Source organism: Sphingomonas sp. ABOLG, from assembly GCF_003950435.1.
Classification (GTDB): Bacteria; Pseudomonadota; Alphaproteobacteria; order Sphingomonadales; family Sphingomonadaceae; genus Sphingomonas; species Sphingomonas panaciterrae.
This window is the reverse complement of sequence record NZ_QQWW01000003.1, coordinates 115,343-170,858: the sequence shown is the minus strand read 5'-3', so window position 1 is coordinate 170,858 and position 55,516 is coordinate 115,343. Positions and strand designations below refer to the sequence as shown.

The 55,516-nt window shown below is 67.1% G+C and carries 57 protein-coding genes (2 of these 57 cut by a window edge); 28 read left to right on the top strand and 29 right to left on the bottom strand.

The genetic code is table 11. The features are described 5' to 3' along the window. Positions 1-1,285 carry the 5' portion of a peptidase S10 gene (locus CA236_RS04595; protein ID WP_046411934.1) on the bottom strand. It extends 365 nt beyond the left edge of the window, so only the first 1,285 of its 1,650 coding nucleotides appear in the window; it begins with the start codon at positions 1,283-1,285; its stop codon lies beyond the left edge, outside the window. A 201-nt stretch (positions 1,286-1,486) separates the two neighbouring features. Here CA236_RS04595 and CA236_RS04590 point away from each other — a divergent pair, with 201 nt between their 5' ends. Then, positions 1,487-2,437 (top strand): manganese catalase family protein, encoded by a 951-nt coding sequence (locus CA236_RS04590; protein WP_241212515.1) that lies wholly within the window; start codon positions 1,487-1,489, stop codon positions 2,435-2,437. Between the two features lie 157 nt (positions 2,438-2,594). Here CA236_RS04590 and CA236_RS04585 read toward each other — a convergent pair whose 3' ends face one another. The 3 genes from CA236_RS04585 to CA236_RS04575 are packed head-to-tail and all read right to left on the bottom strand — an operon-like array spanning position 2,595 to position 5,924. Beyond that, positions 2,595-3,794 carry a CoA transferase gene (locus CA236_RS04585; RefSeq protein WP_125944722.1) on the bottom strand — a complete coding sequence of 400 codons (1,200 nt, stop codon included), beginning with the start codon at positions 3,792-3,794 and terminating at the stop codon, positions 2,595-2,597. A gap of 1 nt (position 3,795) precedes the next feature. After that, entirely contained in the window at positions 3,796-4,998 is a 1,203-nt protein-coding gene (locus CA236_RS04580; protein WP_231622014.1) for an acyl-CoA dehydrogenase family protein, read from the bottom strand. A gap of 11 nt (positions 4,999-5,009) precedes the next feature. Continuing rightward, positions 5,010-5,924, bottom strand: coding sequence for an SDR family NAD(P)-dependent oxidoreductase (locus CA236_RS04575; protein WP_046411334.1), 915 nt, complete (start codon positions 5,922-5,924; stop codon positions 5,010-5,012). A gap of 103 nt (positions 5,925-6,027) precedes the next feature. Here CA236_RS04575 and CA236_RS04570 point away from each other — a divergent pair, with 103 nt between their 5' ends. Together CA236_RS04570 and CA236_RS04565 are read left to right on the top strand one after the other, a co-directional pair. Then, entirely contained in the window at positions 6,028-6,798 is a 771-nt protein-coding gene (locus CA236_RS04570) for a helix-turn-helix domain-containing protein (RefSeq protein WP_164518861.1), read from the top strand. Beyond that, positions 6,795-7,958, top strand: a complete 1,164-nt coding sequence (locus CA236_RS04565; protein ID WP_125944720.1) for an acyl-CoA dehydrogenase family protein — start codon at positions 6,795-6,797, stop codon at positions 7,956-7,958. The genes CA236_RS04570 and CA236_RS04565 overlap by 4 nt, the downstream gene beginning before the upstream one ends. Positions 7,959-7,982: 24 nt before the next feature. On the opposite strand, the gene pncB is transcribed toward CA236_RS04565, so the two are convergent. Continuing rightward, a complete protein-coding gene (gene pncB, locus CA236_RS04560) occupies positions 7,983-9,287 on the bottom strand; it encodes a nicotinate phosphoribosyltransferase (RefSeq protein ID WP_125944719.1) in 1,305 nt (434 codons plus the stop codon). 106 nt (positions 9,288-9,393) lie between these two features. Here pncB and CA236_RS04555 point away from each other — a divergent pair, with 106 nt between their 5' ends. Beyond that, positions 9,394-11,280 (top strand): gamma-glutamyltransferase family protein, encoded by a 1,887-nt coding sequence (locus tag CA236_RS04555; RefSeq protein WP_125944718.1) that lies wholly within the window; start codon positions 9,394-9,396, stop codon positions 11,278-11,280. Here the strand turns inward: CA236_RS04555 and truA are convergent. Both truA and fmt read right to left on the bottom strand, forming a co-directional pair. Continuing rightward, positions 11,277-12,038, bottom strand: coding sequence for a tRNA pseudouridine(38-40) synthase TruA (gene truA, locus CA236_RS04550; RefSeq protein WP_125944717.1), 762 nt, complete (start codon positions 12,036-12,038; stop codon positions 11,277-11,279). The two genes, CA236_RS04555 and truA, sit on opposite strands and share 4 nt — an antisense overlap. After that, positions 12,035-12,946 carry a methionyl-tRNA formyltransferase gene (fmt, locus tag CA236_RS04545; RefSeq protein WP_125944716.1) on the bottom strand — a complete coding sequence of 304 codons (912 nt, stop codon included), beginning with the start codon at positions 12,944-12,946 and terminating at the stop codon, positions 12,035-12,037. The genes truA and fmt overlap by 4 nt, the downstream gene beginning before the upstream one ends. Before the next feature lie 56 nt (positions 12,947-13,002). Between fmt and recR the strand changes: the two genes are divergently transcribed. From recR to CA236_RS04530, 3 genes are all read left to right on the top strand, one after another. Beyond that, on the top strand, positions 13,003-13,599 hold the full coding sequence (gene recR / locus CA236_RS04540) for a recombination mediator RecR (protein WP_046411322.1): 597 nt from the start codon (positions 13,003-13,005) through the stop codon (positions 13,597-13,599). A gap of 60 nt (positions 13,600-13,659) precedes the next feature. Beyond that, positions 13,660-14,208: a peptide deformylase gene (def, locus tag CA236_RS04535; RefSeq protein ID WP_125944715.1), complete on the top strand. Its 549-nt coding sequence runs from the start codon at positions 13,660-13,662 to the stop codon at positions 14,206-14,208. A gap of 62 nt (positions 14,209-14,270) precedes the next feature. Next, positions 14,271-15,653, top strand: a complete 1,383-nt coding sequence (locus CA236_RS04530) for a DNA recombination protein RmuC (protein ID WP_125944714.1) — start codon at positions 14,271-14,273, stop codon at positions 15,651-15,653. Between the two features lie 52 nt (positions 15,654-15,705). Here the strand turns inward: CA236_RS04530 and eda are convergent, their stop codons facing one another. From eda to CA236_RS04490, 8 genes are all read right to left on the bottom strand, one after another. Beyond that, on the bottom strand, positions 15,706-16,311 hold the full coding sequence (gene eda, locus CA236_RS04525; protein WP_046411317.1) for a bifunctional 4-hydroxy-2-oxoglutarate aldolase/2-dehydro-3-deoxy-phosphogluconate aldolase: 606 nt from the start codon (positions 16,309-16,311) through the stop codon (positions 15,706-15,708). Beyond that, positions 16,308-17,276, bottom strand: a complete 969-nt coding sequence (glk, locus tag CA236_RS04520; RefSeq protein ID WP_046411931.1) for a glucokinase — start codon at positions 17,274-17,276, stop codon at positions 16,308-16,310. The genes eda and glk overlap by 4 nt, the downstream gene beginning before the upstream one ends. Positions 17,277-17,359: 83 nt before the next feature. Beyond that, positions 17,360-19,195 (bottom strand): phosphogluconate dehydratase, encoded by a 1,836-nt coding sequence (gene edd, locus CA236_RS04515; protein WP_125944713.1) that lies wholly within the window; start codon positions 19,193-19,195, stop codon positions 17,360-17,362. Positions 19,196-19,252: 57 nt separating this feature from the next. Further along, on the bottom strand, positions 19,253-19,960 hold the full coding sequence (gene pgl / locus CA236_RS04510) for a 6-phosphogluconolactonase (protein WP_125944712.1): 708 nt from the start codon (positions 19,958-19,960) through the stop codon (positions 19,253-19,255). A 102-nt stretch (positions 19,961-20,062) separates the two neighbouring features. After that, the gene (gene zwf, locus CA236_RS04505; protein WP_125944711.1) at positions 20,063-21,526 is read right to left on the bottom strand and encodes a glucose-6-phosphate dehydrogenase; all 1,464 of its coding nucleotides are present in this window, start codon (positions 21,524-21,526) and stop codon (positions 20,063-20,065) included. Positions 21,527-21,595: 69 nt separating this feature from the next. Beyond that, positions 21,596-22,510, bottom strand: a complete 915-nt coding sequence (argC, locus tag CA236_RS04500) for an N-acetyl-gamma-glutamyl-phosphate reductase (RefSeq protein WP_125944710.1) — start codon at positions 22,508-22,510, stop codon at positions 21,596-21,598. Then, complete coding sequence (locus tag CA236_RS04495; protein ID WP_241212514.1) at positions 22,507-22,830, bottom strand: SH3 domain-containing protein; 324 nt, start codon at positions 22,828-22,830, stop codon at positions 22,507-22,509. The genes argC and CA236_RS04495 overlap by 4 nt, the downstream gene beginning before the upstream one ends. Next, on the bottom strand, positions 22,817-23,155 hold the full coding sequence (locus tag CA236_RS04490; protein WP_046411308.1) for a MarR family transcriptional regulator: 339 nt from the start codon (positions 23,153-23,155) through the stop codon (positions 22,817-22,819). The genes CA236_RS04495 and CA236_RS04490 overlap by 14 nt, the downstream gene beginning before the upstream one ends. Positions 23,156-23,363: 208 nt before the next feature. Between CA236_RS04490 and secG the strand changes: the two genes are divergently transcribed. From secG to CA236_RS04475, 3 genes are all read left to right on the top strand, one after another. Beyond that, positions 23,364-23,750, top strand: a complete 387-nt coding sequence (gene secG / locus CA236_RS04485) for a preprotein translocase subunit SecG (protein ID WP_046411928.1) — start codon at positions 23,364-23,366, stop codon at positions 23,748-23,750. Between the two features lie 85 nt (positions 23,751-23,835). Then, positions 23,836-25,470 carry a CTP synthase gene (locus CA236_RS04480; protein WP_125944708.1) on the top strand — a complete coding sequence of 545 codons (1,635 nt, stop codon included), beginning with the start codon at positions 23,836-23,838 and terminating at the stop codon, positions 25,468-25,470. Continuing rightward, positions 25,463-26,041 carry an NUDIX hydrolase gene (locus CA236_RS04475; RefSeq protein WP_125944707.1) on the top strand — a complete coding sequence of 193 codons (579 nt, stop codon included), beginning with the start codon at positions 25,463-25,465 and terminating at the stop codon, positions 26,039-26,041. Before CA236_RS04480 ends, CA236_RS04475 begins: the two co-directional genes overlap by 8 nt. Before the next feature lie 116 nt (positions 26,042-26,157). On the opposite strand, the gene CA236_RS04470 is transcribed toward CA236_RS04475, so the two are convergent. Then, complete coding sequence (locus CA236_RS04470; protein WP_125944706.1) at positions 26,158-26,625, bottom strand: Hsp20 family protein; 468 nt, start codon at positions 26,623-26,625, stop codon at positions 26,158-26,160. A 214-nt stretch (positions 26,626-26,839) separates the two neighbouring features. Between CA236_RS04470 and CA236_RS04465 the strand changes: the two genes are divergently transcribed. Continuing rightward, the gene (locus CA236_RS04465; RefSeq protein WP_125944705.1) at positions 26,840-29,335 is read left to right on the top strand and encodes a TonB-dependent receptor; all 2,496 of its coding nucleotides are present in this window, start codon (positions 26,840-26,842) and stop codon (positions 29,333-29,335) included. Between the two features lie 6 nt (positions 29,336-29,341). On the opposite strand, the gene CA236_RS04460 is transcribed toward CA236_RS04465, so the two are convergent. Beyond that, positions 29,342-30,229, bottom strand: a complete 888-nt coding sequence (locus CA236_RS04460; RefSeq protein WP_125944704.1) for a LysR family transcriptional regulator — start codon at positions 30,227-30,229, stop codon at positions 29,342-29,344. A 129-nt stretch (positions 30,230-30,358) separates the two neighbouring features. Here CA236_RS04460 and CA236_RS04455 point away from each other — a divergent pair, with 129 nt between their 5' ends. After that, the gene (locus tag CA236_RS04455) at positions 30,359-31,072 is read left to right on the top strand and encodes a pirin family protein (protein ID WP_046411302.1); all 714 of its coding nucleotides are present in this window, start codon (positions 30,359-30,361) and stop codon (positions 31,070-31,072) included. Between the two features lie 103 nt (positions 31,073-31,175). Continuing rightward, positions 31,176-31,778 carry an NAD(P)H:quinone oxidoreductase gene (gene wrbA, locus CA236_RS04450; RefSeq protein WP_046411301.1) on the top strand — a complete coding sequence of 201 codons (603 nt, stop codon included), beginning with the start codon at positions 31,176-31,178 and terminating at the stop codon, positions 31,776-31,778. 47 nt (positions 31,779-31,825) lie between these two features. On the opposite strand, the gene CA236_RS04445 is transcribed toward wrbA, so the two are convergent. Further along, positions 31,826-32,608, bottom strand: coding sequence for a M15 family metallopeptidase (locus CA236_RS04445; protein ID WP_206430508.1), 783 nt, complete (start codon positions 32,606-32,608; stop codon positions 31,826-31,828). Between the two features lie 49 nt (positions 32,609-32,657). Between CA236_RS04445 and CA236_RS04440 the strand changes: the two genes are divergently transcribed. Genes CA236_RS04440 through CA236_RS04430 form a run of 3 tightly spaced genes read left to right on the top strand, consistent with a single transcriptional unit; the run spans position 32,658 to position 34,139 of the window. Continuing rightward, positions 32,658-33,308 carry an RNA pseudouridine synthase gene (locus CA236_RS04440; protein ID WP_046411298.1) on the top strand — a complete coding sequence of 217 codons (651 nt, stop codon included), beginning with the start codon at positions 32,658-32,660 and terminating at the stop codon, positions 33,306-33,308. Further along, the gene (gene arfB / locus CA236_RS04435; protein ID WP_125944702.1) at positions 33,301-33,699 is read left to right on the top strand and encodes an alternative ribosome rescue aminoacyl-tRNA hydrolase ArfB; all 399 of its coding nucleotides are present in this window, start codon (positions 33,301-33,303) and stop codon (positions 33,697-33,699) included. The genes CA236_RS04440 and arfB overlap by 8 nt, the downstream gene beginning before the upstream one ends. 50 nt (positions 33,700-33,749) lie before the next feature. Then, positions 33,750-34,139, top strand: a complete 390-nt coding sequence (locus tag CA236_RS04430) for a hypothetical protein (protein WP_125944701.1) — start codon at positions 33,750-33,752, stop codon at positions 34,137-34,139. Between the two features lie 65 nt (positions 34,140-34,204). On the opposite strand, the gene CA236_RS04425 is transcribed toward CA236_RS04430, so the two are convergent. Together CA236_RS04425 and CA236_RS04420 are read right to left on the bottom strand one after the other, a co-directional pair. Then, a complete protein-coding gene (locus CA236_RS04425) occupies positions 34,205-35,425 on the bottom strand; it encodes a mechanosensitive ion channel family protein (RefSeq protein ID WP_125944700.1) in 1,221 nt (406 codons plus the stop codon). A gap of 18 nt (positions 35,426-35,443) precedes the next feature. Continuing rightward, positions 35,444-36,454 carry a DNA topoisomerase IB gene (locus CA236_RS04420; protein WP_164518860.1) on the bottom strand — a complete coding sequence of 337 codons (1,011 nt, stop codon included), beginning with the start codon at positions 36,452-36,454 and terminating at the stop codon, positions 35,444-35,446. Positions 36,455-36,566: 112 nt separating this feature from the next. Here CA236_RS04420 and CA236_RS04415 point away from each other — a divergent pair, with 112 nt between their 5' ends. Continuing rightward, entirely contained in the window at positions 36,567-37,118 is a 552-nt protein-coding gene (locus tag CA236_RS04415) for a type 1 glutamine amidotransferase domain-containing protein (protein WP_046411293.1), read from the top strand. A gap of 45 nt (positions 37,119-37,163) precedes the next feature. After that, a complete protein-coding gene (gene fdhD, locus CA236_RS04410) occupies positions 37,164-37,952 on the top strand; it encodes a formate dehydrogenase accessory sulfurtransferase FdhD (protein WP_125944699.1) in 789 nt (262 codons plus the stop codon). Positions 37,953-37,964: 12 nt separating this feature from the next. Here fdhD and CA236_RS04405 read toward each other — a convergent pair whose 3' ends face one another. Continuing rightward, entirely contained in the window at positions 37,965-38,273 is a 309-nt protein-coding gene (locus CA236_RS04405; RefSeq protein ID WP_125944867.1) for an HNH endonuclease, read from the bottom strand. Positions 38,274-38,396: 123 nt separating this feature from the next. Here CA236_RS04405 and CA236_RS04400 point away from each other — a divergent pair, with 123 nt between their 5' ends. From CA236_RS04400 to CA236_RS04390, 3 genes are read left to right on the top strand one after another with little or no spacing between them, the layout of a single operon-like run. After that, positions 38,397-39,143: a glucose 1-dehydrogenase gene (locus CA236_RS04400; RefSeq protein WP_046411290.1), complete on the top strand. Its 747-nt coding sequence runs from the start codon at positions 38,397-38,399 to the stop codon at positions 39,141-39,143. Continuing rightward, positions 39,143-40,210, top strand: coding sequence for an oxidoreductase family protein (locus CA236_RS04395; RefSeq protein ID WP_125944698.1), 1,068 nt, complete (start codon positions 39,143-39,145; stop codon positions 40,208-40,210). Before CA236_RS04400 ends, CA236_RS04395 begins: the two co-directional genes overlap by 1 nt. A gap of 28 nt (positions 40,211-40,238) precedes the next feature. Next, positions 40,239-41,069 (top strand): thioesterase family protein, encoded by an 831-nt coding sequence (locus tag CA236_RS04390; protein ID WP_125944697.1) that lies wholly within the window; start codon positions 40,239-40,241, stop codon positions 41,067-41,069. A 31-nt stretch (positions 41,070-41,100) separates the two neighbouring features. On the opposite strand, the gene CA236_RS04385 is transcribed toward CA236_RS04390, so the two are convergent. Beyond that, positions 41,101-41,997 carry an alpha/beta hydrolase gene (locus CA236_RS04385; protein WP_125944696.1) on the bottom strand — a complete coding sequence of 299 codons (897 nt, stop codon included), beginning with the start codon at positions 41,995-41,997 and terminating at the stop codon, positions 41,101-41,103. Continuing rightward, complete coding sequence (locus tag CA236_RS04380) at positions 41,994-42,791, bottom strand: SDR family NAD(P)-dependent oxidoreductase (protein ID WP_206430507.1); 798 nt, start codon at positions 42,789-42,791, stop codon at positions 41,994-41,996. Before CA236_RS04380 ends, CA236_RS04385 begins: the two co-directional genes overlap by 4 nt. A 107-nt stretch (positions 42,792-42,898) precedes the next feature. Here CA236_RS04380 and CA236_RS04375 point away from each other — a divergent pair, with 107 nt between their 5' ends. The 4 genes from CA236_RS04375 (at position 42,899) to CA236_RS04360 (ending at position 47,361) form a co-directional block, all read left to right on the top strand. Next, a complete protein-coding gene (locus CA236_RS04375) occupies positions 42,899-44,236 on the top strand; it encodes an NAD(P)-binding domain-containing protein (RefSeq protein WP_046411282.1) in 1,338 nt (445 codons plus the stop codon). Continuing rightward, positions 44,233-45,297, top strand: a complete 1,065-nt coding sequence (locus CA236_RS04370) for an acyl-CoA dehydrogenase family protein (protein ID WP_125944695.1) — start codon at positions 44,233-44,235, stop codon at positions 45,295-45,297. The genes CA236_RS04375 and CA236_RS04370 overlap by 4 nt, the downstream gene beginning before the upstream one ends. Further along, positions 45,294-46,493 carry an acyl-CoA dehydrogenase family protein gene (locus tag CA236_RS04365; RefSeq protein WP_125944694.1) on the top strand — a complete coding sequence of 400 codons (1,200 nt, stop codon included), beginning with the start codon at positions 45,294-45,296 and terminating at the stop codon, positions 46,491-46,493. The genes CA236_RS04370 and CA236_RS04365 overlap by 4 nt, the downstream gene beginning before the upstream one ends. A gap of 103 nt (positions 46,494-46,596) precedes the next feature. Then, positions 46,597-47,361, top strand: a complete 765-nt coding sequence (locus tag CA236_RS04360; RefSeq protein ID WP_046411278.1) for an SDR family oxidoreductase — start codon at positions 46,597-46,599, stop codon at positions 47,359-47,361. Position 47,362: 1 nt separating this feature from the next. On the opposite strand, the gene nth is transcribed toward CA236_RS04360, so the two are convergent. Next, positions 47,363-48,040, bottom strand: coding sequence for an endonuclease III (gene nth, locus CA236_RS04355; protein WP_125944693.1), 678 nt, complete (start codon positions 48,038-48,040; stop codon positions 47,363-47,365). 10 nt (positions 48,041-48,050) lie between these two features. Continuing rightward, complete coding sequence (gene dapB / locus CA236_RS04350) at positions 48,051-48,779, bottom strand: 4-hydroxy-tetrahydrodipicolinate reductase (RefSeq protein ID WP_046411276.1); 729 nt, start codon at positions 48,777-48,779, stop codon at positions 48,051-48,053. Positions 48,780-48,892: 113 nt separating this feature from the next. On the opposite strand from dapB, the gene CA236_RS04345 reads away from it, so the two are divergent. Beyond that, complete coding sequence (locus CA236_RS04345; RefSeq protein ID WP_125944692.1) at positions 48,893-49,624, top strand: NAD-dependent deacylase; 732 nt, start codon at positions 48,893-48,895, stop codon at positions 49,622-49,624. Here CA236_RS04345 and era read toward each other — a convergent pair. From era to lepB, 3 genes are all read right to left on the bottom strand, one after another. After that, entirely contained in the window at positions 49,591-50,487 is an 897-nt protein-coding gene (gene era / locus CA236_RS04340) for a GTPase Era (protein WP_125944691.1), read from the bottom strand. The two genes, CA236_RS04345 and era, sit on opposite strands and share 34 nt — an antisense overlap. Before the next feature lie 89 nt (positions 50,488-50,576). Beyond that, on the bottom strand, positions 50,577-51,266 hold the full coding sequence (rnc, locus tag CA236_RS04335; RefSeq protein ID WP_241212513.1) for a ribonuclease III: 690 nt from the start codon (positions 51,264-51,266) through the stop codon (positions 50,577-50,579). After that, positions 51,259-52,107 (bottom strand): signal peptidase I, encoded by an 849-nt coding sequence (gene lepB, locus CA236_RS04330; protein ID WP_125944689.1) that lies wholly within the window; start codon positions 52,105-52,107, stop codon positions 51,259-51,261. Before lepB ends, rnc begins: the two co-directional genes overlap by 8 nt. Positions 52,108-52,264: 157 nt before the next feature. On the opposite strand from lepB, the gene pgi reads away from it, so the two are divergent. Together pgi and gorA are read left to right on the top strand one after the other, a co-directional pair. After that, on the top strand, positions 52,265-53,758 hold the full coding sequence (gene pgi / locus CA236_RS04325) for a glucose-6-phosphate isomerase (protein ID WP_125944688.1): 1,494 nt from the start codon (positions 52,265-52,267) through the stop codon (positions 53,756-53,758). A gap of 120 nt (positions 53,759-53,878) precedes the next feature. Then, positions 53,879-55,228, top strand: a complete 1,350-nt coding sequence (gene gorA / locus CA236_RS04320) for a glutathione-disulfide reductase (RefSeq protein WP_125944687.1) — start codon at positions 53,879-53,881, stop codon at positions 55,226-55,228. 23 nt (positions 55,229-55,251) lie between these two features. Here the strand turns inward: gorA and CA236_RS04315 are convergent, their stop codons facing one another. Then, positions 55,252-55,516: the 3' portion of a vgr related protein gene (locus tag CA236_RS04315; protein ID WP_125944686.1), read on the bottom strand. 191 nt of this gene lie beyond the right edge of the window; the window shows 265 of its 456 coding nt (coding positions 192-456); the start codon falls outside the window, past its right edge — the gene reads right to left on this strand; it ends in the stop codon at positions 55,252-55,254.

Below are 55,516 nucleotides of genomic sequence, written 5' to 3'. Positions count from 1 at the left end.
CCCGGTGCGCCCAGTTCCACTTGAAGCCGGCGCCATCGCGCGCCGACAGGCGATAGGGCAGGTCGGTCTTGTAGCCGAGCGTCGAGTGCACATAGTCCTGGAACGAAGCGATGTAGGCGCCCGACACCGCGTCTGACGAGGCATCGGTTTCCGGACGTTCGCCCACCGCATCGGTGTCAATCCCCATGTAGCGCGAATCGAAGCGGCCGACGGTGCGGTTGGAGCCGCGCAGCAGCTCCTTCTGGAAGCGCGGCAGGTCGACGCGCAGGTTGGCGCGCTTGATGAAATCGGCGCTGAGGCCGGTCAGCTGGCTCATCTGCTCGGCCACCTGATCGCGCTCCTGCGGGGAGATCAGCTGCCCCTTCGCCAGCGCGGCCATGTACGGCCCGGTCGCAAAGGCGCGCGCCTGGGCGACGATCGTGGCGACGTCGGCGGGGCGGTTCTGCACGCGATTGTGATACCAGGCGGTGGCGGCGTAGCTGGGCAGGTAATTGATATAGACTTGGTCCAGCCCCGGCTGGCGATAGCCGTAGTTCATGATCGAGCTGAGCAGCATCACGCCGTTCAGCGCCATGCCGCGATCCTGCAGCTGATACGCCAGCGCCCCGGCGCGCAGCGTGCCGTAGCTTTCGCCCAGGATGAACTTGGGGCTCATCCAGCGGCCGTATTTGGTGACGTAGCGCATGATCGCGCGCGCGAAGACGTCGACGTCCTCATCGACCCCATAGAAATCGCCGGGCTTCGCATCCCCCAGCGGCCGCGAATAACCCGAGCCGATCGCGTCGAGGAAGACGAGGTCGGTCTTGTCGAGCAGCGAATCCGGGTTGGGGCCGACGTCATAGGGCGCCGGGCGGACGAATTCGGGATTGGTGGTGCGGATGCGGATCGGGGCGAACGATCCCATGCGCAGCCAGAAGGAGGGCGAGCCGGGGCCGCCGTTGAACAGGAAGGTGATCGGCCGCTTCGTGCCCGGCTTCGTCCCGTCCAGCGTATAGGCGGTGTAGAACATCGAGGCGGTGGGCTTCCCCTCATTGTCGCGGGTGGTCAGCGTGCCGGCGGAGGCGATGTAATTGTACCGCTTGCCGTTGATCGTGACGCTGTCGCGCGTGCGGGTCTCGGTTTCCTCCACCGGCGCCTTGGCCCAGCCGGCCTCCGCCTCCGCCTTCACCGTCTCGGCATAAGAGCGGGCGGGGGGCTGCTTGGCGTCGGATTTTTCCTGAGCTGCGAGGGGGGCGGCAGAGAGGGCGGACGTGGCGATGAGCGCGAGAAGGAAGTGCTTGGTCACGAACAACTCTTCTTGTGGAGATAGGCCACCTCCATTGACCCATCCGCTGGTGCACGCAAGGCCGCCATGCCCTGGAGGAAGGGATGGCAAAGGATCGGAATAGATGCTGCGGAATGTTTTGAGCGCGGCGGAACGCTTATGTCGCTGGTTCGCTCTGGCAGGGCGAAAAGTCGTTACTTTGCCGGAGTTTAACCTATGTTTATGCATAACAAGCGCCTGCAATACACCGTGCGCGTCGCCGAGCCGAACCCGCGACTTGCAACATTGATGATGGAGCAGTTCGGCGGCGCCGATGGCGAGCTGGCCGCGGCGATGCGCTATTTCACGCAGGGGCTGGCGGAGGATGATCCCGGCCGCAAGGACATGCTGCTCGACATCGCTACGGAGGAACTCAGCCACCTCGAGATCATCGGGTCGATCATCGCCATGCTGACCAAGGGCGTGAAGGCGCAGCTGGCCGAAGGGCAGATGAAGGAGGCCGAGCTGTACCAGCTGGTCGGCTCGACCGGGACCAGCGCGAAGGGATCGATCCTGTTCGGCGGCGGCCCCGCCCTGTGCGACTCCGCCGGCGTACCGTGGACTGCGGCCTATGTGGATTCGCGCGGCGAGCCGACCGTCGACCTGCGATCGAACATTGCCGCCGAGGCGCGCGCGAAGATCGTCTATGAGCGGCTGATCAACATCACCGACGATCCCGGAATCAAGGATGCGCTAGGCTTCCTGATGACGCGCGAAGTGGCGCACCAGAAATCGTTCGAGAAGGCGCTCTACGCGATCGAGAACAACTTCCCGTCGGGCAAGCTGCCGGGCGTGGAGAAATATGCCAACATGTACGTCAACACCTCGCAGGGGGAAGGCGACACCACCGGGCCGTGGAACAGCGGTGATCAATGGGAGCGGGTGGACGACCTGCAGCAGGTGATGCCGGCCGATGGCGGCGACGGCACGGCCAGCGTGACGATGCCCGCCAAGGACAAGAAGGTCGCCACCAAGATGGCGGAGCGCACCATGTCCGATCCGACGGCCGATCCGACGACGGGCGCGGACCTTGGCGCCGGACCGGGCGCTGGCCGCACCAAGGGCGGCGACATGGGCGGCGCGCCGGACATTCATTCGGCGCCGGCGATGGCCGAGGCGACCGTCGGCAAGTGAAGGAGGAACCAGCGCCCACCGATCGCGGGCGCTGGTTTCTGCGCCAGATCCCGTCAACGCGAGATCCGTAATGGACCGCAGCGTTGCTTCGGTCTTTCGCGCTACGACACGGTAAGACCGGTCGACCGCAGAGATACGGCGGCCCCCGTCGCGGCCTCTACTTGGTCGTGGCGGCGATGCCCGTGTCGAACAGGCGCGCGATTTCGCCGGACGAGAGGCCGAGCGTTTCGGCAAGTATCTGTTCGCTGTGCTGGCCGTTACGCGGGGCGGGCGCGGGCGGGCGGCGATCCTCGGCGGGGAGCGTCGCGAAGGCGCCGACGGCGGGGTAGCGCGTGCCGCTGGGGTCATCGGTAGTGCCGAAGATCGGGTTGTTGGTGACCAACCGGGGATCACGCACCGCATCCGCCATGGTGCCATAAGCAGAGTGGACGATGCCGCCGGCATCGAAGGCGGCGGCGAGATCATCATGGTCGCGCGCGGCGATGGCGGCCTCGAACAGCGGGAACAGCGCGTCGCGATGCGTGAAGCGGAGGCCATCGTCGTGCGCAAAGCTGACCCCGCGGTCCGCCTCCACACGCGCGATTGCATCGCCGAGGTTCAGCGCGGCGATGAGGTTGGCCCATTGGCGATGCGTGACGACGACAATCATCGTCCGCTTGCCGTCGCGCGTCGTGAAATCGCGCCCGAACAGGCCGAAGACCGTGTTGCCGAGGCGTGGGCGATCGGTGCCGGTGTGCATCACCTCGGCGATGCCGCCGAGATTGGCGACGGTGCCGATCGCGACGTCGGACAGCGGAATGCGAATCTCGCCACCTTCGCCGGTCGTATCGCGCCGGCGTAGCGCAGCCATCATCGCGAAGGCGGCATAGGCGCCGGTGAGCAGATCCCAGGCGGGGAGGACGTGGTTGACCGGGTCCGGTCCCGCCCCGGTCAGCATTGGATAGCCGACCGCATTGTTGACGGTATAGTCGAGCGCCGGGCTGCCGTCGGGCCAGCCCATCACGCGTACGGTGATGAGATCGGGGCGACCTTCCGCCAGCGTTTCATGCGCGAGGAACCCCTTCACCGGGAAGTTGGTGACGAACTGCCCGGTCGCGCGGACCAGCGCCTGGAGCAATTCGCGCCCCTCCGGCCGGCCGAGATCGAGCGCGAGGCTCTTCTTCGCGCGGTTGAGATTTTCCCAATAGAGGGAATCGCCGCCTTCCGTGACCGGCCAGCGGCGGAAATCGGGCCCGCCGCCGATCTGGTCCACGCGGATAACCTCCGCCCCCATCTGCGCCAGATAAAGCCCGGCGGTGGGCGAGGCGACGAAGGACGACGCCTCGATCACGGTCAGGCCGGGGAGGAGGTTGTACATCTCAATTCACTCCGGCGTTGAACTCACGCAGCATGTGCTTGGCGATCTGCAGCTGCAGGATCTGGGTCGTGCCCTCGTAGATGCGGTAGATGCGCGCATCGCGGAAGAAACGCTCGGCGTCATATTCGGCGAGATAGCCCGCGCCGCCATAGATCTGCACCACGCGATCGACGATCCGGCCGCATGCTTCGGAGGCGAAGACCTTGGTCGCCGCTGCCTTGCGAAGCACCGGCTCGCCAGCATCGACGCGGCGGGCGCAATCGGCCAGCATCGTCTCCGAAGCATAGATCTCGATATCGCTGTCGGCGAGCATCTGCTGGATCAGCTGGAAATTGGCGATCGGTTCGCCGAACGCCTTGCGCTCGGTGGCGTAGCGAAGCGCCGAATCCACCGCGCGGCGGGCATAACCCATCGAGGCCGCAGCGACCGACAAACGGCCGTTGTCGAGGCTCTTCATCGCGGTGACGAAGCCCTTGCCTTCCTCAAGCCCGAGCAGCGCGTCGGCGGGAAGGTGAACGTCCTCCAGGATGATGTCGGCGATATGCGTGCCGGCCTGGCCCATCTTCTTGTCGGGCTTGCCGACCGTCACGCCCGGCGTGTTCATCGGCACGATGAAGGCGGAGACGTGCGCGTTCTTGGGCAGCGCCTCTTTCGACGTGCGCGCCATGATGACCGCCATCTCGGCGTCGGGCGCATTGGTGATGTAGCGCTTCGTACCGTTCAGCACCCAGCCGTTGCCGGTACGCACCGCCATCGTCTGCATGCCGGCGCTGTCGCTGCCCGAACCGGGCTCGGTCAAGCCGAAGGAGACGATCATGCCCGCAGCCATCTTGGGCAGCCACTCGGCCTTCTGCTCCTCGGTGCCGCCGTTGCGCAGCGCCGAATTGACCATGCCGATGGTGATCGAGATGATCGAGCGGAAGCACGGCATGGCATAGGCCAGCTCGCGGATTGTCTGGGTATATTGATAGGTGTTCATCCCCGCGCCGCCATATTCCTCGGGGATGGTGAGGCCGAACAGGCCCATCTCGCGCATCTCGTTCAGGATCTCGTCCGGGATGCGGTCGGTCTCGAGGATTTCCTTCTCGGCCGGGATCAGCCGGTCGCGCACATAGCGGCGCAGCTGGTCGATGAACTGGTCGAACGTCTCGGCGTCCATGCCGGGATTCGGGCCGCTGTTCGGGGCGGGGTTGAGGGTGGACATGATGATGGTCCTCAGATCGGATCGTAGGGGAAGACGTTGGCCGACACTTCGTCGGCCCGCGCGAAGCTGGGGCGGAAGGAGGGGATCAGCTCATCCGCGATCGCCTGCGCCGACCAGCCCTCAAGCTTGGTCATCGAGCGGATCGGGCGCGGCTTGGAGAAGAGCACGATCTCGTTCTTGCGCACCGCGAAGATCTGGTTGCTGACGTCCTTCGACAGGTCGGATGCGAGGAAGGCGACGAGCGGCGCGATCTTGTCCGCGCTCATCGTCTGGAGGCGGGCGACGCGCTCCTTCGCCTCGGGCGTTTCGGCCGGGATGGAGGCGGTCATGCGGCTCCACGCGAACGGCGCGATGCAGTTCGACCGGACGCCGGCGCGTGCCATGTCGAGGGCGATCGACTGCGACAGGCCGACGATGCCCAGCTTCGCCGCGGAATAATTCGCCTGGCCGATGTTGCCGATCAGGCCGCTGGTCGAGGTGAAGTGGACGAAGCTGCCCGACTGCTGCTCACGGAAATAGGGCGTGGCGGCCTTGGACACGTTGAACGCGCCGTTCAGGTGAACGTCGATCACCGCGCGCCAATCCTCATGGCTCATCTTGTGCCAGATCGAATCGCGCAGGATGCCGGCGTTGTTCACCACCGCATCGATGCGGCCGAACTGCTTCACCGCATCCTCGACGATCGTCGCCGCGGCGGCGGGATCGGCGACGCTGGCGAGGTTGGCGATCGCCTTGCCGCCAGCGGCGACGATGTCCGATGCGGTCTGCTCCGCCGGACCAGCCTCGCCGCCTTCGCCGCTACCGCCGACGCCCGGATCGTTGATCACCACCGCGGCGCCCTCACGCGCGCACAACAGGGCGATCTCACGCCCGATGCCGCGGCCCGCGCCCGTCACGGCCACGACCTTTCCGTCGAGAATGCCCATGCTCCACCTCCTGAAACTGCTCGCCGACGGGTTACGGCGCGGGGGACGCTATTTCAAGATGGCGCATTGCGGTTTCACTCCAATGAAGTTTATGCATCGGGCGATGAGTTCGCCAGTCCCCTCGGTCGTTCAGGCCTTTGCCATCATGCGCGCGCTGGCGGACGGCCGGGCGCTGACGCTGTCCGAAGTGGCGCAAAGCTGCGGGATCAGCCCGTCGAGCTGCCTTGGCCTGCTGCGCACGCTGGTGGGGGAGGGCGTGCTGTCGCTGGGCGAGGGCAAGCGGTACGCGCTGTCGCCGCCCTGGTCGGAAATCGCCGCGAGCGACCTCGATCGGTCGACGCGGCTGGTGGCGCGGGCGCGGCCGTTGCTGGAGCGGGCGGCGCGTAGCTGGCACGCGCCGATCGGCTTGTGGCGTGTCACCGGGCGGGACCGGCTGCAACTGGTCGCACTGGGCCAGAGCGTCGCCGCGACACGGATCCATATGGAAGAGGGACAGCGCCAGCCGATCGGCAGCGGCGCGGTGGGCCGTGCGCGTGCCGCCGCGCAGCGCGTCGGCCGCGAGGAACTGGCGCGGCGTTTTGCCGCGGTGCGCTGGCAGCGAGCGGTCGCCTTTGAGGATTATGCCGCCCAAGTCGCGGCGGCGGTGGCGCAGGGGTATGGCGTCGACGACGGGCTGAGCTACGCCGGCATATCGTCGATCGCGGTGTGCCTGCCGGATGAAGCGCAGTCGCTGTGCGTCTCCGCCTCCGTCTTTGCCGGATCACGCAGCGAGGCGGAGTTCGCCGACCTTGCCGCCGCGCTGGTCGCGCTTGCCGCCGAGATCGCGGCGCTCGACCACAAACCATCACCGCCGTCCAGAAAGGCCCGTGCATGATCCCCGCCGCCCGCAACGATTTCCCCGAAATCCGCGATGCCGTGCGCGCGCTCGTCCGCGAGTTCGGCGACAGCTATTTCCGCGAGGTGGATGACCAGCGCGCCTATCCCGAGGCGTTCGTCGACGCGCTGACCAAGGCGGGCTGGATGGCGGCGCTGATCCCCGAAAGCTATGGCGGGGCGGGGCTTGGCCTGACCGAAGCGTCGATCATCATGGAGGAGATCAACCGCGCGGGCGGCAATTCGGGCGCCTGCCACGGCCAGATGTACAATATGAACACGCTGCTGCGGCACGGATCGGCGGCGCAGAAGCAGCGCTTCCTGCCCGAGATCGCGAGCGGCGCGCTGCGCCTGCAATCCATGGCGGTAACCGAACCGACCACCGGCACCAACACCACCGAGCTGAAGACCCGCGCCGAGCGCCGCGGCGACAAGTATGTCGTCAACGGGCAGAAGGTGTGGATCAGCCGGATCCAGCATTCCGACCTGATGATCCTGCTCGCGCGCACCACCCCGCTCGACGAGGTGAAGAAGAAGGCCGACGGCCTGTCGATCTTCCTCGTCGACCTGCAGGCGGCAATCGGCAATGGCATGGAGATCCGGCCGATCCGCAATATGGTCAACCACGAGACCAACGAGGTGTTCTTCGACGATCTGGAGCTGCCTGCCGACAGTTTGATCGGCGAGGAGGGCAAGGGTTTCCGCTACATCCTCGACGGGCTCAACGCCGAACGCGCGCTGATCGCGGCGGAGTGCATCGGCGATGGCTATTGGTTCGTCGAACGCGCGGTGCAGTACGGGTCGGAGCGGATCGTGTTCGACCGGCCGATCGCCAAGAACCAGGGCGTTCAGTTCCCGATCGCGCAGGCCTATATGGAGGTCCGCGCGGCGGACCTGATGCGCTACGAGGCGTGCCGGTTGTTCGACGCGCATCAGCCGTGCGGCGCGGAGGCGAACATGGCCAAGCATCTGGCGGCGGAATCATCGTGGAAGGCGGCCAATGCCTGCCTTCAGACGCATGGCGGCTTCGGCTTTGCGGCGGATTATGACGTCGAGCGCAAGTTCCGCGAGACGCGATTGTATCAGGTCGCGCCGATCAGTTCGAACCTGATCCTGAGCTTCGTCGGCGAGCATGTGCTGGGGATGCCGCGCAGCTTCTGAGGCACGGGCGCGCCCGTCACGCGGCTAGACCCTGACCGTCTGGGCGAGCCGCCCTGCTTCGCCGAATACGCGCAAATAGCGGGCGATTTCGGCAGGGTCGCCGGTCGCCTTGGCCGGATTGTCGGACAGCTTGACCGCCGACCGGCCGTTGACGCGCGTCACCTTGCAGACGAGCGACAAGGGGGCGAGCGGCGCGTCGCCCTCCGGATCGCAGCCGCGAAAATCGTTGGTGAGGTTGGTACCCCAGCCGAAGCTCATCCGCACCCGCCCGTCGAAATGCCGGTAGGTCGCCGCGATACTGTCGACATCCATCCCGTCGGAGAAGATCAGCAGCTTGCCGCGCGGATCGCGGCCCTTGTCCTGCCACCAGCGGATGATCTGCTCGCCCGCCTCGATCGGTGGCAGGCTGTCGGGACGAAAGCCGGTCCAGTCGGCGACCCAATCGGGCGCGTCGCGCAGGAACGCCGCAGTGCCATAAGTGTCGGGCAGGACGATCAGCAGGTTGCCGGCATAATCCCGCTGCCATTCCTCCAGCACGCGATAGGGCGCGCGCGCGAGCGCGGCATCGTCCGCCGCCTCGGCTGCGGCGACCATCGGCAGTTCATGCGCATTGGTGCCGATCGCTTCCAGGTCGGCGTCCATCGCGAGGAGGACGTTGGACGTGCCGATCAGCCGCTCGCCAAGCCCCTCCTTCAACGCCTCGACGCACCAGCGCTGCCACAGGAAGCCATGGCGGCGGCGGGTGCCGAAATCCGACAGCGCAAGCTCGGGAAGGTCGCGCAGCCGCTCCACCTTGCTCCACAGTCGCGCCTTCGCACGCGCGTACAGCACGTCGAGCGCGAAGCGGCCGCGATGGCGAAGCGCGGCGCGCGATCGCAGCTCGTTGACGATTGCGAGCGCCGGGATCTCCCACAGCGTCACGTCCACCCACGGGCCGGTGAAGCTCAGCTCGAACTGGCCGTCGACGCGGCGAAGCTCATAATCGGGCAGGCGATAACGCGCGAGCCAGGCGATGAAATCGGGCCGGAACATGCGTTCGACGCCGTAGAAGGTGTTGCCGGCGAGCCAGATCAACTCCTTCTTGGTGAAGCGGAGTGTGCGCGCATGATCGAGCTGTTCGCGAAGCTCCGCCTCGTCGATCACTTCCGCCAGCCGGACGGCGCGGGTGCGGTTGATCAGTGAAAAGGTGACGTTCGTGTTCGCGTGCCGCGACCAGATCAGCTGAAGCATCAGCAGCTTGTAGAAATCGGTGTCGAGCAGGCTGCGGACGATCGGATCCAGCCGGAAGCTGTGATTATAGGTGCGCGTGGCCAGATCGGTGACGGTCATCGCCGATGGAGTGCCCGAGGGGCGCTTTTCGTTCCCTGATGGCGGGGCCGCTGCTTGCGGCGCCCGGCGTTTGTCGCGACAAGGTGCTGAAAACGGGGAGCCTTCCATGCGACGTAGAACCTTTGTTGCCACGCTGCCGGCGCTTGCCCTTGCTCCATCGCTCGCGCGGGCGCAGCAGGGGACGCCCAGTCAGTCGCAGGGGACCGAGGGGCCGGGGCAGGGCGGCGCGCCGCAGCCCGCCACCGCGAAGGCGGGCGATCAGCCGAAATATTGGAAGCCGGGCGAGGATCGCTTCATCCGCCCCGATGTCCATGCCGGCGACCGGCCGGTCGGCGCCAGCTTCGCCTCGCGTACCGCCGTCTATGGCCTGAACGGCGCGGCCGGCACGGCGCATCCGCTCGCCACGCAAGCCGGCATCGACATGCTGAAGCGCGGCGGATCGGCGGTCGACGCGGCAATCGCGATGAACGCCTGCCTCGGCCTGCTCGAGCCGACCGCCAGCGGGATCGGCGGTGACGTCTATGCGATGATCTGGGATCCCCGGCAGAAGAAGGTGGTCGGCCTCGCCGGATCGGGCGCCAGCCCGCGCGGCCTGTCGCTGGAAACGGTGCGCGGGCGTGCGAAGAACGGCGCGCTGCCGCCGCTGGGCGCGATCACCGTCTCGGTGCCGGGAACGGTCGACGGCTGGTGGACGATGCACCAGCGCTACGGCAAGCTGCCGTGGAAGGTTCTGTTCGAACCGGCGATCGCGATGGCGGAGGCGGGGACGCCGGTACCCGACATCATCGCTTATTATATCCGCCGCAGCATGGCGAACTTCGCTCGCCCCGGAAGCGGGGTGGAGGAGACTGCCAATGCGCTCAAGACATGGGGCATGGCGGACGGCAAGGGGCCGGCGGCGGGGCAGGTGTTCCGCAATCCCGACCTGGCGCGCACCTATCGCGCGATCGCTGCCGGCGGGCGCGATGCCTTCTACGCCGGCGATCTGGCGCGCACGATGGACCGCTATTTCAAGCGGATCGGCGGCTGGCTGCGCTATGAGGATCTGGCGGCGCACCGCTCCGAATGGATCGAGCCCAGTCACACCGATTATCGCGGCACGACGGTCCATGCACTGGGGGCCAATACCCAAGGCATCGCAACGCTTCAGATGCTCAACATCCTCGAGCATTTCGACCTGAAGGATGCGGGCTTCCAGTCGCCCTTGTCGATCCACCTGCAGGCGGAGGCGAAGCGGCTGGCCTATGAGGATCGCGCGCGCTTCTATGCCGATCCCAAATTCGCCGACGTGCCGGTCGATTGGCTGGTGTCGAAGGAATATGCCGCGCAGCGCGCCAGGCTGATCCGACCGGACCGCATCCTGACGCCGGTCTATCCGGGGCAGGCGCCCAGCCGGGGCGACACGACCTATTTCTCCTGCGCCGACACGGACGGCATGATGGTGTCGATGATCCAGTCCAATTTCCGCGGCATGGGATCGGGGCTGGTCGCCGATGGCCTCGGCTTCATGTTCCAGGATCGCGGGCAATTGTTCAGCCTGAAGGACGGCCACCCCAATATCTATGCGCCGGGCAAGCGGCCGTTCCAGACGATCATCCCCGGCTTTGCGACGCGCGGCGCGGACCCGTGGATGAGCTTCGGCGTTATGGGCGGCGACATGCAGCCGCAGGGTCAGACGCAGATCATCGTCAATCGCGTCGATTACGGCCTGGAGGCGCAATCCGCCGGCGATGCGCCGCGCTGGCACCATGAAGGATCGTCGCAGTCGATGGGCGAGGATGATCCGGGGCTCGGGCCCAAGGGGCGGTTGCGGCTGGAAAGCGGCGTGCCGCTGGCGACGCGGCAGAAGCTCGCCGAGATGGGCTGGTCGATCGGCGATCCCGACGGCAGCTTCGGCCGCTATCAATGCGTCGAGCATCGCATGGACGGTGCGACGCGGGTCTATGGCGCGGCGAGCGAAATGCGCGCCGACGGCTGCGCGCTCGCCTATTAGGCCGCCGCTTCGGGGCGCGCGGGATAGCGCGCGCCCATGAAGAACAGCCCGTCGGGCGGGGCGTTGAGGCCGAGCCGGGCACGATCCGCCGCCTCCAGCGCGTTGCGCAGGTCAGCGGCGGACCAGCGGCCCAGGCCGACAAGCGCGAGGCAGCCGACCATCGAGCGCACCTGATGGTGGAGGAAAGATCGCGCCGCCGCCTCCAACATGATGCGGTCGCCCTCCCGCCGGACGGCGAGCCGGTCGATCGACTTAACCGGGCTGGCCGACTGGCAATGCGCCGAGCGGAAGGTGGTGAAATCGTGCCGCCCGACCAGCAATTGCGCGGCATCGTGCATCGCCGCGGCATTGAGCGGCTGGGCGACCTGCCACGCCAGCCCCTTTTCCCATGTCAGCGGCGCGCGGCGGTTGACGATGCGATATTCATAGGCGCGGCCAAGGCAGGAGAAGCGCGCGTGCCAACCGTCGGGCACGATCTCGCAGGCGAGGATCGCGACCGGGTTGGGGCGAAGCCGGGCGTTCAATGCCTCGCCCAGCCGGAAGGCGGTGATCGGCTTTGCGATGTCGACATGCGCGCGCATCGCGGTGGCGTGGACGCCGGCATCGGTGCGCCCGGCGGCATGGACCGTGGTGCGCTCGCCGGTGACGGCAAAGGCCGCGTCCTCGATCGCCTGTTGAACGCTGGGGCCGTGATCCTGCCGTTGCCAACCCATGAAGGGCCGGCCGTCGAACTCGACGGTCAGCGCGAAGCGGGTCACAGGCGGGTGCCGGCGGGGATCGGGAAGCCGCGGAGCAGTTCGTCGACGCTCATCACGCCGCGCCCGGCGCGCTGGACCCGGGTCGGGCGCAGCGCGCCGCTGCCGCAGGCGATCGTCAGCCGATCGTCGACTACCTCGCCGGGCGCTGCCGGGGCGCCGGCATCCGCGATCACATCGGCCGCCAGCAGCCGAACCCGCTCACCATTCACCTCGAACCAGGCACCCGGCGGGTTGAAGGCGCGGACCTGCCGTTCGACCACCTCGGCGGCGGGGGCGAAATCGAGCCGCATCTCCTCCTTGGCGATCTTGGCCGCATAGGTAACGCCGTCCGCCGGCTGCGCGACCGCCGGGTGCGCATCGAGATCGGCCAGCACCTCCACCATCAGCCGCGCGCCCATCTGCGCCAGTTCGTCGGTCAGCTCTCCCGCGGTCTTGCCGGCGATCGGCGTACGACCTTCCAGCCTGACCGGGCCGGTATCGAGCCCGGCCTCCATCTGCATGATGCCGACGCCGGTCTCTGCGTCACCCGCGAGGATCGCGCGCTGGATCGGCGCCGCGCCGCGCCAGCGTGGCAGCAGCGATCCGTGGATGTTGAGGCAGCCGAAGCGCGGGGCATCGAGGATCGCCTGCGGCAGGATCAGGCCATAGGCCGCGACCACGGCCACGTCCGCCTCCAGCGCGGCGAACGCCGCCTGCTCCTCCGCATTGCGCAGGGACACGGGCGTATGCACCGGGATGCCGCGCGCCTCGGCCGCCGCGTGAACGGGGGAGGGGACCAGGGCGCGCCCGCGCCGCCCGCCGGGCCGTGGCGGCTGGCTATAGGCCGCGACGACCTGATGACCGGCGGCAACCAGCGCTTCCAGCGCCGGCACGGCGAACGCGGGCGTGCCCATGAAGATGATCCGCATGGGGCGCGCTTCAACGCGCTGGCGGACGCGGACGCAACCCCCTATCTGTTCACGCGATGGCATCACAGGAGATCGAGGCGCTAACGGGCGCGTTGGCGCGGCTGCCCGGGCTGGGGCCGCGATCGGCACGGCGGGCGGTGCTTCACCTCGTCAAGAAGCGCGAGGGCGCGCTGATCCCGTTGCTGTCGGCGCTTCAGGCGGTGGAGGAACGGCTGGCGACCTGCTCGATCTGCGGCAATGTCGATACCGTCGATCCCTGCGCGATCTGCGCCGATCCCCGTCGCGACGCCCGATCGCTGTGCGTGGTGGAGGAGGTGGCGGACCTCTGGGCGCTCGATCGATCGCGCTTGTTTCCGGGGCGCTTCCACGTGCTGGGCGGGCGATTGTCCGCGCTGGAGGGTGTCCGCCCGGAGGATCTGACGATCGATCAGCTCGTCCGCCGGATCGAGGCGGGCGGGATCGACGAAGTGGTGCTGGCGATGAACGCCACGCTGGAGGGGCAGACCACGGCGCATTACATTGCCGAGCGGCTGGAACGCTATCCGGTCCGGCTGACTCAGCTGGCGCACGGCCTTCCGGTCGGCGGCGAGCTCGATTATCTCGACGAAGGAACGCTGGCGCAGGCGCTGCGCGCGCGCCGTCCGGTGGCGTGATCGCGGCGCGGCGCACCCCCTTCGCTTGATTCGGCGGACTGCTGCCAATATCTGCCCGCCATGGCCGTTCTTCCTATCGTAGAGATTCCCGATCCCCGCCTCCGCCAGATGTGCGAACCCATTGCCACGATCGATGACGAGGTGCGTCAGCTCGTCTCCGACATGACCGACACGATGTATGACGCGCACGGGATCGGCCTTGCCGCGATCCAGGTCGGCGTGCTGCGCCGCGTGGTCGTCATCGACCTGCAGGACCGGCAGAGCGACGAGCCGGTGGAGGAGGGCGAGGCGCCAGCCACCGTCCGCGATCCCAAGGCATACATCAATCCCGAGATCCTGTGGGTGTCGGACGAGCTGTCGCGCTATCAGGAAGGCTGCCTGTCGATCCCCGAGCAATATGCCGAGGTGGAGCGCCCCGCGCGCTGCCGCGTCGCGTGGCTCGACGTCGATGGCAATCGCCACGAAGAGGAAATGGACGGGCTGCTCGCCACCTGCATGCAGCACGAGATCGACCATCTGAACGGCGTGCTGTTCATCGATCACATCACGCGCCTGAAGCGCGACATGCTGCTGAAGAAGCTGGCGAAGGCACGCAAGAACGCCGCCTGAGGCGGCTTGCCACAACAGGATGTGCCGGATAGGTTCGCGCTTCGTTCCAGATTGGAGGAAGCGTGGAGCCTGTCGCCGTCCTGTTCATCTTCGTGGCGCTGGTGCTTGGGCTGGCCGCGGGCTGGTGGTTCGCCAGCCGCACCGCTGCCACGCTCCGGGCCGAGCGTGATGCCCGCGCCACGGAATTCAAGAAGGCGATTGTCGATCTGGCCGGCGCGGAGGAGCGCGCCCGGGCCGCTGACGCGCTGCGTCAGGAACTCGCTGTGATCCGCGACGATCGCGATGCGGCACGCGCCGACATCGCCCGGCTGGAGGCGGAGGCGCGCGGTTTCGATGCGCGGCTGACCGAGCTTCGCGAGGCGAAGGACGCGCTTGCCGCGCAATTCGGACAGGTGGGGCAGAAGCTGCTGGCCGAGGCGCAGGACCGCTTCCTTCAGCGCGCCAACGAACGTTTCCGCGAGTCAGAGGAAACCGCCGGGCAGAACCTGAAGGCGATGCTGCAACCGGTAAGCGACCGGCTGCAACGCTATGAGGAAGGCGTGGCGAAGGTCGAGGCCGAGCGCCGCGACGCCTTTGGCGAGCTTCGCGGTCAGATCGAACAGATGCGGCTTGGGCAGGAAACGGTGCGCAGCGAGGCGGCGCGGCTGGTCAACGCCTTGCGCAATGCACCCAAGGCGCGCGGGCGCTGGGGCGAGCAGCAGCTACGCAACGTGCTGGAAAGCTGCGGCCTGTCCGAACATGCCGATTTCCAGACCGAAGTGTCGGTAACCGACGCGGAAGGTGCGCGCTTCCGCCCCGATGTGATCGTGCGGATTCCCGGCGGCAAGTCGCTGGTCATCGACGCCAAGGTGTCGCTCAACGCCTATCAGGATGCGTTCGGCGCGGTGGATGAGGCGGAACGGACCGCCGGCCTCACCGCCCATGCCGCCGCGATGCGCGCACACGTCAACAGCCTGGGTGCCAAGGCCTATTGGAACCAGTTCGAGGACGCGCCCGATTATGTCGTGATGTTCGTGCCCGGCGAACATTTCCTGTCCGCCGCGCTGGAGCATGATCCGTCGCTGTGGGACTATGCCTTCGACCGCAAGGTGCTGCTCGCCACACCGACCAACCTTATCGCCATTTCGCGCACCGTCGCGGCGGTGTGGCGGCAGGAAATGCTGGCCAAGGAAGCGCGTGAGATCGCGCAGCTGGGGAAGGACCTGTACGCGCGGCTGTCGGTGATGGGCGGCCATGTCGCGAAGCTGGGCAAGAACCTCGACACCGCGATGACGGCGTACAATCAGTTCGTCGGCAGCCTGGAATCGCAGGTGCTGACCCAGGCGCGCCGGTTCGAGGCGCTGAAGATCGACACCGCGGGCAAGGCGATCGAGGCGCCGCCAGTGGTGGAACAGGCGGCGCGCCCGCTCACCAAGCTGATCGCGGAGGCAGACGCCGCCGAGTGAATGCCGCCCCGGCCGCGCACCGCAATGGCGCGGCCCGCGGAGGGGAGAGGCGTCAGCCGCGCAGCGCGGCGGCGGCGCGCGCCTTGGTCTCGATCTTCGCCGGGGTGCCGCTGGCGACCCAGCTGCCGCCGACGCACAGCACGCGATCGAAGCCGAGCCAGGCCGGCGCGCTTTCCTCGGTAATCCCGCCCGTCGGGCAGAAATGGCATTGGTAGAAGGGCGCGGCGAGCGCCTTCAGCGCCTTCAGTCCGCCCGATGTCTCGGCCGGGAAGAACTTGAAATGAGTCAGGCCGAGGTCCAGCCCGCGCATGATGTCGCCCGCAGTGGCCACACCCGGGAGGAACGGCACGCCGCTGGCGATGATCGGATCGGCCAGCCGCTCGGTCAGGCCGGGCGATACGATGAATTCGGCGCCGGCATCCATCACCTGAACGAACTGTTCGTTCGTCACCACCGTGCCGGCGCCGACGATCGCGCCGGGCACCTGCTTCATCTCGCGGATCGCATCGAGCGCGGCGGGGGTGCGCATCGTCACCTCCAGCACCTTCAGCCCGCCGGCGACCAGTGCTTCGGCCATCGGCCGTGCGGCGGCGGCGTCGTCGATGACGAGCACCGGGATCACCGCGCTCGTCCGCATGATGGTGCCGATCTCGCTCATGCCGTATGTTCCTGTGCAAAGGCAGCGGCGGCACCGAACAGGCCCGGCTGCGGATGGGTGACGAGCTTCACCGGAATGCCGCTCATCATGGATTGGAAACGTCCCTTGGCGACGAAGCGGTGGGCAAAGCCGGAACGCAGCAGCCGATCCTTGATCCTGAGGCCAAGGCCGCCGCCGATCACCACGCCGTTGGCGCCATGCGCCAGCGCGAGGTCACCCGCCGTCGCGCCCAGGGCGAGGCAGAAACGGTCGAGCGCCGCCAGCGCGATCGGATCGGTGCCCTCCAGCGCCTCGGTCCAGATCGCCTTGTCGTCGCGCATGCGCACCGGGCGGCCTTCCATCTCGGCCAGCATTTCATAGATGGCGACGATTGCCGGGCCGGCGCAGATCCGCTCGGCCGACACGCGCGTGTAGCTGCGCCGCAGCCGCTTGAGCAGCGCGTCCTCGATATCGTCCAGCGGGGCGTAATCGATGTGGCCCCCTTCCGTCGGCAGCACGTGATAGCTGCCGCCGGTCTTGAATACCTGCGCCACGCCCAGCCCGGTGCCCGGGCCGCAGACGGTGGTCACGCCGCTGGAGGGGAGGGGGATTTCGGGGCCGCACAGATGATCGAAATTCTCATCGGGAAGCTGCGCCACGGCATGGCCGATCGCGCCGAAATCGTTGATGATCGTATAGCTGTCGACGTTCAGCCGCTCGGGGATCAGCGAGGGGCGGATCACCCAGGGGTTGTTGGTCAGCCGGATGATGTCGCCGGTGACGGGCGATGCCACCGCGATCGCCGCGGCGCGCGGCACCGGACGGTCCAGCTTCTTCTCGAACATCTGCCACGCGGTCTGAAGGCTGGCATATTCGGCGGTCTTCAGCGTGATCGGCTCGCCCAGCGACACGACGCGGCCGTTTTCCACTTCCGCGATGGCGAAGCGGGAATGCGTGCCGCCGATATCGACCGAAACGATGTCCATCATTCAAACTCCCAAGCCGCGCGGCACCGCCGTACGCAAAACACTGTCATCGACGCGCGGCGGTCATCGCGCGCGGCTTCGGCTTACAGCCCGGCACATGCCAGCACGGCGGACGCGCCCTTTTCCGCTTCGTCCGCCAGCCCGCGGAACATGCCGAACAGCTCGCGCCCGAACCCGTCGGCCGCGGGCGGCGCCTCGGCCGGGGTGCGCGCGGCCCACTCCGCGGGGTCGACCAGCGTCTCCAGCGTTCCCGCCACGGCGTCGACCCGGATGATGTCGCCGTCGCGGATCAGCGCGATCGGCCCGCTGACACCATTCAGCCCCGGCAGCGCTTCCGGCGACACATGGATCGCCGCGGGCACCTTGCCCGACGCGCCCGACATGCGCCCGTCAGTGACGAGCGCCACGCGATAGCCCCTGTTCTGCAGCACGCCGAGCGGCGGGGTCAGCTTGTGCAATTCGGGCATGCCATTGGCGCGTGGCCCCTGGAACCGGACGACCACCACTACGTCACGGTCCAGTTCGCCACGCTGGAATGCGGCGAGCACCGCTGCCTGGTCGCAGAAGACGGCGGCTGGCGCTTCGACGATCAAGCGGTCGGGGTCGACCGCCGACACCTTGATGCAGGCGCGGCCGATGTTGCCCGCCAGAATGCGCATGCCGCCGTCGGCGGAGAAGGGCGTGTCCGGCGTGCGAAGGATCGTGTCGTCGCCGCTCGGCCCCGGATCGCGCCAGGTGAGCCGGTCATCCTCGAGCACCGGCTTGCCCGCCCATTCCGACAGCGAGGCGCCGCCGGCCGTCAGAATGTCGCCATGCAGATGCCCGCTGGCGAGCAGCTCGCGGATGACAAAGGCCATGCCGCCCGCCGCCTCGAAGCCGTTCACGTCGGCAGCGCCATTGGGATAGACGCGCGCGATCAGCGGCACCGCGCTCGACAGGCGGTCCATGTCCTCCCAGTCGATCACGATCCCGGCCGCGCGCGCGATCACGGGCAGGTGGAGGAGGTGGTTGGTCGAGCCGCCAGTGGCGAGCAGGCCCACGGCGGCGTTCACAATCGCGCGTTCGTCGACGCAATGGCCGATCGGGCGGTAATCCTCGCCGCGCCAGCCAAGCCCGGCCACGCGATGCACGGCGGCGCGGGTCAGCTCCTGACGCAGCTTGGTGCCCGGATTGACGAAGGCGGCGTTGGGAACGTGGAGGCCCATCACCTCCATCATCATCTGGTTCGTGTTGGCGGTGCCGAAGAAGGTGCAGGTGCCGCGCGTGTGATAAGCGGCAATCTCGCTGTCGAGCAGCTCCTCGCGATCCGCCTCGCCGACCGCGAACCGCTCGCGCACCTCGGCCTTGCTCTTGTTGGAAATGCCGCTCGGCATCGGGCCGCCCGGCACCATCAGCATCGGGAGGTGACCAAAGCGAAGCGCGCCCATCAGTAGGCCGGGCACGATCTTGTCACAGATGCCGAGCAGCAGCGCGCCCTCGAATGTGCCATGGCTGAGTGCGATCGCCGTGGACAGCGCGATCGTGTCGCGGCTGAAGAGCGACAACTCCATGCCGGCATAGCCCTGGGTCACGCCATCGCACATCGCCGGCACGCCGCCCGCAACCTGCGCCGTGGCACCGACCTCGCGCGCCCACACCTTCATCTGCTCGGGATAACGGTAATAGACCGCGTGCGCCGAGAGCATGTCGCTATAGGCGGTGACGATGCCGATGTTCATGCCCTCGCCCGTGCGCATGGCGGGGCGGTCCTCCTCCGTCCCGGCATAGGCATGGGCAAGGTTGGCGCAGCCAAGCGCCGGGCGGCCGATCCACTGGTCACGCTCGCGCAGCAGAAGGTCGAGATAGCGCGCGCGGCTGTCACGCGATCGCGCGATCACGCGATCGGTGACGGCGGATACGATGGCGTTCAGCTGGGGCATTGTTGCACTCTACTTCCGTTCACACGAGCCTGATGACGCGCCAGCGCCCGCCAGGCGCTATTCGGCCCAGTGGATGTCGACCGGCAGTTCCGCGTCGGCCAGCACGCGGCCGATCGGATAGGCCGAGCCGGCGCCCTGAGCGATTGCGTCTTCCAACACCTTGCGCTTGCTGGCGCCGGTGACCGCGATCATCAGCGCCTTGGCCGAGATGATTCCCGCGCGCGACAGCGTGACGCGGGCGACCGGCGCCTCCGGCGGCAGCGGATCGGGCATGACGCCTAGCGCGCGGCGTTCGCGCGGGCCGTTCAGTGCCTCGTCATAGTCGGGGCCGGGGAAGATCGACGCGGTGTGCCCGTCACCGCCCACGCCCAGCAGGCACAGGTCGAGCGGCCAGTGCAGGTCCTGCATCAGCGCATCCGCCGAGCGGCCGGCGGCCTTGTAGTCGTCCGTCGCGCCCGGCACGATCGGAATCACGCGCGCGCCCTTGGGGATGAAGGTCTTGCCGATCATCGTCACGTTGCTGAGCGGATCGCCGAGCGGCACGATGCGCTCGTCGGTCGGCACGATCGTCACGCGCTTCCAGTCGAGCTTCGCCTCGGCCAGCTTCTTGTAGATCGGGATGGGGGTCTTGCCGCCCGACAGCGCGACGACGGCCGCGCCGCGTGCGTCAATCGCGCTTTCGATGATGAACTGGATGTCGCCGGCTACCGCCTCCGCCATCTCCTGCGCGTCGTCATATTCCCACCATTCGATTTCGTCGCTCATGATGTCACTTTCGTTGTTCCGCACGGGGCGGACCCTGTTCTGGAACCGTGCCCCCAATGATGGGGGACGAACGGCCGAGGGACCATGCAAGGTCCCCGCTTGTTAATCGTCCTGCCAGCTCACGCCGTCACGCTCGGTCAGCGCGATCGAGGCGGCGGGCCCCCAGGTGCCGGCAGCGTAATGTTTGGGCTTCATGTCGTTCGCCTTCCACCCTTCGCGGATGGCGTCGATCCAGGTCCATTGCGCCTCCACCTCGTCGCGGCGCACGAACAGCGTCTGGTCGCCCTCGATCAGGTCCAGCAGCAGGCGTTCATAGGCGATGCGGCGGCGCTTGCCGGCGAATTCGGCGTCGAGGCTGAGGTTCAGCGGTACTTCGCGCAGGCGGATGCCCTCGCGGTCCAGCCCCGGCTCCTTCGCCATCACCAGCAGCTGGATGTATTCCTCCGGCTGCAGGCGGATGATCAGCATGTTGGGCTGAAGCAGGCCGCCGCGGCCGGCGAACATTGAATGCGGCACCGGCTTGAACTGGATCGCGATCTCGCTTCGGCGGGTCGGCATGCGCTTGCCGGTGCGCAGGTAGAAGGGGACACCCTGCCAGCGCCAATTGTCGACATGCGCCTTCAGCGCGACGAACGTCTCGGTGTTGGAATCCTTGCCCAGCTCCTCGTCATATCCCTTGACGATCTCGCCGTTGATCGCGCCGCCCAGATACTGGCCGATCACGCTGTTCTGCGGGACCTCCTCCGGCTTCAACTGGCGCAGCGATCGGAACACCTTGGCCTTTTCGTCGCGTATCTCGGCCACGTCATACCGCGCCGGCGGCTCCATCGCGATCAGCGCGACGAGCTGCAGGATATGGTTCGCCACCATGTCGCGCAGCGCACCCGCGCCATCGTAATAGCTGGCGCGATCCTCCAGCCCGACGGTCTCGCTGACGGTGATCTGGACGTTGTCGATCCCGCGCGCATTCCACACCGGTTCGAAGAACGAATTGCCGAAACGCAGCGCCATGATGTTCTGGACGGTTTCCTTGCCCAGATAATGGTCGATGCGGAAAATCCGCTCCTCCGGGAAGGCGGTGGCGACGGTGTCGTTGATCTCGCGGCTGGAGGCGAGGTCATAGCCCAGCGGCTTTTCCAGCCCGATGCGCACCGTCTCGCCGGCAAGGCCGGCGCCCTCGAGCCCGCGGATCACCTGCTCGAACAGGGACGGCGCGGTCGACAGGAAAATGGCGAGCCCGCCCGACACGTCGCCGACCTTCTTGGCCAGCGCGCCGTAATGGTCGGTGTCGGTGGCATCGAGCGGCTGATATTGCAGCCGCGCGACGAAGGTGTCGATCGTGTCCGCATCGCAGCGATCCTTGGGCACGAATTCGTCCAGCGCCTTGCGCGCGAACTCGCGGAAGCTGTCGTCGTCATGCTCCGAACGCGCGGTGCCGGTGATCGTCAACCCATCGGGCAGCAGCTTGTCGGCGTGGAGGCCGTAGAGCGAGGGCAGCAGCATGCGCTGCGCCAGGTCGCCCGTCGCGCCAAACAACAATAGCTTCCCGACCGGGTTGCGCTGCATGTTTGCTTCTCCTGTTGGCTGTCGGCGTTCGCCCTCGGGGAACGCGCGACGACTTATGCCGGTCGCGGCTTAATAGACCAGCCCGGTCAGCGGGTCGGCCCCGATCATCAGGTTCAGGTTCTGGACCGCAGCACCCGACGCTCCCTTGCCGAGATTGTCGAGCGCCGCGACGAGCCGGAACTGATCCCCTGCCGGGCTGCCGAACACGTGCAGCGTCATGCGGTCGGTGCCCGCGTCATCCTCGATCCGGATCAGGGTCACGTCGTCGGTCGACACGCGCACCAGCGGCGTATCGTCGAAGGTGGCGGCCAGCGCGTCCCGGATCGCCGCGGCCGTGGTGCCGGGGGCGAGCTGCGCCGCGTGGAGCGGTACCTCGATCACCATGCCGCGATGGATGTTCGCGACCGACGGCAGGAAGATCGGCGCACAGGCAAGCGCGGCGTGGCGCGTCATTTCCGGCACATGCTTGTGCCCGAGGTGCAGCGCATAGGCGCGGTGGGCCGAGCCATTGCCCGCCTCGAACTCCGCGATCATCGCCTTGCCGCCGCCCGAATAGCCCGACGTGCCGTGCACGACGAGGCCAGCGTCCGGCTTGATCAGCCCGGCGCGCACCAGCGGGGTGACAAGCGCGAGGAAGCCGGTGGGGTAGCAGCCCGGGTTTGACACGCGCTGCGCGCCGGCAACGTCGAAGCCAAGCTCGGGGAAGCCATAGGTCCAGCCATCGGCAACACGATGCGCGCTGGACGCATCGATCACGCGAACGCGCGGATTCTCCACCAAGGTAACCGCTTCCTTCGCCGCCTCATCGGGCAGGCACAGGATCACGGCATCGGCGTCGTTGATCGCCTCGCGCCGGGCGGCGACGTCCTTGCGCCGATCCTCGCCCAGGGTGACGAGCCTGATGTCGCTGCGACCTTCCAGCCGCTCGCGGATCTCAAGCCCCGTCGTGCCGACCGCCCCATCGATGTAAACGGTTGCAGTCATGGCTGCTCCTTGAGCGCCGCGGCGGGAACATAGCCGACAAAGCCGGACGCTGGGGCGATGCCCCATGCCGTGTCACCGGTGACGTCGAGCAGTTCAAACGCATCGCCTGGCGCGAGGGTCGCGAGCACAGCCGAATCGGCCGCGCGCGCAGTGCGCAGATCGGCGGCAACGGCGGCACGGCGCGGCTGGTGCGCGGCATAATGCGGGGCGAATACCTGATCGGCGAGCCGCACGTCGGCAAGGTCGCTGCGCACGGCAAAACGAGTCGGATCAAGCGTGCGCGAACGGCCGACCAGCGCGAACGATCTACGCGCTGGCACCTGCGGTTGCGCTGGCGCGGCTGGGGACTGGCTCATCGCCGTCGCCGAGAAACTGGCCGAACTCCTCAAGAAAATTTGCCCCTTCGGATGTGCGTGCGACAAAGATGTTGCGCTTGTCGCTGTCGTCGCGTTGGCGGCGCAGATAGCCGAGCGCGCCAAGTCTGTTCAAGGCGCGAGTGACGACCGGCTTCGACACGTTTAAGATCCGGGCCAGGCCGCGCACCGTATGCGGGCCCGGTTTCAGATAAACGACCAGCAGAAGCGCCATCTGGCGGTTGGTCAGGTCAGGCTCCCCCGAGCGGACATAGTCCACCAGGGTGTTCATCCAGGAGCTCAATTCGGAATTCGCGAGAACTGCCACAATGCGTCATCCGGATACCAGGCGGCTGATGCGCGCCGTTCGCGACAGATAACGTCTGCCTGCGCGGCTGGTTTCAGTACTGTCACGAAATCCGGCAATGGTTGATCGCGCGGCCCGCCGCGCCTATGTGCGCGCATCGGCCAGCCAGCGCCGGCACAACATCGGATTCGACATGTTCACCTTCCTTCTCGTCGTTCAGGCGATCATTGCCGCCGCCCTCGTGACGGTGATTCTGATGCAGCGATCGGAAGGTGGCGGCCTGACGACCGGCGGTAGCCCGTCGGGCCTGATGTCGGCGCGCGGCGCGGCGGATTTCCTGACGCGGGCGACTTCGGTGCTCGCGGCGCTGTTCGTGCTGATGTCGATCGCGCTGGCGGTGCTGGCGGCAACGCGTGGCGGCACCAGCGTCGACACCTCGCTCGAGCGGCGTGCCCCGGTCAGCCAGACGGCGCCGCAGCCCGAGGGTGATGCCGGCCTGTCGGCGGCAGAAGCCGCGGCGGCGGCAGCGGCGGCGAACCAGACGGCCCCGGCCGACAACGGCGTTCCGCTCGCCCGCTGATCCCCCCGGTTCGCCGGAATTTCATCGCGTCCGTGAAAGCGGGCGCTTGTCCCCCATGTTTGTTCGAGGCTAAGTCGATATCCCCATGGCGCGGTTTATTTTCATCACCGGCGGCGTGGTCTCCTCGCTCGGCAAGGGTCTCATGGCGGCGAGCCTCGCCGCATTGCTTCAGGCGCGCGGCTATCGCGTGCGGATCCGCAAGTTCGATCCCTATCTGAACGTCGATCCGGGCACGATGAGCCCGTACCAGCATGGCGAGGTGTACGTCACCGACGACGGGGCGGAGACCGACCTCGATCTTGGCCATTATGAACGCTTTACCGGCGTCGCGGCGCGGCAGAGCGACAACGTTACGTCCGGCCGCATCTATCAGCAGATCATCGCCCGCGAGCGGCGCGGCGATTATCTGGGTGCAACGGTGCAGGTGATCCCGCACGTCACCGATGCGATCAAGGCATTCGCCAAGGACCAGACCGACGACCTCGATTTCGTGCTGTGCGAAATCGGCGGGACGGTCGGCGACATCGAGTCGCTGCCGTTCATCGAGGCGATTCGCCAGCTGAAGAACGAGGTTGGCCGCGGCAATGCGATCAGCGTCCATGTCACGCTGGTGCCATACATCGCCGCCGCCGGAGAGCTGAAGACGAAGCCGACGCAGCATTCGGTGCGCGAGCTCGCGGCGCTGGGCGTGCAGCCCGACGTTCTGGTCTGCCGCTGTGAAAAGCCGCTGCCGCCGTCGGATCGCGCCAAGATCGCGCTGTTCTGCAACGTGCCCGAAACCGCGGTCATCCCGGCGCTCGATGCGAAGAGCATCTATGCCGTGCCGCTGCAATATCATGGCGAGGGGCTGGATACCGAGGTGCTCCGCGCCTTCGGCATCACCCCGTCCTCCGCGCCGGACCTGTCGCGCTGGACCGAGATTGTCGATCGCCTGACCAATCCGGAAGGCGAGGTCACGATCGGCGTGGTCGGCAAATATGTCGGCCTGCAGGATGCGTACAAGTCGCTTAACGAGGCGCTGGTCCATGGCGGCATCGCCAACCGGGTGAAGGTCAACATCAACTGGATCGACGCCGAGCTGTTCGAGAATGACGACGCGGAAATCGCCGCGCAGCTCGAGCCGTGCGACGCGATCCTGGTGCCCGGCGCCTTCGGTGAGCGCGGCGCGGAAGGCAAGATCGCCAGCGTGCGCTTCGCTCGCGAGCGCGAGATTCCCTATTTCGGCATCTGCTTCGGCATGCAGATGGCGTGCGTCGAGGGCGCGCGCGATCTGGCCGGGATCAAGGAAGCATCCTCGACCGAATTCGGCCCCACGACCGAGCCGGTGGTTGGCCTGATCACCGAATGGATGGGCCGCGACGGGCTGGAGAAGCGCGAGGCCGAGGGCGATCTGGGCGGCACGATGCGGCTTGGCGCCTATGAGGCGAAGCTCGCCGGCAACAGCGTCGTCGCCTCCATCTATGGCGACACGACGATCTACGAGCGTCACCGCCACCGTTACGAAGTGAACACGGCGTATAAGGAACCGCTGGAAAAGGGCGGCCTGGTGTTCTCCGGCATGTCGCCCGACGGCACCTTGCCCGAGATCGTCGAGCGGCCCGACCACCCCTGGTTCGTCGGCGTCCAGTTCCACCCGGAGCTGAAGTCCAAGCCGTTCGATCCGCATCCGCTGTTCGCCAGCTTCATCGCCGCGGCGGTCAAGCAGAGCCGGCTTGTCTGACACGCGCGAGGGCGACCTGCCGGCATGGCGGGTCGAGGCATCGCGGCTGGTGGTCGATGACCGCTGGCTGCGGGTGCGCGCCGATGATTGCGTGACGGCGGAGGGGGTGCGGATCGCGCCCTTCTTCGTCACCGAATATCCCGATTGGGTGATCGTGGTCGCGCTGGACGAGGCGGGCGACCTGCTGCTGGTCGATCAATATCGCCACGGCTGGGGCGTCACCTCGCGCGAGCTGCCGACCGGCGCGATCGATCCCGAGGACGCGGACCCGATCGCCGCTGGCCAGCGCGAATTGCTGGAGGAAACCGGCTTTGGCGGCGGCGCTTGGCGGCTGGTCGCGACGCTCGCGCCCAATCCCGCGACTCAGACGAACCGCTGCCACACCGTGCTCGCCACCGGCGTTCGCCGGCTGGCCAAACCGGTGGACGAGCCGACCGAGCGGCTGCGCCTGTCGACCCGGCCGGTGGCGGAGGCAATCGCCCAAGCGCGCAGCGGCGCGATCGTACAGGCAATGCACGTCGCCGCGCTCGCCATGGCGCTGCCGCAACACTGGGCCGCGCCGCTGGATTGAGCGAGCGCGCTGTTTCTCAGACAAAGCGACGGCACCCCAACGAAGCGAAGGCGCCCGAGCCGATTGGCCCGGACGCCCCACGACGCCTCGAAAGGGAGCAAAGAGGCGCCGAACAGTTACGCGGCCTGCGCGGTCTCGCCGGACTTGTCCTCGACGACCGTCGGCTTCTGGCCGGTCTTGATGGCGATGCTCTTGGGCTTCATCGCCTCAGGCACTTCGCGCACCAGGTAGATCACCAGCAGACCGTCGTTCAGCCGAGCGTCCTCGACAAAGACGAAGTCCGCCAGTTCGAACCGGCGTTCGAAGCTGCGGGTGGCAATGCCGACATGGAGGAAGTTCGGGCCAGTGGCCTTGTCGTCCTTCTTGCCGGACACCAGCAGCAGGTTCTGCTGTGCCGTGATCTCGATCTCGTCGCGAGAGAAGCCGGCCACGGCAAGCGTGATCCGGTAGCGATCATCAGCGACGCGCTCGAGGTTGAAGGGGGGATAATTGTCGCTCGCATTGCGGGCGTTGGTTTCGATCAAGTCAAACAGCCGGTCGAAGCCGATGGTCGAACGGCGGTAGGGGGTAAGGTCAAGACGCATCTTCAATTCCTCCAATGAGCGAGTTGAAAGCGGAGGCGCACGACCAGCGTCGCGCCACCGTCTGTACGGCCCGGCATCGGCGCCGCACGGAGGAAATCTGGTAAGGTCAAGACATATTTCAAGAGGCCTGGCAAATCCCCTCTAAGTTGATCGGGTATTGCAATCCCTACTTTGTTGATGGACCTTCGATCCAGCAATTCAGGGGACGATTCCGATGTCGATCACGCTTGCCTTTCTGCTGGCCGCGCAGGCTGCTCCAGCTACCCAATCGACGAACCCCACGGCACCCGCGCCGGCACCGGATCAGGATTCTGCAGCGCCACCGGCGGCGGCTCCCGACGCGCAAACGACCGGGCGGCTCGGCCCCGCACAACAGGGCGGCGGCGACATCGTGGTCACCGCGCGGCGGCGGGCGGAAACGGTGCAAAGCGTGCCGATCGCCATGTCGGTGATCGGGGGCGAGGCGCTGGCGGAAACCGGCGCGTACAACGTCAACCGGCTGACCCAGCTGCAACCGAAGCTGCAATTCTATTCCACCAACCCGCGCAATTCGGCGGCCAACATCCGCGGGCTTGGCGCGCCCTTCGGCCTCACCAACGACGGGATCGAACAGGGCGTCGGCATCTATGTCGACCAGGTCTATTACAGCCGCATCGCGTCGGCGACGTTCGACTTCACCGATACCGAGCGGATCGAGATCCTGCGGGGCCCGCAAGGGACATTGTACGGCAAGAATACCACGGCCGGCGCGATCAACATCACCACCCGCCGCCCCAGTTTCGAAACCGAGGCTAGGGCGGAGGTCAGCGGCGGCAATTACGATTTCTTCCAGGGGAAGTTCTCCCTGTCCGGGCCGATCGTCGACGATGTGGTCGCCGCCCGCATCTCCGGCTCGATCACCACGCGGCGCGGCACGGTGTACAACACGCTTCAGCGCGAATGGCAGAACAGCCAGGACAATGTCGGGCTTCGCGGGCAGATGCTGTTCCGCGTGACGCCGGACCTCGATGTCACGCTGTTCGCCGACTATAATCGGCAGGATCCGAACTGCTGCGTGCAATATTACGCCCGGGTGGGCGCGACGCAGCGTCCCGTCAGCCGCCAATATGCCGCGCTGGCCGCTGCCTTTGGCTATGCGCCGCCATCGACCGATGCGTTCGACCGGCTGACCGATGTCGATACGAACCTGCGCGCGGAGCAGGAACTGGGCGGCGCCTCCGCGCTCGCCAACTGGACGCTCGGATCGGGCACGCTGACCTCGGTTACGGCGTGGCGTTTCTGGCACTGGAACCCGTCCAACGACCGCGACTTCATCGGCCTGCCGATCACCACCGTGTCGGCCAATCCGTCGCAGCAGAGCCAGTTCACGCAGGAAATCCGCTACGCCTCGGACAGCAAGGGGCCGTTCGACTATACAGTCGGCGCCTTCTATTTCTACCAGACGATCGATACGCAGGGGCTTCAGGTGCAGGGCCCAGCCGCCAGCCGCTTCCTGCTCAATCCCGGCAATCCGCCCTTCGGCCCCAAGGGCTGCGCCACGCCGACGACCGCCGCGTGCAATCCGGCGGTGCTGAACGGGCTGACCTCGCGCAACACGATCGGCTTCAAGAACACCTCGGCCGCGCTGTTCGGCAAGCTGACGTGGCAGGCCGCCGACCGGCTGGAGATCGCGCCGGGCCTGCGCGTCAATTACGACAAGAAGGAGGGCGATTATGTCGCCACCGTCACCAATGGCAGCGGCAGCCCGGTACTGACCAACGACCAGCGCGGCGTGTTGGCGCCGCAGAGCTATCAGCCCGAATTCGACAATTGGAACATCTCGGGCGACATCACCGTGTCGTACGATTTCACTCCCGACATTCATTATTATGCGACCTATGCGCACAGCTATAAGTCGGGCGGGATCAACCTGTCGGGCCTGCCGCTGGATGCCGCCAACAACCCGATCCTCGCGGTTCAGACGATCGATCCGGAAACGGTCAATCATTTCGAGCTGGGGCTGAAGACCCAGTTCTGGGATCGCCGCGCCACCGTCAATGTCGCCGCCTTCTGGACCGAGATCGATGATTATCAGGCGACGGTGAACAACCAGCAGGTCGGCGTGCTGCGCGGCTATCTCGCCAATGCGGGCAAGGTGCGCACGCGCGGGATCGAGGTGGACAGCGCGTTCCGGCCGGTGAGCGGCCTGAACCTCTACATCAACGGCGCCTATACCGACGCCAAATATGTCCGCTTCGTCGATGCGCCGTGCCCGCCCGAATTGTCCGGCGGCCCCGCCGCGGCGCCGGGGCAGCGGCCAGGCCCCGCCGGCGTGCCCGGTGCGATCAGCCCGCCGTCGTGCGACATTTCCGGCCAGGTGCTGCCGGGCGTGTCCAAATGGGCGTTCAGCTATGGCGCGGAATACGGCATCCCGACGTCGATCGCCGGCCGCGAGGGGCAGGTCTATATCGGCTATGACGGCAGCTATCGCTCCCGCTTCTCGTCCAATCCCTCGCCATCCGCTTATACCTGGGTTGGTGGCTATGCGCTGTCCAACTTCCGCCTCGGGTTCAAGACGGACGACGGGCTGAACCTGTTCGCCTGGCTGCGTAATGCCTTTGACGAGGATTATTACGAGCTGCTCGCCACCCAGTCGGGCTCGACCGGGCTGATCGTCGGCCAGCCGGGCGACCCGCGCACCTGGGGTTTCACGCTGTCGGCCGCCTTCTGAGCGGCCTCAATCGCGCAGGCGCTCGCCCAGGAACGCGATCAAGGCTTCGACCCGGGCGGGGCGCAACGGGCTGGGCGGGGTGAGGAGGTGGAGGCCGACCGGGGCGGGGCGCCAGTCGGGCAGGATTTCCACCACCTGCCCGGTCTCCATCGTGTCGCCCAGGATGAAGGCGGGCAGGCGGGCGATGCCGAGCCCGGCGACCAGCGCAGGGATCAGCGCCTCGCCGCTGTTCGCGGCCAGCGGCCCTTGCGCCTTCACCGATACCTCGGCGCCGCCAGGACCGCGGAAGCGCCAGGGGCCGGACAGATTGGTGTAGCCGAGCAGTTCATGCTCCCCCAATTGGCCCGGATGGCTCGGAGTGCCCCGCCGCTGGAGATAGGCGGGCGCTGCGACCAGATAGGATTGGATCGAGCACAGCCGCCGCGCCCGCAGCGAGCTGTCGGGCAGTTCGGCAATGCGCAATGCCACGTCAAACCCTTCCGCGACGATATCGACCCGCGCGTCGGAGAGGTGCAGCTCCACCTCGATCCCCGGGTGTGCGCTCAGGAAATCGGCCAGCAGGGGGGCGACATTGCTGACGCCGAAGGTCATCGGCGCGGCCAGACGGACCCGGCCTACCGGTGTGCGCGCCGCGTCACGTGCCGCCTCTTCCGCCGCATGTGCCGATGCCAGGATCATCGCGGCACGTTCGGCGAGCGGGCGGCCCGCCTCGGTCAGCGCCAGGCGGCGCGAGGTGCGGTGGAACAACGACTGGCCCAGATCACTTTCCAGCCGCGCGATCGCCTTCGACACCGTAGCCTTGCTGAGGCCCAGGGTCTCGGCTGCTCCGGTGAAGGACCGGTGTTCGGCCACGGTGGCGAAAATCGCCCAGGCTTCGAGGTCGGGTAAGCGCATCTGTGGCGTCTCCAAAGAACGTCACCCCGCATAGCCTCAACCTCATGACGGAAACAATACGTTTCAATCGTTTCTGTTTTCGCTATGCAGGGTTGATCCTATCTCCGCAGCAACACTTCGGAGGTTCTCATGACCGACATCCGCACCCGCATCGAACGCCGGCCCTTTGCATCGCTTGGCCATGCCGACCACGGCTGGCTCGACGCCCGGCATCACTTCAGCTTCGCCAACTACTACGATCCCGCCCGCATGGGATGGGGCGCGATCCGGGTGTGGAACGATGACACGATCGCGCCGCAGACCGGCTTCCCGCCGCATCCGCACCGCGACATGGAGATCATCACCTACGTCCGCAGCGGTGCGATCACGCATCAGGATTCGATGGGCAATGCCGGCCGCACCGGCGCCGGCGACGTCCAGGTGATGAGCGCGGGCTCCGGCGTGCGCCACGCGGAATATAATCTGGAGAATGAGCCGACCACGCTGTTCCAGATCTGGATCGAGCCGCGCTCGACCGGCGGCAGCCCCAGCTGGGGCGCGAAGCCCTTTCCAAAGGGCGACCGCTCCGGCCGATTCGTCACGCTCGCCAGCGGCTTTGCCGAGGATGCCGACGCGCTGCCGATCCGTGCCGACGCCCGCGTCATGGGCGCGACGCTGAACGCCGGCGAGCAGGTGACCTATACGGTTGGTGAGGGGCGCCACGCCTATCTGGTGGCGGCGCGCGGCGCGATCACCATCGACGGTGAGCCGTTCGACGCGCGTGACGGCGCGGCGCTCGGCGGCGGCACGTACGAGATCGTCGCCCGCGAGGATGCCGAACTGGTGCTGGTCGACGCCGAATAGGCGGGTCAACCGGCCGCAATAGGTCGTTCTACACCCAATCGGGCCGCTGGCCCGGCAAATCAAACGCCTTTCCGGCGCGGAAAGGGAGCAAGGAGCAATCACGATGACCAAGGTTCTGGTGCTATATTATTCGTCCTACGGCCACCTGGCGAAGATGGCGGACGCTGTGGCCGAGGGCGCGCGCGAGGCGGGCGTCACGGTCGACGTGCGCCGCGTGCCGGAGACTGCCCCCAGGGAGGTGGCGGAGGCCGCAGGCTTCCAGGTCGATACCTCGCATCCCGAGATCGAGGGCGTGAACGCGCTCGCCGATTATGACGCGATCATCATTGGCGCGCCGACCCGCTTTGGCCGCATGCCGAGCCAGATGGCCGCGTTCCTCGACCAGGCCGGCGGCCTGTGGGCGAGGGGCGCGCTGAACGGCAAGGTTGGCGGCGCCTTCACCTCCACGGCAACCCAGCATGGCGGCCAGGAAGTCACCCTGTTCTCGATCATCACCAACCTGCTGCACTTCGGCATGACGGTGGTCGGTCTCGACTATGGCTATCAGGCGCAGATGAACATGGAGGCGATCCACGGTGGTTCGCCCTATGGCGCGACGACGCTGGCCGCCGGTGACGGCAGCCGCCAGCCGAGCGACATCGACCTGGGCGGCGCGCGCTACCAGGGCAAGCGCATTGCCGAGGTTGCGGCCAAGCTGAAGGCCTGATCACGAGCTTCCCTCCTGCACGATCCTTGGCGTGCGGGGGGAAGACATCAGTCGCGGCGTCGCTCCTTGCGGCGCCGCTTTTTCTTGCCGTTCTCGTCAGCGGGCGCCTGCTCGATCGTCCGCACCACCACCGGGGGTACGACGCGCGGCAACACCGGGTCGATCGCCGGATTGGCGGGAAAGGCCGCGCGCGCCTTGGCGAACAGGAAGCGCGCGCGCGCAGCGCCAGGCTCTGCGCTCGACGTTCCCACCCAGCGCCAATGCCACGGCTCCCATTTCACGCCCTGCTTGTTGCTGGTGGGGAAGGACAGTTCGAAGCCGAAGCGGGGAGCATTGGCGGCGAGCCAGCGAAACGCGGGCTTGGCCGCCATGCACGCCTCGGCATCGGGGCAGCCGTCGGCCGGGCGCACGGTGAAATCCACGGCATAGCCAGTGCCATGTTCGCTGTGCCCGGGCGGCGCGGCGGAGATGGCGCGATCGACGCCAGTGGCGCTCTCGCGCGTCCGGCAGAAGGTCCATTGCTGGTGAACGAGCGAGCGGTGGCAGGAAAAGGCGTAGAGCCGGCCCTGCACCGCCGGATCCCCCGCCGCGGCGGTCAGCAGGCGCTGCAGCGCGGCGGCGGCTTCGGGCCGCAACCGGCATGCGCCGATCGCCATCGACGGCGGTACCGCCATCAGTGCGTCGGGAGCAGCATCGCCATAGGGAAAGTGGCCGAGCGCGCGGCCGTCCGGGCTTTTGGTGATACTGACGCCATTGCACAATTGCGCCTGCGCCGGCCCATCGGCGACAAGTGCGATCGCGGCGAGAGAAAGAGGAAGGTGTGGTTGCATCCGTGTCTCTCTCTGGCCTCCGCGCGGTCCCGATGGCAAGGGCAGTCTCATGCTGAATGAACGGGTATTGTTCCTCGATGGCGAGGCGTTGATCATCGACAAACCGGCGGGGCTGCCGGTCGATCCCCCGCGCGCCGGGGGCATCAGCCTGGAGAACCATCTGGCGAACCTCACCTTCGGGTTTCGCCGCTGGCCGCGCGCGGTGCACCGGCTCGACCGCGACACCAGCGGCTGCCTGCTCCTGTCGCGCAATCCGAAGGCGCACGCGCGATTGCAGCAGGCGTTCGAGGCGGGGACGGTGCGCAAGCGCTACGTCGCCATCCTCGACGGCGTGCCGCAGGGCGCGGAGGGGGAAATTGACTTGCCGCTGGTCAAGATTTCGTCGGCCGAGCGTGGTTGGCGCATGACGGGCGATCCGGCCGGCAAGGCAGCGCGCACGCGCTGGCGCCTGCTGGGTGAGAAGGACGGCAAGGCGCTGGTCGAGCTTCATCCCGCGACCGGGCGCACTCATCAGATCCGCGTGCACGCGCTGGAGGGGCTCGGCGTGCCGGTGCTGGGTGACCCGGTGTACGGCACGGCGCATCCCGCGGGCATGATGCTCCACGCCGCGGAACTGGTCGTGCCGCGCCCCGGCAAGCCGGATGCGGCGGCGCAGGCGCCATGGCCGGCGCGCTTTGCCGAGATCGGCTTCGATGGTTGATGTGCCGGAGGAGGCGTTGGAGGAGCGCTTCCTCGCCGCCACCGGCCCCGGGGGACAGAACGTCAACAAGGTGGCCACCGCGTGCCAGCTGCGCGTTGACGTCTATCGACTGGGGCTGCATCCCGAGACGTTTCGCCGGCTGAAGCTGCTGGCGGGATCGCGGCTGACCGCCGCCGGAACGCTCGTTCTCACCGCGCGGCGCTACCGCACGCAGGAGGCCAACCGCGCCGACGCGCGCGCCCGCCTCGCCGAATTGCTGGAAAAGGCCGAGGAACGCGAGGCGCGGCGCGTGAAGACAAAGCCGTCGCGCGCCGCCAAGGCGCGCCGCGTCGATGCCAAGAAGGGGCGCAGCGCGGTGAAGGCCGGCCGCGGCAAGGTGCGTGACTATTGAACAAGTTCGTTGGTGTATTATGTTGCCGAAACACCAGCGGACAGGACGGTATGGCGAAGAAGGACAAGAAGGGCTTTCGGATCCCCAAGGAAATCGGCGGGATCAAGGTGCCCAAGGAAGCACGTCGTGCCGGTGAAGCATTGATCGAGAAGGCGAGCACCCCGGCCGGTCGCCAGGCGATCGCCTCCGGCCTTGCCATGGCAGCGACCGCCGCTGCGGCCGTCGCGGCACGGCAGGCGCGCGAGCATGGCTGCAAGAATGATCAGCGCGCCGCCGCCAGGGACCAGGCGACCGGCGCGGACAATGCGCCCGGGGCGGACGCTGGCGCTGCCGGCGCTCCCGGTACCGCAGGCACCACGGTTGATCCCAGCCGCGTGGTCGACGCGCTGAGCGATGCGGCCGGCGTTTTCATGTCGAGCCTGTTCGCCAAGCAGCGCTAAGAAAAAAGGCACCATGCTGCTCGCATGGTGCCCTCTTTCCGTCTCAATCCAGCGGTCAGTCGTCCTCAGACGATGTTGCTGCGCTTCCCGCTCGCTCGTTCCGCGTCGCCATGGCCCTGCGTCGTCACGTCGCGGATCGGCTGGACGTCGGGGAAGGGCATGATGAGCCGCCCGTCGGGCGCAGCGGTATAGGTGGTCTGCGTCGGATAGGGGATCGATGCCCCCTCCTGATCCAGCCGTCGGTACAGCGCCATGCCGACATTATGCCGCCCGTCATATGCCTCCTGATAGTCGGCTGACGGCGATTCAAATTCCAGCTCATAGTCGAGCGAGGAGGCGCCGAACGAGACGAAACCGGCGCGCACGAACGCCAGGCCCTGTTCCTCGACCACTTCCTTGAAGATCTCCGGCAGACGCTGGAGCACGTCGCGGTCGGTCTCATAGGCGACACCGATTGCCAGCTTCGTGCGGCGGCGCTCCCGCTGCGAATTGTTGATGATCTCCTTGTCGAGCAGGTTGCGGTTGGAGATGATCCGCTGCTCGCCATTGACGCCGCGTATGCGGGTCGACTTCAGCCCGATCTCCTCGACCGTGCCCGAGCTTGAATCGTAGGTGATGGAATCGCCGCGGCGGAACGGGCGGTCGAAGATGATCGCCAGCGCCGCGAACAGATCGGCGAAGATGCCCTGCGCCGCCAGACCGATGGCGATGCCGCCGACGCCAAGGCCAGCGACGAGACCCGTCACGTTGACGCCAAGGTTGTCGAGGACAACCACCAGCGCGATCGCAAAGACCACGATGGTCACGAGGAGGCGGATCAGCCCCATCGCGTTCATCAGCGCCTCGCCGGAGTAATTCTCCGCGCGCGTACGGTGCTCGATGGCGCCCAGGATCAGCTCGCGGGCCCAGATCGCTGCCTGGAAAACGGCCGCCACGGTGAAGAGGAAGTGGATCGTCCGGGCGACGATCTCGGGCGGGTCCGCATAGCCGACGACGAGGCGGGCGGCGACCATGACGATGAAGAAGGTGCTCGTGCGCGCGATCACCCGGCCAATGATCGCGGACCAGCCGGCGCCCGACGTCGATCGTTGGGCGAGGCGTGGCCCCAGGTTGCGCAGCCACAGCAGGGCAAGAACGATGCCGGCGCCAATGGCGGCGGCAATCGTGATCTGCAGCCAATGATCCTTGATCCAGTCGATACTGGTGAAGGAAAAGGTGGAGATCTGCCGCTCGACCTCTTCCGAGGAAATCTTCGGTAACGACGCCTCGGTTTTCTTTGCTGTCATTATGACCTTCTGGTTCAATCAGGCTGCTTGCTGCGCGCTGCCGTTCTCACCCGTTTCAAGGAAGGCGATCAAGCCGCGTTCGGCGCGGCTGAGCCAGCGGGTCGAGCGCGGCAGGTGCAGCGCGGCGCGGAACGCCTCCTGGCCATCCTTGATCAGCGCGATCAGCGCCGGATGGACATAGGATTTGCGCGCGATCGCCGGCGTGTTGCCCAGCTTCTCCGTGACGGGGGCGAGAAGCGTCTTGAGGCTGATGTCCTTATTCGCCTGCGCCAGCGTCTCGAACGCGATGACGCTCGCGCCCCAGGTGCGGAAATGCTTGGCGGTGAAATCCCCCTTCATCGCTTCCTTGATATAGGCGTTGACGTCGCAGGAGGTGACCGGACGGGGCTCGCCGTCCGCATCGACATATTGGAACAGCTTCTGCCCGGGCAGGTCCTGGCACTTCTTGACGAAGCGGGCGAGGCTGCCGTCGGTGATCGTCAGCGTGCGCATCTTTCCCGACTTGGCGCGATATTGCAGGCGCAGCGTGCTGCCCTTGATCCGGGCATGACGATCACGCAGCGTCGTCACGCCGAAGCTCTTGTTGCTCTTCGCATAGGTCTCGTTCCCGATCCGCAGGTGCGCGGTGTCGAGCAGCTTGACGATCGCGGCGATCGTCTTCTCCTTGCTGTGCCGGCGGCTCTTCAGGTCCTGCTCGACCCGCTCGCGCAGTCGCGGAAGGCCGCGCCCGAATGCCGCGCACAGATTATATTTCTCATTCTCACGCGCGGCGCGGAATTCGGGATGGTAGCGATATTGCTTGCGGCCCTTCTCGTCCCATCCGACGGCCTGGATATGGCCCATCGGGTCGGGGCAGAACCACGCGTCGCGATAGGCGGGGGGCAGGCCGATGCTGTTCAGCCGGTCGATCTCCTCGCGATCGGTGATGCGGGCACCATCGGGATCGAAATATCCCCAGCCATGCCGCATCTTGCGCCGGGTGATCCCGGGTTCCTCATCGTCGTGATAAACGATTGTCGTCGATGCCACTGGAAAGACCTCCGCGTGGCACAGGAAATGCGCGGGCTATCGCACGGTTCCGGAACGGCGGTCCCGCCGGCGGGTTGTGAAGGGCAACCCCCCGAGACAGGAGCTACCCCCTATGGCCGATCTTTCGCGTGCCCGCGTCCTTATCCTGGCAACCGATGGCTTTGAGGATTCCGAGCTGTTCGAACCGCGTCAGGCGCTGCTGGATGCCGGCGCACAGGTGACGCTGGCCTCGATCAAGACCGATCCGATCCAGGGTGTGAAGGGTGACAAGGATCCCACGCGCACCATCACGCCGGATCTGACGCTGGATCAGGTCGATACGGAGGAATTCGACGCGCTGCTGCTGCCCGGCGGCGTGGGCAATCCCGACACGATGCGGATGAACGATCGTGCCGTGTCGATCGTTGGCGAATTCATGGACGACAACAAGATCGTTGCCGCCATCTGTCACGCGCCCTGGCTGCTGGTCGAGGCCGACGTGGTCGAGGGGCGCCGCGTGACCAGCTGGCCATCGGTGCGCACCGACCTGGAGAATGCCGGCGGCGATGTCGTCGACGAGGAAGTCGTGATCGACGAGAACCTGATCACCAGCCGCAAGCCGGATGATATCCCGGCCTTCAACCGCGCGCTCCTGTCCGCGCTGGAGGAGGAACTTGCCGGCTGAGCTTCATGCCTTGCCCCGCCCCCGGGGCGGGCGCAGGGTAATCTCATGACGCAGCTGCTCGATGATCGTACCGCCGCCGCGCGGCCGTTTCGCCTGATCGTCGCTGATGGGGCGCAATCAGCGGCCACGCGCCCGGTGCCGGAAGAACGGCCGATCGCGATCGAATGCAACGGCATCGGCTATGCCGTGCTGATGGCGACACCGGACGCGCTCGAGGATCTGGCCGTCGGCTTCGCCCTCACCGAGCGGTTGATCGACACGCCGGAGGATGTCCGCGCGATCGACGTTCACGAGGCCGGGGGCGGCGTCGTCGTGCGGCTGACGCTCGCCCGGCGCGTCGCGCAGCGGGTCAATGATCGCGTGCGCCATCGCGCGTCGGACGCCTCCTGCGGCCTGTGCGGCATCGCGACGATGGAACAGGCGATGCGGCCGCTGCCCCCGGCCGCGCGCTGGGCGGGGGAGGATGCGGCGATCTTCCGCGCTTATCATGCCATCGCCGCGCACCAGCCGCTGAATGCCGCTACCGGCGGGGTGCATGCGGCGGCGTGGTGCAGCGCCGACGGCACGATCCTGATGGTTCGCGAGGATGTCGGCCGGCACAATGCCTTCGACAAGCTGATCGGCGCCGGTGCCCGGGCAGGCCTCACCTGGAACGGCGGCTTCGCGCTGCTGACGTCGCGCTGTTCCTACGAACTGGTGGAGAAGGCTGTTCTCGCCCGCTGCCCCCTGCTGGCGACCATTTCCGCACCGACGCGCCTCGCGCTGGATCGTGCGGCGCAGGCGGGCCTCGCGTTGCGGGTGTTGGTACGCGGGGATTCGCTGCTCGCCGGCTGAGATCGCGGTGGGTCAGCGCGCGCGCCGCGTCGGCGCATGGAAGTCGGCCGGCTTGTGCGCGATCCACTTCAAGAACCGCGCGATCGCTGGAAGGCTTTTCAGTGCGGCAAGATCACCCAGCCGCGCCAAGGTCGCATTGTCCGCCGCGGCGTGAATGGCGCGGTGGCAGATCGGGTGAAGCGGCGCGGTCTGCGTGCCACCCTCGCTCCGCGGCACGACATGATGCCATTCGGTCCGCGCGCCCAGTGGTCGATCACATAGCGCGCATCGCTCGGGCGCGCTGCCGGCCACCCGCCGCTCAGCCTCCCGCAGCCCCATCATCCGCTTCACGCGTCCCATCATGGCCAAGATAGGCATCGCCCGCGTCACTTGCAGCCGCCGCCGCAATCGGCATAACACACTTAAGTCAGCCGGCTTACGATCGGCGACGCTTAGGAGACGAGGATGGCCGTACCACATCCGTTGTTCGACCTGTCGGGCAAGGTTGCGTTGATTACCGGTGGCTCCCGCGGGCTGGGGCGCCAGATGGCGCTCGCCTTCGCGGATGCCGGCGCAGACATTATCGTGTCGAGCCGCAAGGCAGACGCCTGCGAGGCGGTGGTTGCGGAGGTGGAGGCGAAGGGCCGACGCGCCGTCGCGATCCCGGCGCATGCGGCGAAGTGGGACGAGATGGATCGGCTTGCGGACGAGGCATGGGCTGCGTTCGGCAGGCTCGACATCCTGGTCGCCAACGCCGGCATGGGGCCGCTGGTCCCCAGCCATGAGGTGTCGGAGGCGCTGTTCGACAGCGTCGTCGGCCTGAACTTCAAGGGCCCGTTCCGGCTGATGGCCAACATCGCCCATCGCATGGCGGAGGGGAAGGGCGGGGCGATCCTCGCGACCTCGTCGATCGCCTCGTTGCGCCCCACCCCGCGCGTTGTGCCTTATGCCGGGGCGAAGGCGGCGCTGAACGCGATGGTGGTCAGCATGGCGCATGAATATGGGCCAAAGGTGCGGATCAACGGCATCGCCGCCGGGCCGTTCCTGACCGACATTTCCAAGGCCTGGACCGAGGAGGCGCGCGAAACCGCCGACAACGCCGCTGGCCGCCCCGGACGTCCCGAGGAGATCGTGACCAGCGCGCTCTACCTCGCGAGCCCAGCGTCAAGCTTCGTCACCGGCAGCGTCATTCGCTGCGACGGGGGCTGCTGATGAGCGCCGATCTAGAGGCAGGCGCCGTCGACGCTGCGTGGCTGACCAAGCGGCTGCGCGGGGCAGGCGTGTTGCAGGAGGCCAGCGTCGTCGACGTCACCGCGACCCCGGTCGGCGTCGGCATGCTCGGCGATTCGATCCGCTTCGAAGTGCGCTATGACCGCGACGAGGGGGCGCCCGGATCGTTCGTCGGCAAGTTTGCCAGCGCTGATCCCACCAGCCGGCAGACCGGCGCGGGCTTCGGCCTCTATGAGCGCGAAGTCGGCTTCTACCGGCATATCGCGGATTCGGTGGCGATCCGCTCGCCCGGCTGCATCACGGCCGAGCATGACCCGGCCGACGGCACCTTCGCCCTGCTGCTGGAGGATCTGACGCCGTCACGGCCCGGCAACCAGCTGACCGGCTGCGACATCGCCGATGCCGAACGCGCGATGGAGCAGGCGGCGGCGCTGCACGGGCCGCGCTGGAACGACGCGACGCTGCGCGACCATGCCTTCCTCAACGTCAGCGGCGCGCGCGATTTCGTGATCAGCGTGTTTCCCGACTGCCTTGCCGAGTTCCACCGCCGCTATGACGGCATCCTGGAGCCGGAATATATGGCGGTGTGCGATCGCTACGGCGCCTTGATCGCCAGCGCGAAGGCGCCGGAGCCGGGCAATTTCACGCTGACCCATGGCGATTTCCGGCTCGACAACATGCTGTTCGACGCGCGCGACGGTGAGGTACCGCTGGCGGTGCTCGACTGGCAATCGCCGGCGATCGGGCTGGGCGCCGTCGACGTCGCCTATTTCATGGGCCTCGCGATCTCGATCGAGGATCGCCGCCGGCATGAGCGGCACCTGCTGGAATATTACCTCGATCATCTTCGCAGCTATGGCGTGCAAGATTATGATTACGATGACCTTTATCGAGACTATCGCCTGACGCTCCTGTCCGGCGTGTCGACCGCGGTTTTCGCCTCGGCATCGACCAAGCGTACCGAGCGCGGCGACGCGATGTTCCTTGCCATGGCGCGGGGCGGGTGTGCGCAGGCGATCGACTGCGATGCTCTGGCGCTGATGGCATGATGCGGCGTACCGCGAAGGGCGTCGCATCATGGCAGGGCTGATCGAGGCAACCGCGCTACGAGCGGCGGGCGATGGCTATGTCGCCACGCTTGATCGCGACTGGGAAATCTGGGGGCCAGCCGGCGGCTACCTTGCGGCCATCGCGCTGTGCGCCGTGCGGGAACGCGCGCTGGACGGCCACCGGCCCGTAACTCTGACCGGCCAGTTCGTGCGCGTGGCCCAGCCGGGCGAGCTCCAGATCTCGATCACGCCGCTCAAGGAAGGCGCGTCGGCACTCTATGCGGTCACATTGTCACAGGACGGGCAGCCGATCTTCCTGTCTCAGGTCTGGACCACCCGGCGTGCCGAACCGTCCGCCCCGATCCAGCCCGTGATGCCGGACGTTCCCCGCCCGGCGGTGCTGCGCAACCAGGAGGAGCTGAGCGCCGAGCGAGGTATCCAGCCCGGCAAGTTCTGGAAGAACCTGGAGGGCCGCCCGGTCGAGTTCCGCCTCCACGATGATCCGCCCGCGCAGCATCCCAACCAGCGCCGCTGGATGCGGTTTACGCAGTGGGACGAGGGGCAGGCCGATGACCTGTTCTTCGATGCGATGCGGACCGCGCTCTTGATCGACCTCGGCATCTGGCCGGGTCATTGGCATCGGCTGGAGGAAGCGGCCGGCTATCTTGCCCCATCGCTGGATCTGACCGTCTATTTCCACGGCAGCGAGCCGGCGGGCGCGTGGCTGTTGAGCGATGCCGACAGCGACGTGTCCGGCGACGGGCTGATCAGCGGGCGGGTGCGCATCTGGAGCGAGGCGGGCAGGGCGCTCGCGACGGGCAGCGGGCACTGCCTCGTCACCACGCCCCGGAGCCGCTGAGCGGCCCCGCGCCCGCCGGTCATGCCCGCCATCACTCGTCCGCGCGCGGCAGCCAGTCCATCAGGATCGCATTGACCTTTTCCGGGGCTTCCTGCTGCACCCAATGCGATACGCCGGGCAGGCGACGGATGGTTAGGTCAGCGACGTAGCGGTCGGTGCCCTCGAGCGTTTCCAGGCCGAGCGCCTTGTCCTGCTCCCCCCAGACGATCAGCGTCGGCACATCGACCTTGCCGTCGCCGATCCGCATGCTCGCGCGATGGCGGGCAGCGGCGCGGTACCAGTTGATCATGGCCGTCAGCGCGCCGGGGCGCTGGGCGGCCTCGGCATAGACGTCGAGGACCTGGGCGGGGAACCGGCTCTTGTCGATCGCCATGCCGCGGAATGACTCGCGCACGCCGCGCGCATTGCGGGCACCCATCATCCGTTCGGGCAGGAACGGCAGCTGGAAGAACGCCATGTACCAGCTGCGCCGGCGCTGCGGCCCATGCTTCAGCGCCTCCGCAAAGCACGCGGGATGGGGCAGGTTCATCACGATCAGCCGCTCGATCGGCCGTTTCTTCCAGATCGCGAACAGCCAGGCGATCGCCCCGCCCCAGTCATGCGCGACCAGCGTCAGCTTCCTGGCGCCGCTGGCGTCGAACAAGGCGGCGGCATCCTCGACGATCTTGTCGGCCGTGTAGGATGCGACCCCCTTGGGCCGGTACGACGCGCCATAACCGCGCTGGTTGGGCGCCCACACGCGATATCCCATGCCAGCCAGCAACGGCATCTGGAAACGCCAGGAATAATTGAGTTCGGGAAATCCGTGGAGGCACAGGATGAGGTGATCACCCTGGCCAGCCTCCGCCACTTCAAAGGTCTGGCCATTGGCGACGACCTTACGAATGGTGATGCCGCTTTCGGGGGCGGGGGACCAGCTGGGGGTCATGCGGTTTCTCCTGCGGCGGCTGATGCGGTTGCGGCAAAGCGTAGAAGGTTGGGCTGGCCGGTCCAGGCGGTCTGGCCACCATCGGCGACGACAATCGCACCCGTGACATAGGAGGCCGCGTCCGAGGCGAGGAAGGCGATCACGTCCGCCATCTCCTCGGGCGTGCCCGCGCGGCCCATCGGGATGGTGTCATGCCATGCCGCCTCCAGGCCCGGCATCGCCTTCGCACCGGCAGTGAGCGGGGTGGCGATCAGGCCCGGGCACAGCGCGTTGACGCGAATGCCCTCGCGCGCATGGTCGATCGCCAGGCTGCGGGTGTAGTTGATCACCCCCGCCTTCGCCGCATTATAGGCGGTGAAGCCATAGTCGCCGGCCATGCCGGAAATGGAGGCGGTGTTGACGATCGCCGCCTTCCCCCCGGTCATGTGCGGGATTGCGGCACGGCAGGCGTAGAAGACGGCGTTGAGGTCGATCGCGATCACCCGTTCCCAGTTGTCCGGCGCCAGATCGGGCGTCCGCCCGAAACAGCCGATGCCGGCATTGTTGACCAGGATGTCGATCCGTCCGTGGCGATCCACCGCGGCCTCGACGAACGCCTCCACCGACGCGCGGTCCGCCACGTCCGCGGTAATCGCGGTCCCGCCAATCTCGTCCGCGACAGCGCGCGCCGGCGCCTCGGCCAGATCGACCACCACGACCTTCGCCCCTTCGCGCGCCATCAACCGCGCCGTTGCTGCGCCGATGCCGGAGCCGCCGCCCGTGATCACGGTGACCCTGTCCTGAAACCGCATCATCCTCTCCCCTGCATCCTCTTCCGCCGGCGCCTGTTGATTCGGCCTCCGCTTCAGGCCATCATAACTTTCGTTATGGCTGCCGGGAAAGAGCAGCCGGGGAGAGGGAAATGACGACTAGCAAGCGCGCCTGCATCATTGGTGCCGGCTGCTCGGGGTTCACGACGGCGAAGCGGTTGCAGGATGAAGGGATCTCGTTCGACTGTTTCGAGATGTCGGACGATATCGGCGGCAACTGGTATTATCGTAATCCCAACGGCCGGTCGGCCTGCTACCAGTCGCTGCACATAGACACATCGAAATGGCGGCTCGCGTTTGAGGATTATGCGGTCCCGGCCGACTGGCCCGATTTCCCCAGCCACGCGCAGCTTTGCCAGTATTTCCGCGACTATGTCGATCATTTTGACCTGCGTCGGCAGATCACGTTCAATACCGAGGTGACACGCGCGTCGCGGCGCCCCCGCGGCGGCTGGGACGTCACCCTGTCCACCGGCGAGACGCGAAGCTACGATGTGCTGTTCGTCTGCAACGGCCATCACTGGGACCCCAACGTGCCGGAATATCCCGGCACGTTCGATCGGCCGCACTTCCACGTTCACAGCTATCGCGATCCCTATGATCCGGTCGACCTGCGCGGCAAGAACGTCGTCGTCGTGGGCATGGGCAATTCGGCCATGGATGTGGCGAGCGAATTGTCGCAGCGGCACCTGGCGAAGAATCTGTGGGTGTCGGCCCGCCGCGGCGTGTGGGTGCTGCCCAAGATGGCGGGCGGCAAGCCGATGGACAAATCCGCCATGCCGACCTGGATGCCGCGTAAGCTCGGCAAGGCGCTGGCCCGCCGCGCGATCAAGAAGCTGGTCGGGCGAATGGAGGATTATGGCCTGCCCAAGCCCGACCACGAGCCGCTCGACGCGCACCCCAGCGTCTCGGGCGAGTTCCTGACCCGGGCAAGCTGTGGCGACATCAAGTTCAAGCCCAATATCAAGGCGCTGGAGGGCACACGTGTCCGCTTCGATGATGACAGCGTTGAGGATGTGGACGCGATCATCTACGCCACGGGCTACCGCATCAGCTTCCCGTTCTTCGACGATCCGGCGCTGCTCCCCGACGCGCAGAACCGGTTCCCGTTGTTCAAGCGCATGGTGATCCCGGGCATCGACGACCTGTTCTTCATGGGCCTTGCCCAGCCGCTGCCGACGCTGGTCAATTTCGCCGAGCAGCAGTCGAAGCTGGCGGGCGCCTTCCTCGCTGGCCGCTACGCCTTGCCCAGCGTCGAGGACATGCGCCGCATTACTGCCGAGGATGAGGCGGTGGAGCTGGGCGATTACTACCAGTCCACGCGCCACACGATCCAGGTCGATTTCGCGCGCTACGTCGCCGATCTCCACAAGGAGATCGCCAAGGGCGAGCGGCGTGCCAAGGCCCGCACGGGCAGGATTGCGGCATGACTGACACGTTGGTGCGTGCGGCCGCGCCGGTCGCGCTCGATGCAGGCGAGCGGGCGGCGTTGGTCGATACGGTGCGGCGCCTGCTGGCGGAGCGGTGCACCGAGCAGGACGTGCGCCGGATCATGGACAGTGAGAGCGGGCACGATCCGGCGCTGTGGCGCGCCCTGTGCGATCTGGGCCTGCCGGGCTTGCTGGTCCCCGCAGAGGCGGGCGGCACCGGGCTTGGCCCGATCGAGCTTGAACTGGTGATGGAAGAGGTCGGCGCCGCGCTGTTGCCCGCCCCGATCATCTCGTCCGCGATTGCCGCCACTTTGTGTCCCGACTGGCCGGGGCTCGCCACCGGATCGTGCATTGCGGCGGTTGCCTTTGCCGGGCGGCACGACTGGGCAGGGCATAGCACGGTCGCCTGGAATGGGGAGCGGCTGACCGGCGTCGCCCGCTTCGTGCCGGACGCCGCCATTGCCGACACGGTGTTCGTCGTCTGCGATGACCAGATAGTCGCGGTCGCGCGCGATGCCATGACCGTCACCCCGCTGCCGGTGTTCGACCGCACCCGCCGCATGGCCGACGTGACGTTCCACGGCTCGGCGCAGCCGGTCTCGGATGGCGGGCGGATCGCCGCGGCGAAGGACATTGCGCTGGTGGCGCTCGCCGGTGAGCAGGCGGGCGGGGCACGCCGCATGCTCGAGATGACGGTCGCCTACGCGACGGAGCGGCATCAGTTCGGCCGCGCGATCGGCAGCTTCCAGGCGATCAAGCATATGGCCGCCGACCTGCTGCTCGAAAGCGAGTCCGCCACCTCCGCCGCCCGCGACGCCGCGCGCCAGCTGGCCGAGCGGACGGAGACGAAGGACGCCGCCATCGCGCTCGCGGCCTTCGCCTGCGCCGACGCCTTCGTCCGCGTGGCGAAGGACGGCATCCAGATGCACGGCGGCATCGCCTTCACCTGGGAGCATCCGGCGCACCTCTATCTCCGGCGCGCGCGATCGGCGGCGCAGCTCTACGGCGACAGCCAGATCTGGCGCGAACGCTACCTTCAGGCGCTGGAGGCGCAATCATGAGCGACGACGTGACCAACGACGATCTGCGCGCCGAGGTGGAGGCGTGGCTCGCCGCGAACTGGACCGGGCTTCCCGCCCACCACGAAAGCTTCGGCCGCGATCCGCGCAGCGAATGGCTGGCCAAGGTGCGCGACGCCGGCTGGGCCGTGCCGCGCTGGACGCCGGAATGGGGCGGGCGAGGGCTGTCGAACGAACAGGCCCGCATTGTCGAGCGCGCCTTTGCCGCGGCCGGCGCACCGGGGGCGGGGCAGGACCGGTCGAACCTGTGGGCCAACACCGCGCTCGCCCACGCGACCGACAGCTTCAAGCGCAAGATCGTGCCGCAACTGCTCGCCGGGGAGGTCGGCATGTGCCTCCTCTATTCGGAGCCGGGCGCAGGCTCCGATCTGGCCGCCGTCCGCACGCGCGCGGAAAAGGTCGAGGGCGGCTGGCGGGTCACCGGGCAGAAGGTGTGGACCTCGGGCGCCGCGGTTGCCGATTACGGCATGCTGATCGCCCGCACCGACTGGGACGTGCCCAAGCATCGCGGGATCAGCTTCTTCTTCCTGCCGATGCGGCAGGAGGGCGTCGAGGTGCGCCCGCTGCGGCAGATCACCGACGAGGCGCATTTCAACGAGGTGTTCATCACCGACGCCTTCGTGCCGGAGGAGAGCCTTCTGGGGCCGCTGAACGGCGGCTGGGGCGTGCTGCAGACGGCGCTCGCCTATGAACGGTCGGTCATGGGCGATGCGGCGCGCGGTCCGCGATCCGGCGCTGGAGGGCCGAAGGGCGATTATGCGCTGCTCGGCCTCGCGCGGGAGGCCGGGCGGCTGGCCGATCCCGTGGTGCGGCAGGACGTGGCGCAGGTCATCGCCTGGCGCGCGCTCAACAAGCTCAATACGCAGCGCGCCAAGGCGGAACTGGCACAGGGCACCTCGTCGCCGATCATGTCGCTTGGCAAGCTGGCGATGAGCCGCATCCTGCATGAGGAGGCACGCGTGCGCACCATGTTGCTGGGCGCGGAAAGCCTGCTCGAAGGGCCTGATCATCCGCGCGCGGAGGACGCCAACTTCCTCACGCTGAACGCCTATTTCACCTCCATCGGCGGCGGCACCGATCAGATCCAGCGCAACATCATCGGCGAGCGCGTGCTGGGGCTGCCGAAGGAGCCGGAAGTCGATCGGACGATCCCCTTTCGGGAGGTCCGCGCGGGATAGGCGAGGGCGTGCGGCTCGCGCGCGATGGGCCGCACGCCATCGCACGACAGGCACAGGCACAGGCACAGGCACAGGCACAGGGAACGGGCGGGGGAGGCACGATATGCGTTCGATCTTCATCACTGGCGGCGCGTCGGGGATCGGTCTAGCGGCGGCACGGCGCTTTGCCCGCGAAGGGTGGACGGTCGGGATCGGCGACATTGACGAGATCGGGATGCGCCGCGCCGCCGAGGAATTGAACCTCTCCACCTATCCGCTCGACGTGCGCGACCGGGGCCAATGGCGCAGTGCGCTGCAGGAGTTCGTCGGGACGACTGGTCGCCTCGACATCCTCCTGAACAATGCGGGGATCGCGCGCTACGGCATGTTCGAGGATGTGACCCCCGACGAAAGCGACCTGCAGATCGACATCAACGTCAAGGGCGTGGTCAACGGTGCCTATGCCGCCCTGCCGCACCTGAAGGCGACGCGCGGCAGCCGGCTGGTCAACGTGGCGTCGGTCGCCGGCATCGTCGGATCGCCCGGCCTCGCGGTCTATTCGGCCACCAAGCACGCGGTGCGCGGTCTGACCGAGGCGCTCGACGCCGAATGGAGCCGGCATCGCGTCGACGTCACTTGCGTCATGCCGTTCTACGTGGAGACGCCGATCCTCGACGCGGGGTCGAAGGGCAGCAACCAGACGATCCGCGACGCGATCGGCAATTCACCCGTCTATACCGTGGAGGAAGCGGCCGAGATGGTCTGGCAGGCGGCGCATGGCAGCGAGCGCGAATATATCGTCGGCAAGGCTGGCCGGCAGGCGCATTTCGCCCGCCGCTTCATGCCCGGCCGGCTGCGCAAGCGGCTGAAGGCGGCCTTCGCCTCCTGATTCAGGGAGCGGTCGCCGCAGCCGCCTTGCTGGGCGGCGCTGCGGGTGCCGGGGTCTTGGGCCGGAACGCACACAGGTCCGCGACCGGGCAGCGCCAGCATTCGGGCTTGCGTGCCTTGCAGATGTAGCGCCCGTGCAGGATCAGCCAGTGGTGCGCGTGGAGGCGGAATGGTTGCGGCACCACCTTCTCCAGCTTCAGCTCGACGGCGAGCGGCGTCTTGCCCTTGGCCAGCCCCGTGCGATTACCGACGCGAAAGATATGGGTGTCGACGGCGAATGTCTCCGCGCCGAACGCGACGTTCATCACCACATTGGCGGTCTTGCGCCCGACCCCGGCAAGCTGCTCGAGCGCCTCGCGATCCGCCGGCACTTCGCCGCCATATCGGTCGACCAGCGCCTGGCTCAGCGCGATGACGTTCTTCGCCTTGGCGTTGAACAGGCCGATCGTCTTGATGTGCTCGCGCAGCCCCTCTTCGCCCAGCGCCAGCATTTGCGCCGGGGTCTTCACTTCCGCGAACAGCCGGCGCGTCGCCTTGTTGACTCCGGCATCGGTGGCCTGCGCCGACAGGACCACCGCGACCAGCAACTGATAGGTGTTGCCGGATTCAAGCTCCGTCTCTGGATGCGGGTTCGCCTCCGCCAGCCGTCGGAAGAATTCGAAGACGTCGGCGCGCTTCATCGGGCGGGCGTCACAGCCCCAGCACCTCTGCCATGGAATAGCGCCCGGCCGGCCGGTCGGCGAGCCACAGCGCCGCCTTCACCGCGCCGCGCGCGAAGATCGATCGATCCTCCCCGCGATGGCCCAGCTCGATCCGCTCACCCTCGCCGGCGAACACCACCAGATGGTCACCGACGACGGTGCCGCCGCGCAGCGAGGAAAAGCCGATCGTCCCTTCGGTGCGCGCGCCGACCAGACCGGCGCGGCCATCGACCCGCTCCTCGTTCAGCGTCGTGCGGCGCCCACGCGCCGCCGCCTCGCCCAGCAAGACGGCAGTGCCGGATGGCGCGTCCACCTTGTGCCGGTGGTGCATCTCGACGATTTCGATGTCCCAGTCGGACCCCAGGCGCTGCGCGGCTTCCTGCACCAGGATACCCAGCAGCGTGACGCCCAGCGAGGTATTGCCGGTCTGCAGCACGGCGATCTCCTGCGCCGCGCGGTCAATCATGGCGTGATGCGTCGGCAGCAGGCCAGTCGTGCCGATCACCATCGGCGTGCGCGCGGCGACGGCGGCGGCGAGATGAGATTCCAGCGCTGCCGGGGTGGAGAAATCAACCAGCACGTCCGCTGCATGGGCCAGCGGGACGGGATCGCCACCCGCATCGACGCCGCCCGCGATCCGCGCACCTTCATCTTCCGCGATGGTGGCGATCACGCGCCCCATGCGGCCTTCGCTTCCATAGATTCCGATCGCGGTCATGCGCGTCCTTCGGTGTTCATGCGGGCTCCCGATATCGTTGCTGTTCCGGCACGTCGAGTGGGACGCGGCGGTTGCAGTCGCGTGTCGAGGACCGAACGCTTATGCTGCCACCGATGAACGAAAAGAGAAGCATCCTGATCCTCACCGGCGCGGGGATTTCGGCAGAGAGCGGCCTTGCCACCTTTCGCGGTCCCGGTGGCCTGTGGGAGGGGCATCGCGTCGAGGATGTCTGCACGCCCGACGCGCTGGCCGCCGATCCGGCGCTGGTGCATCGGTTCTACGATCTGCGCCGGGCCGCGCTCAACGCGGTGGCGCCCAATGCGGCGCACGACGCGCTGGCGCGGCTTGACGCCGAATGGGGCGGGGATTTGCTGATCGTCACGCAGAATGTCGATGACCTGCACGAGCGTGCCGGGGCGCGGCGCCTGCTGCACATGCACGGCGAGCTGCGCTCCGCCTTGTGCCCCGCCTGCGGTGAACGGCGGGCGTGGCCCGATCCCTTGCCGCCGGGGGTGCGATGCCCGGCGTGCGCAGCGGGGGACCTGCGTCCCGACATCGTGTTCTTCGGGGAAATGCCCTACGGCATGGAGCAGATCGAGGCCGCGATCGCGACCTGCGACCTGTTCGTGTCGATCGGCACGTCGGGCGCTGTGTATCCGGCGGCTGGCTTCGTCCAGCTGGCCAGCCATCATGGCGCCCGGACGCTGGAGCTGAACCTCGATCAATCCGCCGGCAGCGGCTGGTTCGATGAAAGCAGGCTCGGCCCGGCCAGCACATTGGTGCCGGCCTGGGTGGACGAATTACTTGCCGGTCAGTCGACCCAGTCGAGCCCGATGTCGCGATAGACCCCGCGATCCTCGTCCCAGCCCGGCTTCACCTTCACATGAAGGTAGAGGTGGACCGGGCGGTCGAGCAGGACGGCAAGCTCCGCGCGTGCCTTGGCCCCGATCTCCTTGATGCGCGCGCCGCCCTTGCCCAGCACGATGGCGCGCTGCGTCGGCCGTTCGACCAGGATCTGCTGGTGGATCTCCGCCGCACCATCGGCGCGATCGGTGAACTTCTCGGTCTCCACCGTCGCCGCATAGGGAAGCTCGGCATGGAGCTGGAGGTAGAGCTGCTCGCGCGTCACTTCCGCGGCCAGCGTCCGCTCGCTGGCGTCGGACACCTGGTCCTCCGGGAAATGCCACGGCCCCTCGGGCATGCCGGCGGCCAGCGCATGCTTGAGCTCCGGCAGGCCATCGCCGGTCGCCGCGCTGATGAAGAAAGTCTGCGCGAAGGGGACAAGCGCGTTCAGCTTTTCGGCGTGCACCAGCAGCTTGGGCTTGTCCGCCAGGTCCACCTTGTTGAGGATCAGGAACTTGGGCTCGGGCCGGTCCTTGATCCGCTCCGCAATGTCGGTGACCTTGGGGCCGAGGCCACCCTTGGCGTCGACCACCAGCGCAACGACGTCCGCGCCTTCCGTTCCGCCCCAGGCGGCGGCCACCATGGCGCGGTCGAGCCGGCGCTTGGGATCGAAGATGCCGGGGGTATCGACCAGCAGGAGCTGCGTGTCGCCTTCGATCGCGACGCCCAGCAACCGCGTGCGGGTCGTCTGCGCCTTCGGGCTCACGATCGCCACCTTCTGCCCGACAAGCGCGTTGACGAGGGTGGACTTGCCGGCGTTCGGGGCGCCGAGCACGGCAACAAGGCCGCAACAGGTCATGGTCATTCCTTGCATTCTTCGCCGTTGCCATACTGGCCGCGACGGTCAGCGTCGAGGCCGTAGCGCGCCGCAGGCAGGCCGGCGGGCGGCCGATCCTAGCCCTTCTTGCGCTTCGGCGCGGCCGCCGTCAGCTCCTTCAGCAGGGTGCGCGCGGCATCGGTTTCCGCCTCCTGCTTGCTGCCACCGTCGGCGACTGCCTCGGCGAGTTTCGGGATCGTCACCCGGATCGTGAAGCGCGGCGCATGCCCCGGTCCGGACCGGTCGACCACCTCATAGACCGGCGGCTTGCGATTATTTGCCGCCGCCCATTCCTGCAGCGCCGACTTGGGATGCTGTGGCGCAACGGCTTCGGCATGGAGCCGCGAGGCCCAGAGCCGCCGGACGACCGCGCGGGCAGGATCGAGGCCGCGTTCGCGGAACAGCGTGCCGAGCAGCGCCTCCATGACGTCGCCCAGGATATTGTCGCTGTCGCTCGCCCCATCGTCGCGCGCCTGCTTGCCGAGCCTGAGATGCGCCTGCACGCCGATTTCGCGGGCAATGTCAGCGCATACGATGCCCGAGACGAGCGCGTTCAGACGCTTCGACAGCGCGCCCTCCGGCTCGTCCGGAAACTCCTCGAACAGCCATTCGGCCATGGCGAGGCCGAGCACGCGATCGCCGAGGAATTCCAGGCGTTCATAGTGCACGTCGCCGCGGCTCGCATGGGTGAGCGCGCGTTCCCAGAGCTTCAGATCCTGCGGGGCTTCACCGAAATTATCGGTGATCCATTGCCTGAGGTCACTCAAAGCCGCCGCCCAGTCGATCCCACCGCGCCGCGGTGAACCACGTCCATGGCAGCAGCCAATTTGCCGAGCCATCGGTCGACCAGAAGATCACCAGCGCCTTGCCCTCGACCCGCTCCATCGGGATGAAGCCCATGCCCTGCACCTGGCCCGGCAGCGCTTCCTCTGCCGCGGGGAAGCGGCTGTCGGCAGAGTCGTCGCGGTTGTCGCCCATCAGGAAGACGTTGCCCTCAGGCACCGTGTAGACGCCCGTGTCGTCGGCATCGGGGATGTAATGCTGGTCGAGCACATAATAGCTGCGCCCGCCCGGCAGCGTTTCGCGGTAGCGCGGAATGCGGCAGGTCGGTCCCTGCACGTCATTCTTGACGAAATCCGCCTCGCATTCGCGCGTGGTGAAATTGGGCGAGAGCGGCAGGACGAAGTCGGCCACGCGCTGCTTCGGAATGGCGCGGCCGTTCAGGACCAGCCGGCCGCCGCGCATCTGTACGGTATCGCCGGGGATGCCGATCACCCGCTTGATGACGTCATGGTCGTCGGCGCCCTTGGAACGGAAGACCACCACATCGCCGCGCTCGGGGGTGCGGGGGAACAGCCGGCCGGGCACCGGCGGAAATCCAAACGGCATCGACCAGCGCGAATATCCGTAGTTCCACTTTGAAACAAAAAGATAGTCGCCGATCAGCAGCCGCGGCAGCATCGATTCCGACGGAATCGAGAAGGGCGCGAGGACGAAGCTGCGAAAGATCCAGACGACCAGGGCGAGCTTCAGGAGGAAGCGGATCGTCTCCGACATTTCGGACTTTTTCGCGGGCGAGGCACCCGTGGCGGGTTTGGGATCGGCCATGGATCGCGCGTTGCCGAACGCGGGCTGCACGTCAAGCGGCGGAACGATATGTTGCGCCTCCCGTTCGCGCTGAACTTGCCGTACGCCGGCTTTTTCGTTCTTACGAAGAACGATGCCGCGGGGCCAAATCGAAATCCCGCCGAATGGAGTTAGCAGCATGGCCGACTGGTCCACGATCGAAGCATTGCCCCAGACGAGGATCGAGCAATTGTTCGCCGACGATCCCGAGCGGCTGAGCAAATTCTCGCTGGACGTCGCCGGCATTCATTTCGACTGGTCCAAGACGCACCTGACGTGGGACGCGATCAAGGCGTTCGAGGCGCTGGCGGCGGAGCAGGACCTGGCGGGCAAGCGCGAAGCGATGTTCGGCGGCGCGCACGTCAACGTGACCGAGGATCGGCCAGTCGAGCACACCGCGGAGCGCGGCGAAGGCAATCCGGAGAGCGTGGCGCGGGCAGCCGATTACCACGCCCGTATGCGGATGCTGATCGATGCGATCGAGGCGGACGCTTTCGGCCCGGTGCGCCATGTGCTGCATGTCGGGATCGGCGGCTCCGCGCTGGGCCCCGATCTGCTGGTGGATGCGCTTGGCCGGGATTACGAGCGGTACGACGTTGCGATCGTCTCCAACGTCGATGGCATGGCGCTGGAGGATGTCTTCGAGCGGTTCGATCCTGCTGCAACGCTGCTGGTGGTCGCGTCAAAGACGTTCACCACGACCGAGACGATGATGAACGCGGAAAGCGCCATCGCCTGGATGCAGCAACATGGCGTTGACGATCCCTATGGCCGGGTGATCGCGCTCACCGCGTCGCCGGACAAGGCGATCGAATGGGGCGTCGACGAAACGCGCATCCTGCCGTTCTCCGAAGGGGTGGGCGGCCGCTACTCCTTGTGGTCGTCGATCGGTTTTCCGGCCGCGATCAAGCTGGGTTGGGATCAGTTTGAAGAGCTGCTGGAGGGCGCGGCGGAGATGGACCGCCACTTCCGCCTGACTGCACTGCATGAGAATGCGCCGGTGATCGCCGCCTTTGCCGACCTGTACTACACGCAGGTGCGCGGCTGCGAGACGCGCGCACCCTTCGCCTATGACGAGCGGCTGCGGCTGCTGCCGAGCTATCTTCAGCAACTGGAGATGGAATCGAACGGTAAGGGCGTGAGGGCGGACGGCACGCCGGTGGGGCGCCCGACCGCACCGATCACGTGGGGCGGGGTCGGTACTGACGCGCAGCATGCGGTGTTCCAGCTGCTGCATCAGGGCACGCACCTCGTCCCGGTCGAGTTCCTGGCCGTGATCGAGCCCGGCGACACGCTTCCGGATGAGCATCACCGGCAACTGCTGCTGAATGCCTTTGCGCAGGGCGCGGCATTGATGAAGGGGCGGGCGAACCCTGACGATCCCGCGCGCGCCTATCCCGGCGATCGGCCGTCCTCCACCTTGTTGCTCGACGTGCTGGACGCGCGCACGCTCGGCGCGCTGATCGCCTTCTACGAGCATCGCGTGTTCGTGAACGGCGTTCTGCTGGGCATCAACTCCTTCGACCAGTTCGGCGTCGAACTGGGCAAGGAGATGGCGAAGGCGGCAGCGAAGGGCGGTGGTGACTTCGATCCCTCCACCACCGATCTGATCAACCGGGCCGGGCTGGCGTAACCGGCGATCGCAGGTTCCGACCAGACGTAGCATCTGGCGGCGCGCTGGTAGGCGCGATGCCATCTGCCTTGGTCCTTTCCTGTTCCCCTATATGCGGGCGCCAGCCCAGCGGAGATCCTTATGCCCGATTTCGACTATGACCTTTTCACGATTGGCGCCGGATCGGGCGGGACGCGGGCCTCGCGCGTGGCGGCGGCGCATGGCGCGCGCGTTGCGGTGGCGGAGGAATATCGCGTCGGCGGGACCTGCGTCATTCGCGGCTGCGTGCCCAAGAAGCTGCTGGTCTACGGCGCGCATTTCGCCGAGGACTTGAAGGACGCGCAACGATTTGGCTGGCGCGTGCCGAACGAATGCGAATTCGACTGGAAGTGCCTGCAGGCAAATGTCCTCGCGGAGGTCGATCGGATCAATCAGGCCTATACCACCACGCTCGAGTCCAACGGGGCGGAGATCATCCACCAGCGTGCGACGATCGTGGGCCCGAACGAGATCCGGCTGGCAGACGGCACTACGAAGTCGGCGAAGAACATTCTGGTGGCGACAGGCGCGCGCCCGCATGTGCCATGCTTCTCGGGGTGCGAACATGGCATCACGTCCAACGAAGTGTTTCACCTGGACGCCATTCCGCGGCGCGTGCTGATCGCGGGTGCGGGCTATATCGCCAATGAGTTTGCCGGGATCTTCCACCAACTCGGCGCGCATGTGATCATCATGAACCGCACCAAGGACATCCTTCGCGGCTACGACCTGCAGATCCGTGACCGGCTGTTGCAGATCAGCATGATGAAGGGGCTGGAATTTCGTTTCGACGCTACGTTCGAGAAGATCGAGAAGCAGGACGACGGCTGCCTGAAAGTCCATATGACGGGACACGAGCCGGTCGTTGTCGATTGCGTGATGTATGCGACTGGCCGGGTGCCCAATACCGAGGGCTTGGGGCTGGACGCTGCCGGCATCGACGTGGACGACAAGGGCGCGGTGCCGGTCGACGACGATAATCGTACGTCATGCCCGTCGATCTATGCGGTTGGCGATGTCACCAACCGTATCCAGCTGACCCCAGTGGCGATCCGCGAGGGGCAGGCATTTGCCGACAATCTGTTCGGCAAGGGCGGGGTGAAGGTGGATTATAATTGCGTACCGGCGGCATGTTTCAGCCATCCGCCGATCGCCGGCGTCGGCATGACGGAGAGCGAGGCGCGGCAGAAGCTGGGCTCGGTGAAGATCTATTCGTCCGATTTCCGGCCGATGAAGAATGTGCTTGCCGGACGCGACGAGCGATCGCTGTACAAGATGGTATGCGATGCTGAGACCGATCGGGTGGTCGGCATCCACATGATCGGTCCCGACTGCCCCGAAATCATCCAGGCGGCGGCCGTCTGCGTGAAGGCGGGGCTGACCAAGGCGCAATTCGATGCCACCGTCGCGCTTCACCCGACGATGGCGGAGGAGTTGGTGCTGCTGAAGTAGCCCGACGGGAGGGGCTGCACCGTTCAGCGGAAGACCGACAGCAGTCCCTCATATTGGCTGAGCGGCGGGGCGCCGAGGATCGTTGCGCCTTGCCGCAGCATGAAAGCGTGACGGACGATCTCCGCCTGCTGTTCGACCCCGTAGCGCTTGAGCGGCCAGCCGGGCACGAAGCTGTAATGATAGCGGCAGAAGGGGTGGCGCGCGAGCGGCAGGAAGACGCCGCGCTGGTGCTGCCAGACGTGACACATCTCATGCACGAACAGACCCTGCAGCCCGAGATGTTCCTGG

Coding starts and splice junctions, on each gene's coding strand:
- CA236_RS04590 (WP_241212515.1), top strand. CDS start 1,487: ATGCATAACAAGCGCCTGCAATACACCGTGCGCGTCGCCGAGCCGAAC.
- CA236_RS04585 (WP_125944722.1), bottom strand. CDS start 3,794: ATGTACAACCTCCTCCCCGGCCTGACCGTGATCGAGGCGTCGTCCTTC.
- CA236_RS04580 (WP_231622014.1), bottom strand. CDS start 4,998: ATGTCCACCCTCAACCCCGCCCCGAACAGCGGCCCGAATCCCGGCATG.
- CA236_RS04575 (WP_046411334.1), bottom strand. CDS start 5,924: ATGGGCATTCTCGACGGAAAGGTCGTGGCCGTGACGGGCGCGGGCCGC.
- CA236_RS04570 (WP_164518861.1), top strand. CDS start 6,028: ATGAGTTCGCCAGTCCCCTCGGTCGTTCAGGCCTTTGCCATCATGCGC.
- CA236_RS04565 (WP_125944720.1), top strand. CDS start 6,795: ATGATCCCCGCCGCCCGCAACGATTTCCCCGAAATCCGCGATGCCGTG.
- pncB (WP_125944719.1), bottom strand. CDS start 9,287: ATGACCGTCACCGATCTGGCCACGCGCACCTATAATCACAGCTTCCGG.
- CA236_RS04555 (WP_125944718.1), top strand. CDS start 9,394: ATGCGACGTAGAACCTTTGTTGCCACGCTGCCGGCGCTTGCCCTTGCT.
- fmt (WP_125944716.1), bottom strand. CDS start 12,946: ATGCGGATCATCTTCATGGGCACGCCCGCGTTCGCCGTGCCGGCGCTG.
- recR (WP_046411322.1), top strand. CDS start 13,003: ATGGCATCACAGGAGATCGAGGCGCTAACGGGCGCGTTGGCGCGGCTG.
- def (WP_125944715.1), top strand. CDS start 13,660: ATGGCCGTTCTTCCTATCGTAGAGATTCCCGATCCCCGCCTCCGCCAG.
- eda (WP_046411317.1), bottom strand. CDS start 16,311: ATGAGCGAGATCGGCACCATCATGCGGACGAGCGCGGTGATCCCGGTG.
- glk (WP_046411931.1), bottom strand. CDS start 17,276: ATGGACATCGTTTCGGTCGATATCGGCGGCACGCATTCCCGCTTCGCC.
- edd (WP_125944713.1), bottom strand. CDS start 19,195: ATGCCCCAGCTGAACGCCATCGTATCCGCCGTCACCGATCGCGTGATC.
- pgl (WP_125944712.1), bottom strand. CDS start 19,960: ATGAGCGACGAAATCGAATGGTGGGAATATGACGACGCGCAGGAGATG.
- zwf (WP_125944711.1), bottom strand. CDS start 21,526: ATGCAGCGCAACCCGGTCGGGAAGCTATTGTTGTTTGGCGCGACGGGC.
- argC (WP_125944710.1), bottom strand. CDS start 22,510: ATGACTGCAACCGTTTACATCGATGGGGCGGTCGGCACGACGGGGCTT.
- CA236_RS04490 (WP_046411308.1), bottom strand. CDS start 23,155: ATGAACACCCTGGTGGACTATGTCCGCTCGGGGGAGCCTGACCTGACC.
- secG (WP_046411928.1), top strand. CDS start 23,364: ATGTTCACCTTCCTTCTCGTCGTTCAGGCGATCATTGCCGCCGCCCTC.
- CA236_RS04480 (WP_125944708.1), top strand. CDS start 23,836: ATGGCGCGGTTTATTTTCATCACCGGCGGCGTGGTCTCCTCGCTCGGC.
- CA236_RS04470 (WP_125944706.1), bottom strand. CDS start 26,625: ATGCGTCTTGACCTTACCCCCTACCGCCGTTCGACCATCGGCTTCGAC.
- CA236_RS04465 (WP_125944705.1), top strand. CDS start 26,840: ATGTCGATCACGCTTGCCTTTCTGCTGGCCGCGCAGGCTGCTCCAGCT.
- CA236_RS04460 (WP_125944704.1), bottom strand. CDS start 30,229: ATGCGCTTACCCGACCTCGAAGCCTGGGCGATTTTCGCCACCGTGGCC.
- CA236_RS04455 (WP_046411302.1), top strand. CDS start 30,359: ATGACCGACATCCGCACCCGCATCGAACGCCGGCCCTTTGCATCGCTT.
- wrbA (WP_046411301.1), top strand. CDS start 31,176: ATGACCAAGGTTCTGGTGCTATATTATTCGTCCTACGGCCACCTGGCG.
- CA236_RS04445 (WP_206430508.1), bottom strand. CDS start 32,608: ATGCAACCACACCTTCCTCTTTCTCTCGCCGCGATCGCACTTGTCGCC.
- CA236_RS04440 (WP_046411298.1), top strand. CDS start 32,658: ATGCTGAATGAACGGGTATTGTTCCTCGATGGCGAGGCGTTGATCATC.
- arfB (WP_125944702.1), top strand. CDS start 33,301: ATGGTTGATGTGCCGGAGGAGGCGTTGGAGGAGCGCTTCCTCGCCGCC.
- CA236_RS04430 (WP_125944701.1), top strand. CDS start 33,750: ATGGCGAAGAAGGACAAGAAGGGCTTTCGGATCCCCAAGGAAATCGGC.
- CA236_RS04425 (WP_125944700.1), bottom strand. CDS start 35,425: ATGACAGCAAAGAAAACCGAGGCGTCGTTACCGAAGATTTCCTCGGAA.
- CA236_RS04415 (WP_046411293.1), top strand. CDS start 36,567: ATGGCCGATCTTTCGCGTGCCCGCGTCCTTATCCTGGCAACCGATGGC.
- fdhD (WP_125944699.1), top strand. CDS start 37,164: ATGACGCAGCTGCTCGATGATCGTACCGCCGCCGCGCGGCCGTTTCGC.
- CA236_RS04405 (WP_125944867.1), bottom strand. CDS start 38,273: ATGATGGGGCTGCGGGAGGCTGAGCGGCGGGTGGCCGGCAGCGCGCCC.
- CA236_RS04400 (WP_046411290.1), top strand. CDS start 38,397: ATGGCCGTACCACATCCGTTGTTCGACCTGTCGGGCAAGGTTGCGTTG.
- CA236_RS04395 (WP_125944698.1), top strand. CDS start 39,143: ATGAGCGCCGATCTAGAGGCAGGCGCCGTCGACGCTGCGTGGCTGACC.
- CA236_RS04390 (WP_125944697.1), top strand. CDS start 40,239: ATGGCAGGGCTGATCGAGGCAACCGCGCTACGAGCGGCGGGCGATGGC.
- CA236_RS04385 (WP_125944696.1), bottom strand. CDS start 41,997: ATGACCCCCAGCTGGTCCCCCGCCCCCGAAAGCGGCATCACCATTCGT.
- CA236_RS04380 (WP_206430507.1), bottom strand. CDS start 42,791: ATGATGCGGTTTCAGGACAGGGTCACCGTGATCACGGGCGGCGGCTCC.
- CA236_RS04375 (WP_046411282.1), top strand. CDS start 42,899: ATGACGACTAGCAAGCGCGCCTGCATCATTGGTGCCGGCTGCTCGGGG.
- CA236_RS04370 (WP_125944695.1), top strand. CDS start 44,233: ATGACTGACACGTTGGTGCGTGCGGCCGCGCCGGTCGCGCTCGATGCA.
- CA236_RS04365 (WP_125944694.1), top strand. CDS start 45,294: ATGAGCGACGACGTGACCAACGACGATCTGCGCGCCGAGGTGGAGGCG.
- CA236_RS04360 (WP_046411278.1), top strand. CDS start 46,597: ATGCGTTCGATCTTCATCACTGGCGGCGCGTCGGGGATCGGTCTAGCG.
- nth (WP_125944693.1), bottom strand. CDS start 48,040: ATGAAGCGCGCCGACGTCTTCGAATTCTTCCGACGGCTGGCGGAGGCG.
- dapB (WP_046411276.1), bottom strand. CDS start 48,779: ATGACCGCGATCGGAATCTATGGAAGCGAAGGCCGCATGGGGCGCGTG.
- CA236_RS04345 (WP_125944692.1), top strand. CDS start 48,893: ATGAACGAAAAGAGAAGCATCCTGATCCTCACCGGCGCGGGGATTTCG.
- era (WP_125944691.1), bottom strand. CDS start 50,487: ATGACCATGACCTGTTGCGGCCTTGTTGCCGTGCTCGGCGCCCCGAAC.
- lepB (WP_125944689.1), bottom strand. CDS start 52,107: ATGGCCGATCCCAAACCCGCCACGGGTGCCTCGCCCGCGAAAAAGTCC.
- pgi (WP_125944688.1), top strand. CDS start 52,265: ATGGCCGACTGGTCCACGATCGAAGCATTGCCCCAGACGAGGATCGAG.
- gorA (WP_125944687.1), top strand. CDS start 53,879: ATGCCCGATTTCGACTATGACCTTTTCACGATTGGCGCCGGATCGGGC.